This window comes from Catenulispora rubra, from assembly GCF_015356825.1.
Lineage (GTDB): Bacteria > Actinomycetota > Actinomycetes > Streptomycetales > Catenulisporaceae > Catenulispora > Catenulispora rubra.
This window is the reverse complement of the sequence record NZ_JAACYW010000019.1, coordinates 1-57,671: the sequence shown is the minus strand read 5'-3', so window position 1 is coordinate 57,671 and position 57,671 is coordinate 1. Positions and strand designations below refer to the sequence as shown.

Here is a 57,671-nt window from a genome sequence, read left to right as displayed (position 1 = left end):
GTCTTCGACGTCGCCGCCGCCTACGCGCTGTCCAAGCTGCGCCCGGTGTTCGGCAACGCGCTGTTCGGCCTGATGCTCTCGACGCTGATGATCCCGGCGACGGTCCTGGTGGTCCCGCAGTACATCACGGTGTCGGACCTGCCGATCCTGCACATGAACCTGGTCGGCACGCCCGAGGCGATCTGGCTGCCGGCGGTCGCCAACGGCTTCAGCATCTTCCTGCTCAAGCGGTTCTTCGACTCCATCCCCGGCGACCTGATGGCCGCCGCCGCGATCGACGGCGCGGGGCGGATGCGCACGCTGTGGTCCGTCGTCCTGCCGATGTCGCGCCCGATCCTCGGCGTGGTGTCGATCTTCGCGGTCACGGCGGTGTGGAAGGACTATCTGTGGCCGCTGCTCGTCGAGGGCGGCTACAGCCCGACCCGGGAGACCCTGAACGTCGGCATCACGCAGGCGGCTTCGACGTCGCCGCAGAACGTCGTCATCGCGGCCGCGGCGATCGCGGCCATCCCGCCGCTGATCTTCTTCCTGATCTTCCAGCGCAACATCATGTCCGGCCTGACCGCCGGGAGTCTTAAGGGCTGAGCGCCCGAGTACCGCCGACGGACCGCGCAGAAGCGCCGTCCGTATGGCACCGCCATGTCTGAACCCGAACCGTACGCATCAGAAAGCGGGTCCCTTTCGTGACGACCGTTCAAGAGAACAAGCTGGCCGCGGCTGGCGCCGAGGCCGCCGATATCGAGACCGGCTCCGGCTCCGAGGTGCCGGCCCGCACCGACGCGTGGTGGCGGGGAGCGGCGATCTACCAGGTCTACACGCGCAGCTTCGCCGACTCGAACGGCGACGGCGTCGGCGACCTCCCGGGCGTCCGTGCGAAGCTGCCCTACCTCGCGGCACTGGGCATCGACGCGCTGTGGTTCAACCCCTGGTACCCCTCGCCGATGGCGGACGCCGGCTACGACATCGCCGACTACCGCGACATCGAGCCGTCCTTCGGCACCCTGGCGGACGCGGACCTGCTGATCGCCGAGGCCCACGACCACGGCATCAGGATCATCATCGACATCGTGCCGAACCACTGCTCGGACCGGCACCCCTGGTTCCTCGCGGCCCTGACGTCGGAACCGGACTCGGCGGAGCGCTCCCGCTTCTGGTTCCGTCCCGGCCGCGGCGAGGACGGTTCGCTGCCGCCGAACGACTGGCAGTCGATCTTCGGCGGCCCGGCGTGGACGCGCATCGCGACCGCCGACGGGACCCCGGGGGAGTGGTACCTGCACCTGTTCGCCCCCGAGCAGCCGGACCTGAACTGGACGTCCGAGGACGTCCGCGCGGAGTTCGAGGACGTCCTGCGCTTCTGGTTCGACCGCGGCGCGGACGGGATCCGGATCGACTCGGCGGCCCTGGTGACCAAGGACCCCGATCTGCCGGACCTGGCGTCGCACCCTTCTCCGCACCCTTATGAGGACCGCGACGACGTGCACGAGATCTACCGCGCGTGGCGCGCCGTCGCCGAGTCCTACGGCGGCGACCGCGCACTGATCGGCGAGCTGTGGATCCCGGACGCCGAGCGCTTCACGCGCTACTTCCGGCCCGACGAACTGCACAGCGCGTTCAACTTCCCGTACCTGTGCAGCGCGTGGGACGCGGCGCGGCTGCGCGCGATCATCGACGAGACCCTCGCGATCCACGCGCCGGTCGATGCCCCGGCGACCTGGGTGCTGTCGAACCACGACGTGGACCGGCACGTCTCCCGCTACGGCCGCGCGGACACCTCGTTCGGCCTGGACCGGCGCGAACACGGCCGCCCGGTGGACCTGGAACTCGGCACACGCCGGGCCCGGGCCGCGGCGCTGCTGACGTTCGCGCTGCCCGGCGCGGTCTATGTCTACCAGGGCGACGAACTGGGCCTGTGGGAGGTCGAGGACATCCCGGCGGGGCTGCGGCAGGACCCGATCTGGCGCCGCACCGGCGGCGCGGACCCGGGGCGCGACGGCTGCCGGGTGCCGCTGCCCTGGTCGGGCGCGCAGCCGCCGTTCGGCTTCTCGCCGGACGACGCGCGGGCCCGGCCGTGGCTGCCGCAGCCGACGGGCTGGTCGGAGCTGACGGTCGAGGCCGAGAGCGGCGACCCGAGCTCGATGTTGGAGCTGTACCGCGCCGCGCTGCGGATCCGGCGGCGGGAGCCTGGACTGGGGGACGGCGGGCTGAGGTGGATGGAGAGCGGGGAATCAGTGCTCGACTTCGTGCGGGACGGCCGCTTCCGGTGTGTGGCGAACCTGTCGTCGGACGCTGTCGTGTTGCCGGCGCACGACGGGGTGCTGTTGCAGAGTGCTGATCTGGTCGATGGGTTGCTGCCGCCCGACGCGACGGTGTGGCTTCGGATCGGGGGCTGACACAAACTTGCGCGGAACCGGGTGTGGCTTCGGGTTACCCCGTCCTGACCGTCGTCGCGATCAATTCACGGAGCCAGCGCTGGGCTTGGTCGTCGTCGAGGCGCGGGTGCCAGGACATGGCGTACGTCATCGGGCCGATCTCCTGCGGCGCCGGGATGACGGTGGTCGTCCCGGGCGCCGCGTGCTGGATCGCGAAGCTCCGGGGGAGGGTCGCCACCAGCGGGGTTCCCGGTACCGCCGCGGCGGCCGCGGTGTGGTAGGGCACTGTCACGGCGGCGCGCCGGGGCCGGCCGAGTGCTTCGAGGCTGCGGTCGACGTGCCCCTGGCGGCCGTCGGTGACGTCGACGACGACGTGGGCGCAGTCGAGGTAGTCCGCCAGTGACACCGCCTTCGAGCGTGCCTTCGAGCGTGCCAGGGGGTGGTTGCTCGCGACCAGGCAGGCGTAGCCCTCCTCGAAGAGCGCCTGGGAGCGCAGCGGAGGCGGTGCTGTCCCGCCGTGGACGAGCAGGTCGACCATGCCGTGCTCGGCGTCGGCGAACACCGTGTGGTGCCAGCGGGAGAACAGCACGGTCGATCCCGGGGATTGGGCGAAGACCTGCGCGAGCAGCGCGCCGCTGAGCACGGAGACGGTGTAGTCGGTGCCGGCGAGCCGGAACGAGCGCGCAGCGGCGGCCGGATCGAACTGCTCGCCGGTGAAGACGTGTTCCAGGCGGGGGAGCGCGAGCTGGAGTTCCGCCGCGATGCGCTCGGCGCGCGGCGTGAGCTGGTATCCGCCCGGGCCGCGCACCAGCAGCTCGTCGCCGAGGGTGGCGCGCAGCCGCTGGAGTGCGCGGCTCATGGACGGCTGGCTCATGTGGAGCCGGTCGGCGGCGCGGGAGACGTGCCGCTCCTCCAGCAGCGCGTTGAGCGGCGCGAGGAGGTTCAGGTCGACCGATTCTATGCGTGGCACGCATACAGGGTATGCGGGATATGGCATTGCCGTATAGTGGGTCCGAAATCATGCTGGACACATGACTCAGCAACAACGCGAAGCACTTGACGCCATCTTTCGTAATGGCCCCCTGGACATCGGCGGCGACCCGGCGGCCCAGCGCGAGGTCTTCACCGGCATGCTCACCTCCCGGCCGCTGCCCGACGACGTGATCCTGACCCCTTCCGTCATCGGCGGCGTGCCGGTGCTGGAGATCGGGATCGACGGAGTCGACCCGGTCGGCACCCTCGTGTGGTTCCACGGCGGTTTCTACGTGCTCGGCTCACCGCGCACCTCGGCCGCGCTGGCTTCCGACGTCGCGCGACGCACCGGGATGAAGGTGATCTCGGTGGACTACCGGCTGGCTCCGGAGCACCCTTATCCGGCGGCGCTCGATGACGCGGTGGCCGTCTACCGCGCGATTCTTGCGGCCGCCGAGGGTCGGGACCTTGGCCGGCTGGCCGTGGTCGGCGAGTCTGCCGGCGCCGGGCTGGCGGCGGCGCTGCTGATCGCGGCCCGCGATCAGGGCCTTGCGATGCCGGCCGCCGGAGTCCTGTTCTCGCCGTACGCGGATCTCACCTTGTCCGGCGACAGCATGAAGACCAAGGCCGGCGTCGACCCGTCGTTCACCGCGGAGGCGATCGCGCGGCGGGCCGCGGACTACGTCGGCGGCGCGGACCCGGCCGATCCGCTGATCAGCCCGGTGTTCGCCGACTTGCACGGCCTACCGCCGCTGCTGATCCAGGTCGGGACCCACGAACTGCTGCTGGAGGACGCGATACGGCTCGCCGACCGCGCGGCAGCCGCGGACGTCGCGGTCTCGCTGGAAGTGACCCCGGGCGTCCCGCACCTGTTCCAGGCCTTCGCCGCGATGCTGGACGAGGGTGACGCAGCGTTGGTGCGCGTGACGGATTTCCTCGCCACGGCCTTCGCGCAGAACGCCTCGTGATGAACGTTAGGTATTGATCGGGTCCGATACTTGAACACCGTCGACCAGAGCGCGGGTTTCCGGTCCGTCGAGCAGCTCAGCGCCGCGAGTGATCAACTGGACGGCCGCCACCGAACGCCACGGCTGCCAGCGCGTGGCGGCGTCGGCGGGTGCGTTGAGAGTGCGAAGGGCCTCGCGCACCAGGGGATTCGCGTGGGGGAAGGCATCGTGGTGGCCGAGGCGGAGGGCGATCTCCTGCACAACGCTGTCGCCGATGCCGTCGATCGCGGTCAGTGAATCGACGAGGTCGGGCAGTGCCACGCCGCCGTCGAGGATCACGGTGCCGTCGGTGATGTCGGATGCGAGGGCGTGTACTGCCTTCGCGCACTCCGGCCGACCGAGTCGCGCCGGGTCTGCGGCGGCGACGACTTCGGCGGACGGGAACAGGTGGGTGAGACCGTGCGTCAGCCCGGGGACCGGCTGGCCCAGATCCCGTACCAGTGCACCGACCTGAATGCGTGCTTGGGCCGGGCTGATGTACTGCGCGGTGACGGCGTGGACCGCGGCTTCGAACGCGCCCCACGCCTGCGGTACGCGGATGCCGGGTCGGGTCTTGACGAGCGGGCCGATGACGGAGTCGCCCGACAGGTGCTGGAGCGCCGGGAAGTTGTCGGTGTCCGCGCCGACCATGCGTGCGGCGCGTTCCACGACGTGGATCAGGCCCTCCCAGTAGGGAAGATGCGCGCGCAGCAGGAGGTGGTCCTCGCCTCCGGGAAGTACTTCGAGCATGCCGGGCCTGCCGTCGAGGCTGATCGTGCGGCGGTAGGTGCGGTCCTCGATCGATTCGACGCCGGGCACCATCCGCTCAGCGAGGAACAGCAGGACGGCGTCCCAGTCGAAAGGTCGCTGGAAGGGCAGCCGGACCGTGAGCCCGCCGTCGGCGGCCAGCCGATCGGCCTTGCGCCGACGGTTCCGCAGCTCGCTGGGTGAGGCCCGGAAGACCGCCCGCATGTCGCGGTTGAACTGCCGCAGGCTGCCGAAGCCGGAGGCGAACGCGATGTCGGCGACGGTGAGGTCGGTGTCGTCCAGCAGCCGTCGGGCGAAGTGCGCGCGCCGACTGCGCGCGAGCTGGTCGGGCGTCGCACCGAGGTGGTCGTTGAACAGCCGGCGCAGATGGCGCGCGGACACCGCCAGCCGTGCGGCGAGCCCGGCCTCGGTGCCCTCGTCGAGCGCGCCGTCGATGACCAGCTGAACCGCTCGGCACACCAGCTCGGGCGAGTGCGCGGCGACCGGCCCGGCGACGCGGTACGGACGGCACCGCAGGCAGGCGCGGAATCCCGCCGCCTCGGCGGTCGCGGCCAGCTCGAAGGTGCGGACGTTCTCGGCGAGCGGCTTGGCGCCGCAGCCGGGCCGGCAGTAGATCCCCGTGGTCGTCACGGCCGAGAACGTCGTCATGTTCCAGGTATAGGAGACCCGCCGGGCGCCCGCCAGTCATATCCGGACACCTTCGGCCCCGGTCAGCGTGGCCGGATATGACCAGACACCTCCGACGGCGCTCGGCACTCTGGATCCGACGCCGAACCGGGCGTCCCACGAAGGAGGATCCATCCCATGCCGCTCCAGAAGATGTTCCCGATTCCGCTCAAGCCCGGCACGCAGGCCGAGGTGGAGGCGATCGTTCGGGAGTTCGCTCCGAAAGGTCCACAGCAGGAGGAGGGGACGCTGTCGTTCCGCGTCTACCGTGACCCCGCCCGACCGGACTACCTGCTGTTCGTGGAGCACTTCGCCGACCAGGCCGCGTATGACCAGCACACCGGCTCCGCGGTCTACAAGGAACTGATCGCGGGCAAGTTCGCCGACCTGATCGTCGAGTTCGTCGAGATCGACCTCGAGCTGGTCGTCGGCATCTGACCGGACGGCGCCGTGTCCGGCGGGCACGGCGCCGAACCCGCCTGTTTCACAGTCCGGCAACGGGAGGTGCGCCACCAATGACAGATCAGTACGGCCTGGATCGATCAGGCGGGCAGAAGAAGAAGCGGCGGCTGTGGTTGAAGGTGGGACTTCCGTCGTTGCTGGTGGTCGTGCTGGCCGGCGGAACCGTGTTCCTGTACGGGGCCGCAGGCGGATTCCGCTCCGCTCACCAGAAGGACGTGGGATCTGGTTCGGTCACCGACCCGTTGCAGTACGGGGTCGATATCGCCGCCGGCGACACCAAGCAGTACCCGACCGACGTGCCGGGTTACACACCCGCGGCCACACCGGACCCCGGCCGGCTGGCCGGCGTGGACCCCCGGCAGTTCTACTTCGCCATGCTCAAGCGACAGGGCATGGTGAAGATCACCGAGTTGACGCACGTCGGTTACAACGGCACTCAGGCATACGCCAGCCAGTGGCCGTACGGCAACGCGTCGCACTCTGTGGTGGATTGGTCCACCCGGAAGCACATCCTGGAGACGGAGTCCGTGTTCGCGCCGCGCGACGGCGACAAGGACGGCCTTCACCACGATCTTTTGATCCGATGCACTGACAGCGACCAGGACGCGATCTACGATCCCGCGGACCCGGTTTTCGGCATCAAGGCTTCATGGCGTACCGAGGCGGACAAGGGCCACAGGTGCAGCCGGCGGATGCAGCCGACGTGGGACGTGGAAAACGTCGGGACCAGCGACGGTGTCATGCCGGGAGGCCTGACGTCGGATGAAGTCGACAAGTACCTGTCCTATATCGATCACATCCCTGGACTGATCGAGGTCAAGAGACCGACGGTCGCCACCGGCACCGACGGCAAGCAGTACATCCTGCTGGACGCGAACATCGTCCCCCAGGATGCCGGGGTCAAGGATCCGGACAGGCACGGTGTGTCCTTCCTCGAAGCCGGCTTCGCACAGACCGGGCACAAGCCAACCGACTACCCGCTCATCGTCAGCGCGGGTCTCGCCCAGGGGCGGCACTTCCTCTACTACGTGGATCCGCAGACCTTGCTCCCGGCCTATTCCGTCGCGCTGGACACCAAGGTCGTCAAACTGGACGGAACGGTCGACGCCGACAACGCGCAATCCGCCTTCCGCGAGTTGTACGAGTACGCATACCCGCAGCGCCTGGACCCCGCTCGGACGCAGTCGGGTGGGCCCAGCACGATCGACTTCAAGCTGCCGCCGTTCGCCCGTCCCGACATCCCCGACAACACCGCCGCCCCGGCGACGCCGTCCGGCTCCACGCCGGGAGGACAGCCCGACAGCCACTCCGCACCGCGCGTCCCGGCTGCCCTCAAGACCGCCACATTGCTTCAGGATCCCTGCAAGCTCGTCCCGGACGGTCAGGCCGGACAACTGGGGACGAAACCCGGCGTCACGAGCGACGACACGGCCAATCCCGGGTGTGTGCTGATCTCGACGTTCTCGTCGAACAACAAGATCTCGTTCAACGCCGTCCCGGCGGACACCAGCGGCCTCAGCGCCGTCTACGACCAGAAGCTCAACGCGGCCTACTTCGAACCGCTCACCATCGACGGGTACCCGGCCCTGCACGCAGGCAACGAGGACAAGAGGGAGTACGGGCAGTGCACGAGCTACGTGGGAGTGACCGACCAGTTGTACTTCAAGGTCAACGCCGACATCCTCGACGGTCCGAACTCCCACAGCCCCTGTGCGATCGCCGACAGGTTCGCCACCGCGATCGTCCAGAACATGGTGAAGGGCGGGTAGGCGGCTGCGGCGGCGGTCAGTGAACCGTGTCATCGGATCCTGACTCCCTCTCATCGTGCGGCCGTCCACCGGGGGTCATGATAGACGCGACGGACGAGATCTCATATATGAGATGCCAAAATCGCCTCAAGATCTTTTCTGAGACCTCTGACGACTGATCGACACGATCCTGCTCTTGTAGCTCTGAGCTGGGTTTTGTAACGAGTAAGGTTTCTTAACCTTGCCGACTCATCCGATGTCATGTTCACTCAGGGCCGTGACACCATATATGTTCGCCCCTCGAAGCAGGGGCATACGACACCGCATCCCGCGTCTCGCAGCCGCTGTGGCCGTGGCGGCGCTCGCTCTGGCCGGCGTTCAGGGCACCGCCCTCGCCGCGCCGACAGCCGGCCCGTCCGCGGCTTCCGTCGCTCAGACGGCTCCCGCCGCGCACGCCGCCGCGGTCTTCAACGTCAAGAACTACGGCGCCACCGGCAACGGCACCACCAACGACTCCCCGGCCATCAACAAGGCGGTCACCGCCGCGAACGCCGCCGGCGGCGGCATCGTCGAGTTCCCGTCCGGCAGCTACAAGTCGGCGAACACGATCCATCTGAAGAGCGACGTCACCATCCAGCTCGACGCCGGCTCCAAGGTGCTCGGCGCCGGCGCCAAGACCTACGACGCGGCCGAGTCGAACCCGAACGACAAGTACCAGGACTACGGGCACAGCCACTTCCACGACGCCATGTTCTACGGCGACAAGCTCTCGAACATCGGCTTCACCGGCTCCGGCACCATCGACGGCAACGGGAGCCTGATCCCCGGCAACCCCGGCGCGGGCCAGGCCGACAAAATCATCTCCCTGACCCGCTGCACCAACCTCACGCTCAGCGGTATCACGCTGGCCCGCGGCGGGCACTTCGGGGCGCTGATCAACGGCTGCGACGGCGTGGTCTCCGACCATCTGACGATCAACACCTCCAGTGACCGCGACGGCTGGAACATCATCTCCACGACGCACGTCACCATCACCAACGCCGACATCTCGTCCAACGACGACGCGCTGGTGTTCAAGAGCGACTACGCGCTCGGGGCCACACTGCCAAACGGCCACGTGACCGTCACCGGCGCCACGCTGAAGGCCAAGTGCTGCAACGCCCTGATGTTCGGCTCGGAGACCTGCGGCTCCTTCACCGACTACCAGTTCCAGCAGATCACCATCCTCGGCGCCGGCAAGTCCGGCCTGGGCATGGTGAGCATGGACGGTGCCGACATCTCCGACGTGCACTACAAGGACATCACGATGACCGGCGTGCACTCCCCGATCATGCAGAAGATCGGCACCCGGCTGCGATGCGGCGGCAAACCGACGGTCGGGCACATCAGTAACGTGACATTCGACACGATCACCGGCACCGGCGCGTCCGGCCCGGACTACAGCCCGACGATCTGGGGTGCCGACGCCACGCACCAGGTCAGCAACGAGACCTTCACCAACGTCGACCTCACGGTCCCCGGCGGCAAGGGCACCATGTCCACCGGCGTGCCCAGCAACAACGGCGACTACAACCCGAACAGCATCGGCACCCGCCCGGCCTACGGCTGGTACCTGCACAACGTCTCCGGGATCCACTTCACCGCCAGCTCGGTCAAGGCCGCGGCGAGCGACGGCCGGCCGGCGATCCTGGCCAACGCCGGCAGCGACATCACCTTCGACGGACTCACCGCGCAGACCAGCAGCTCCAGTCCGTTCGACGTCGGCTTCCAGAACATCTCCGGGTACTGCGTCAGCAACAGCAAGAACACCTCCGGCGGTGCCCTGCGCGTGTCGGCCAGCGGTTCGACGTCCAGCTGTGCCGCCGGCGCCTCAGGGCTCGATCTTCCTGACGTCGGTTGAGCGGAGCACCCGCATGCTCAGAGACCTCCGACATATCAGACGACTGATCATCGTGGTCGGCGCCGCCGCGCTGGCGGTGGCGGGCGTCACGACGGTGACGGCGTCCGCCGCGCCGGCCCGCTCCTCGCCGTCGGCGGCAGTCGCGGCTCAGGCGGCTGCACCGAATCAGACCACGTCGACGCCCGGGGCCGTTCCGACCGCCGATCCCCTGCTGTCGCTGAACAAACCGGCGACCGCCTCCTCCTCCGGCAGCTGCTGCCGCGCCGCCTATGTCGACGACGGCAGCTCGACCACCCGCTGGGCCAGCGCCTCGGGCGCCGACCCGCAATGGATCTACCTCGACCTCGGCGCGACCGCGCACGTCAGCCGCGTGCGGTTGCAGTGGGACACGTCCTGCGCGACCGCGTACGAGATCGACGTCTCAGCCGATCACACCTCCTGGACGAAGATCTACAGCACCGCCGCCGGCAAGGGTGGTGTGGAGGACCTGACCACGCTCGACGGCAACGGGCGCTACGTCCGCATGTACGGCACCAAACGCTGCCGTGCCGATGCGAGCCACGGCTATTCGCTCCAGGAGCTCGGTGTCTACGGCACGCTGGGCACCGACGTCACGCCGCCGACCCCGCCCGGGACCCCGACGCTCGTCTCCGACACGCCCAACAGCGTCACCATCGCCTGGGCGGCCTCGACCGACGACGTCGGCGTCAGCGGCTACGACATCTACCATGACGGCCAACTGTGCGCGCAGGTGAACGGCAGCACCCTGACAGCCACCTGCGGATCGCTCAGCCCGAACGTCGCCTACGGGTTCTACGTGAACGCCCGTGACGCGGCGGGCAACGTCAGCCAGCCGTCCGGCACACTGCACGTCACCACACCGTCGTCCGGCGACACGACGCCGCCGACGGTGCCCGGCGACGTGCACTCCACCGCGGTGACGAGCACCAGCGTCACCCTGGCCTGGACCGCCTCGACCGACAACGTCGCGGTGGCCGGTTACCGCGTCTACAACGTGGTGAACGGGACCAGCACGAAAGTCGGCACCGCGGACGCCAACGCCACCGGTACGCAGGTGGACGGCCTCACACCGAACACCGCCTACCATTTCCAGGTCACCGCCTACGACGGCAACGGCAACGAGAGCGCGGGCAGCACGCCGGTCCTGGACGTCACCACCGCGGCGTCCGACGGCTGCCCGCCCTCGCAGGGCGTCTGCACGGTGACGCAGGTCGGCACCGACGACGACGTGGTGTGGGGTCTGGTGACGCTGCCCGACGGCACGATCCTGTTCAACGAGCGCGACGCGCACGACATCGTGCACCTGAACCCCAAGACCGGGGCCAAGAAGAGCATCGGCACCGTGCCCGACGCGCAGAGCACCGACGGCGAGGGCGGCCTGACCGGGCTGGAGACCAATCCGGTGAGCTTCGCCTCGGACCACTGGCTCTACATCATGCACACCTCGCCGACCGACAACCGCATCGTCCGGATCAAGTACGACCCGACCACCGACACGCTGCAGACCGGCACCGAGCAGGTCCTGGTGACCGGCATCGAGCGCAACAAGTTCCACAACGGCGGACGGCTGCGATTCAGCCCGGACGGCAAGTACTTGTACGCCGGCACCGGCGACGCGCAGAACGGCGCGAACGCCCAGAACACCAGCAGTCTCAACGGCAAGGTGCTGCGCATCAACCCGGACGGGACCATCCCGGCCGACAACCCGTTCCACAACGCGGTCTGGAGCTACGGGCACCGGAACGTGCAGGGGCTCGCCTTCGACTCCGAGGGCCGGCTCTGGGAGCAGGAGTTCGGCAACAACATCATGGACGAGACCAACCTGATCGTGAAGGGCGGCGACTACGGCTGGCCGTCGTGCGAGGGCACGTCGGGCACCTGCGGCACAGCGGGATTCATCGCGCCGAAGCACACCTACCCGGTGGCCGAGGGCTCGTGCAGCGGGATCACCATCATCCGCGACTTCCTGTACGTGGCCTGCGAACGCGGGACACGGCTGTACCGCGAGCAGATCAGCGGCAGCGCTCTGACCAACGTCCAGCAGTTCTTCGTCGGGACGTACGGCCGGCTGCGCACCGTCGAGCCGGCGCCGGACGGCGGGATGTGGATGGCCACGTCCAACGGAGGTGACAAGGACAGCATTCCGCACAACAGCAACAATCAGATCTTCCATGTAGCGCTGTCCTGAGCTGTGGCGATGGGACGTTTGACAGCCGGGTCGGGAGATGGCCCCGACCCGGCTGTCAAAGCCGTCGCCATGGTCCAGATCGTCGCCATGGTCCAGATCCGGGGCGCTTCAGTCCGAACCCACGGTGACCAGGCCGGATTCATAGGCGAAGACGACGGCCTGAGCCCGGTCCCGCAGCCCGAGTTTGGTCAGCAGGTTGCTGACGTGGCTCTTCACCGTGTGCTCGCTGACCACCAACGCGGCCGCGATCTCGGCGTTGGAGCGGCCGCGCGCGATCTGCTGGAGGGTGTCGACCTCGCGTTCGGTGAGCTTGTCCACCTGCCTTCGCAGCGCCGGCCGCGGTGTGCCGCGGCTGAGGGCGTCCTGGATCAGCCGCCGGGTGACCGTCGGGGCGAGCAGGGACTCGCCGGCCATCACGAGGCGGACGGCACGGACCAGGTCGTCGCGGCGGACGTCCTTGAGCAGGAACCCGCTCGCCCCGGCGCGCAGCGCGTCGTACACGTAGGCGTCGATGTCGTACATGGTCAGCACGAGGACCTTCGCGGAGGTCCGGCGGCAGATCTCGGCGGTGGCCGCCACCCCGTCGACGCCCGGCATCCGGATGTCCATCAGGACCAGGTCCGGGTGGAGTTCCACCGCCTTCTCGACCGCCTCCCGGCCGTCGGCCGCCTCGGCGACGACGGTGATGTCCTCGTGGGCGTCGAGGATCATGACGAAGCCGCTGCGGAACAACTCTTGGTCGTCGGCGACGATGACGCGCATTCGGCTATCCGATCGGCAACGTGACGGCGACGGTGAAGCCGCTCGGGTCGATGGCCAGGGTCCCTCCGCATGCTTCCACGCGTTCGCGCATCCCGGTGAGGCCGTGCCCCTCGCGCAGGCTCGGTGCGCCGTGTCCGTCGTCGCTCACCTCGATGCTCAGCATCCGGTCGTGCCAGAGCAGGCGCAGCCAGGCGGTGCGTGCTTCGGCGTGGCGGACGGTGTTGGTCAGACACTCCTGAATGACGCGGTACGCGGCGAGGTCCACCGCGGACGACGTGCGCAGCCGGGTGCCGACTTCCTCGGTGCGCACGTCCAGACCGGCTTGGCGGACCCGCTGGACCAAGCCGGTCAGCGCATCCAGCCCGAGCCCGCTCTCGCCGCGCAGTGCGCCGAGCAACACCCGAAGCTGCCCGATGGCTTCCCGTCCGGTCGCGGAGATCGCCTCGAACGTCGCCTCGGCCTTCGCCGGGTCGGCCCGGACGACCAGCGGCCCGGCCTCGGCCTGCACCGTCATGAGCCCGACCGAGTGGGTGACGATGTCGTGCATGTCGCGGGCGATGCGGGTGCGCTCCTGCGCGGCGGCGAGCGCGCGCTCCTCCGCCATCCGCCGGGTGCGCTCGGCCTCCGCGTCGGCGTGCGCCCGCCGCGCCCGGGTGCCGACGCCCAGCGCGTATGCGGCCACGTACTCGGTCGTGACGGCGCGGAAGGTGTCCAGGTCGTTGTGCGGCACCGCCAGGGAGACGGCCACGCCGGCGGCCAGCAGCGCGATACCGACGACGCGCCACGCCGGCCGGGCCAGCTCCGCGAACGTGTAAGTACATACCAGCGGTCCGTACGGTGCCAGCAACAGGGGCTCGCCGGGGGCCGCGTGGTCCGTGAGATCCAGTATCAGGATCGCTAGCCCCACCACGAGGCACACCGGCAGGAGCCAGACGCGCCGCCACAGCACCGGGACCGAGCTCAGGATGGTCAGCACCACGGCCCACCACGGCTGGGTGTGCGGGACGAACGCGGGCACGAGCGCGGCGGCGGTGACCGCGGCGGCGACGGCCGCGTCCGCGCGCGGAACGCGTATCGCTGCCCCCGCCGACACTCTGCTCTCCCGTGCTAGTAACTGCCACGGCCCCCGTCTCACCCCGGACAACCTACTGCGCGGCGGTTTCCGAAGTACGCGACGGCGATTCCGGCGAGGAACAGGACGACGCACGTCCACGCGAACCAGTCACCGAAGCGTGTGTACAGCGTGGACGAAGCAGGCGACGGCAGCCAGGCGGTGACCGAGACCATCGACGTGCCGGACGTCCGCGCCTCGGCGGTCATCCGGCCGTACGGATCACTGACGGTCAGCGCGCCCTGCCTTGCGTCGCGCACCACGGTCATGCCGTTCTCGACGCCCCGGGCGACCGCCATCCTGCTGTGCAGCCACGCGTCGTCGGAGAAGTCCCACGCCGGTACGAAGAGCGTGGTGGCGCCATGGCTCCGGTAGTCGCGCACCAAGCTGGGGAAGTCGAGGTCGAAGCAGACGGCGAGTGCCCACCGGTCCTGGCTGCCGGGAACGAAGGCCTGACCGTGCCCCGCCGTCAAGTCGTCCTCGACGCCGGTGACGAGGTGCTGCTTGAAGTAGGTGACCGGGGCGCTCCCGTCGGCCGGGAGGTCGATCGCCGCGTTGAAGAGTTGGTTGTCCCGCTTCAGGATCAGCCCGACGACGATGTCGAAGTGTCGCTGGTGCGCGAGGTGCGACAGCGGGCCGGTCAGCGTGGGAAGGCTCGTGTCGTCGGCGGTGAAGGCCTTCTCCGGGAGGACGACGACGCGGATGCCTTGTGCGGACAGGGCCTGGACACCACTGACGTAGGCGTCGAGGAGATCGTGGCCGGCGGCCGATTCGACGGGTGTCGGATCGATCTCGCGGTCACTGGCCACCAGGGCTACGCGCTCTCCCGTTTGTGCGTGCGAGGAGTGCAGACGCAACGTACCGTAGCCCAACGCGACGGCCAGCACCGCCGTCGCGGCGACGGCCGGCTGCCACCGACGCCCGCGCGTCTGCCACTGCCGCCTACTCTGTTCCCGCGCCTGGCCTCGGCTCTGAGGCGCGAACACGGCCGCAGCCGCCGCTGGTACCAGGAGCACGAGGAAGGTCACGCCCCATATCCCGGTGACCGAGAGGATCTGGAACACGGGCAGGACGTTCGCCTGGGTGTAGGCCAGGCTCCACCACGCGCCGAACGGTGCCGCTTGCGACATCGCGAGCTCCACCGTGACCCAGGCCGCCGGAAAGACGACGGTCGCCAGGAGCTGACGCCGTTGCCCGATCAGGGCGCGCGCGAGCAGCACCACGAGCCCGAAGAGCAGCGCCGATCCCACAATGATCAGCACCGCCACCGGCACCGGAATCTGCACGGTGCCGATGAAGTACCCCCACATCGCCGACTCGCCGCCCAACCACGCGGCGGCCGCGAGTCCGAAGGCGGCACGCCGACCCACCCGCGGCGCCATCAGCAGCACCGGAAGCGGCGCGAGCCAGGTGAGCCAGGGCACCGGCCGCAGCCCGGTACCCAGGAAGAACAGGATCGCCGACCCCGCCGCGGCTCCGATCGCCGCGGCTGCCGACCGATGGTTCGACTTCACTGAGACGTCCCCTCTCCAAAGGAATCGCCTCAGTGAACGGCGCGCTTTCCGGTACCCACATCGCCGCTGGGAGCGAACCGGGCCTCGTCCGTAGGGACTAGTTCGGTCGGCGTCCTGGTCGGACGGCCCGACGAGCCGGATCGACCCGGACCACGCGGCCGAACGACTTAGGGCGGATCCGGCGCGAGGCGCTACCAGATCCGCCCTGTCAAACAGTGTCCTTCAGTGTCCTTCAGTGTCCTTCGACTGCCCAAGCGACCTAGAAGCTCGAGAAGCCGTCGCGGTGAGGCTTCAGAACGTTCCCCTTGGCGTCGTAGTAAACGACCTTGCCGCTCGGTCCGTGCCACGAACTGGTTGCGAACGGCAGGTAGAAATACCGGCCGTCCTCACCGGCGGGCGCAGCGACAAGCGTCGCGTCCTCGGTCGTGCCGCTGTCGAACACGACCTGCACGCGCGCCACCTTCGAGCTGACGATGCCGTTCAGGAAGGTGATCCCGTAGGGACTCGCCTTCTCCTTGTTCCGGGAGTCGTCCATCGACCCGACGCCGAGGTTCGTGGTCCCGATCGAGGACACGATGTCCGGGTTCGAACTCCTGAAGTGGTTCAGCAGTTCCGACAGGTTTCCCGGCGCCGTGCTGCCGCCGGCGCCGGCGCGGTCGCGCAGGGCGTTCGGTCCGGTGAAGTAGACGTCGTCGAACGCCTCTGAGCCCTTCGCGGCCCCGGAAGCGCCTGGCGGCTGCGGGACGGCGATACCGTTCCGCCTGTTCAGGTCGCGCGTCAGCGTCCAGTGCACGCCGTTGAAGTCGCCCTGCGCGATGACGGTCTTGCCGTAGTGGTCGGCATCGGGCGTCGTGGCCGCACCCGACAGCTCGACGGTGGTCGCCACGGGTGCCGGCTGGCTGCCCGCAGTGCCTGCAGTGCCCGCAGCGGCGCTCGGCGCCGGGCCTCCGGCGAAGCTTGAGACGCCGACCGCCACGGCGGCGCCGAGCGCCATGACGCCCAGTGCCGAGCCGCCGATCGCGCGGACCCGGGTGCGGCGCCGGGCCTCACCGACGATCGCGTCGTACGGTGCGCTCGCCGGGATGAAGTCCCCGGCCGCGTCGTTCAGCCGGTGGCGGAGATCCACCTGTCGACGGGCATCGCTGTGTTCTGTCATAGCCTGTTCTGTCATAGCCCTCTGGCTCCCATCATGAGTTCCTCGTGGACGGTGGACCCGAGGGCGGGATGCTGCCGGAGCCTGGCCAGCGCGCGATGCGTCTGGCTTTTGACGGTACCGACGGAGCATCCGAGGACCCCGGCTGTCTCCCTTTCCGTGAGGTCGGACCAGAACCGCAGCACCACGATGGCCCGCTGCTTCCTGGGCAGATCCTGAAGTGCCGCGACCAGCGCGTGGCGCTGGGCGACCTGGTCTGTGGCGTCGGACATCCCGCCTTCCGGAGGGTCGCCCAGCCGCTCGGCCACGCGCCGCTTGCGGAACCGGTGCCCGTTGCACCGCACCATGATCTTGTGGACGTACGCGTCCGGGCTCTCGCTCATACGCACCCGGCCCCAGCCCTGGTACACCTGGACCAGCGTGTTCTGGGCGAGGTCCTCGGCATCGTGCCGGTGTCCGGTCAGCAGGTAGGCCGTCCGGACCAGCCGGCTCCACCGGGCGGTGACGAACTCGTGGAACTCGGCGGCTTCCGCATTCTTCATTCGGTCCTCCTCAAACACGGAGTGGACCTAACGACCGCAGATGGTTGTCACCCCGGGCCTAGAATGCGGCGAGTCCGTTCGGCGTCCCCATTCCGGTGGGGCCGTCGTAACCGACCGTCGCGGTGCATTGGTAGTCGCCGCCGCAGTCCTGGGAGGTGACGTTGTCACCGCCGACCACGTCGTTCAGTCCCGCCTGCGCGGAGGACGCGTAGAACCGCGACGCGTTCGGGTACTCGGCGGGGTTGCCCGCCAGTGCGATCACGCCGGCGACGAACGGCGAGGAGGCGCTGGTGCCGCCGACGACGATCCAGCCTCGGGGACCGTCGGTGGAGGCGTACACCGCCAGGCCGGTCTGCGGGTCGGCGACGGCTGCGACGTCGGCGACCATGCGGCCGGGGCAGTTGGGGTCGGTCTGCCAGGTGGGCTTGTCCACCCACGCCGAGCAGCCGCTTCCAGCCTCCTGCCACGCGGACTCGCTCCAACCCCGAGCGCTCGAGTCCTTGGTAAGTGAGGTGCCGCCGACCGAGATGACGGACGAGAACACCGCCGGCTCCGACGGGATCCCGTAGCCGTCGTCACCGGAGGAGGCGACGATCGCGACACCGGGATGGGTGTAGTGCGCGGTGTCCGAGGACGTGACGCTGGACTCGGTGGCCCCGTAGCTGTTCGACACCTCGGTGGCGCCGAGACCGACCGCGGTGTCCACTGACGCACCGAGGTCGGTGCCGGTCGGGTGGTCGGCTTCGACCAGCAGGATCTTGCACTGCGGGCAGGCGGCCGAGACCATGTCGAGGTCCAGCGCGATCTCCACGCCCCAGCCGGCGTCGGCCGGGAGCGGGGTGGCGGCGCCGCGCTCGTTCACCTTGGTGAAGCAGCCGTTGGCTGTGGTGCAGGCCGGCAGGCCGTAGGTGTTGCGGTAGACGGCGAGGTCGGCTTCGGCTGTCGGGTCGTCTCCGGCGTCGACGATCGCAACGGTCTGGTTCGCGCCGCCGGTGGTCGGCAGGTTGTAGGCGGAGTGCAGGTCTGCCGGACCGAATCCGGCCGGAGCCGGAGTTCCAACCGCCACCGCACCCGCAGCACCCGCGATCCGGCCGACGTGCGCCGGCTCGTGAACATCGGTGCGGATCTGCGCGAAGCACCGGTCATAACCGGGTTTCGCCGCGCCGCAGACGTTCTTCACGTTGCTGGCGACCGCGGGGTGCGTGGCGCCGGTGGCGTTCGCCGGGGCGACCGCTGTCGCGATCGTGCCGACTGCCAGCACGGCCGCCGCCAGCCCACGCAGCAGCCTGTGATTCGCTATACGACTCATAACCCTGATTTCCTTCAGCCGATGGTGTAGGCGTTGGCGACGGTCTGCGCGATGGATCCGCCGAGTGCGTCGGTGGCGGTCACCTTCAGCCAGGGCGTACTGCCCTTGGCCGCGCCGTTCTTCCACAGCGCGACGAAGTGGTTCTGGCCGGCCGGGATCACCGAGGCCGCGGTCCAGGTCGCGCCCTTGTCGTAGGACACGGACACGGTCGCGCCGGTGGCCGCGGTCTGCGCGCCCGCTCCGGCGTAGGACTGGTGGCCGACCGTCAACGTCAGCGCCGTCAACGGCCCGTGGCCGGTGTCCGTGTCATCGGTGGCCAGCCGGTAGTTCAGGTTCAGCACCGGCAGGATCGAGCACGGGGTCGTGCTGCTGCCCTGCGCGTTGCAGAAGTCGCCGGACGGCAGAGTCCACTTCGGGTCCGGGGCCGGGGTGTAGGGCACGGTGACGTCGGTGTGCGTGGCCGTGGACTGGGTGATCGGGAACTGACTGACGTCCTGGTCGAAGACCATGCGGTAGGTGCCGGGCTGCTGAGCCTGACCGGTGAGCTCGACCCCCGAGGTGTTGTCCTGCGAGAAGACCTGGTTGCCGTCCCGGTAGACGCTCAGGTGGCCGGTGGCGGGGCCGATCGCCGCGACGACGGTGTCCGGCGAACTGTCCTGGAGCCTGTTCAGGACCAGGTCCACTGTGCCGCCGTCGGCGCAGGAGCGGCACGAGGCCTTCCCCGGGTACTGGCCGACCTGCGGCGTCAACGGGCCGTGACCCCAGGTCCGCCACGTCTCGGTCGGGCCGGCGTAGGTCGGCTCATTCGCGCTGAAGAACATCGTGGAGGGAAAGCCGGTGCTGCCGCTCGGCAGGGTGGGGACGACGACACGTACGTAGTTCGCGTCGCCGACCGGAGCGCCGTAGTAGGTGGTCAGCTTTCCCGGGACTGTGACGACCTGGCTGGTCAACGATCCGCCGAGCCCCGGCGAAGACGCCGCCGTCATGAACTCGCCACGGTGTTTCGTGTTGCTCGGATCGGTGTCGATGGTGTTGTGGACCGTGGCCAGCGTCGAAGCGTCGACCGTGTACGTCTGGTCCGCATCGATGTGATCGGCCGCCGGGAACATCACCTCGTAGCGGTAGGGGTCCGCAGTCCCGGCCGGGCTTTCACCACCCCAGGCGAACACCTGGTAGGAGAACTTGCCGGCCTTCGGCGCCGCCGTCGGACTGACGTAGATCGGCCTGCCTTCGGTGCTCACCTGGACACCGCCGACCACCCCGTTGCCGTCGGTGGTGTTGAAGACCACGTCGTTGTTGTCGTTCACCGCCGGCCGCGGCGTATCGGCCGTGATCTGGGCGGTCGCGGTGCGCTCGTCGACGGTCATGGTACTCACGCCGGTGTCGGCCACGGTGACGTCGAGTTGCGTCACCGCGTGGACCGTCGCGGCGTTCGTGGCCGGATCAACGGCCTGGAAGCCGGTGGTGGCCGCGTAGTGGCCGGCCGGTATCGCCACCCGCGCCACGCCGTTGACGATCGGAATCGGGATACTCCACCGGTTGGCGTCGTCGGTGTCGGTCAGGTAAGCCACGCCGTCAGTGGCCTGACCGTCCAGCCCCACGGCGTTGACCTGCAGGATCCGCAGGGGGTAATGCGGCGTCGCCAGCGGACTCGCCGTGCTCAACGCCGGTATCTCATACTGCGACGCCACGAGCTGGCCTGGCGCGGCCAGGATCGAGTCGGGGATGACGTAGGCGTGGTGCGTATTCGGTGCGTAGCGCATGAACGGTACGGTGTTGCCGTCCGGTGCGAATACCGCGACGTTCGCGGCGGCGCCCGAACCGAAGACCAACACCCGGTCGCCGTTCGGTAGGGTGCTGATCTGCGGTGCGGCTGTCTGCACGCCGTCCAGGGACGTGGCGGCCGCTGAGCCCGACGGAGTGCTGGACGCCGTAGCGGTGCCGGAGACTCCGGCGGCGGTGACCACGCCGAGGGCTATGGCCGTCACCAGAGTCGGGATACGGCGGGAACGTGTTAGCACAAGCATTTCCTCCAGATCGTTGGAGGCATCCGCGCACGCGGAACCTCCTCACCCGGTACGTGGGTCGAAGGAAATGAAAAGGTTGACACTTCTGGCCAGACACCATGGGCAGAAGGCCGAGCTGGTTCGCCCGGGCCGGAGTCGCCTGCCGTACCGGCTGGGAAAACCGCTGCCGGGCAAGTGGATCACGATGATAGAACTGCCGCTGTGCATAAGACTCTGGAGTTTCCCGATCTGCTGCGGCTGATCGACGAACGTGCGACCGCCTTCCGCGCCGTGATCGCTTCGGCGCCCAGCCTCGACGTGCCGGTGCCGACCTGCCCCGGGTGGACGCTGTTCGATCTGGCGCAGCACCTGGGTCAGGGGCGTCGTTTCCGGGCCGCCACCGTCGCCGCGGGACCCGCCGACGCCGCCCCGGCCGAGGCCGTCGCCGAGCGCACCGTGCCGGCCCCCCGGGAGCGCGAGGAGCTGCTGGCCTGGTTGGCCGCGACGACGCAGGAGCTGCTGGACGCGCTGCGGGCGGCCGACCCGGACGGCGGTTGCTGGACCGGGTGGGGCGCCACACAGTTGACGGACACCTGCGCTTCCGTCGCCCGGCACCAGGTCCAGGAGATCGCGGTGCACACGTACGACGCACAGGTCGCCGTGGGCGCCCCGCAGCCGCTGCCGACCGAGGTGGCACTCGACGGAGTCGAGGAGAACCTGTTCATCACCTGCTTCACGACGAGCCCCTGGCCGCACAAGCCCACCGCCTTCGACCTCCACGCCACCGAGGGCCGCTCCTGGCGTCACACGGTCGACGGCGACGGTGCGCGCACCACCCGCCTGCCCGCTCCCGGCGAGGACCCGGACGCGGCGGGCCTGTCCATCCACGGCACGGCCAGTGATCTGGTCCTGTTCCTGTACGACCGCATCCCGCTGGACTCCCTGCGACTCGACGGGGACCCAGGGCTGTTCGACCTGTTCCAGGCCTGGGAGTGGTGGGCGTGACGACACGCCGCCGCTGATTCAGAGGGTGCGGAGCCAGGTGATGGTGGAGATTAGGTGGATTCCGGCCTGGTCGCGGGTGCTGAGCTTGTCGTAGCGCGCGGACAGCCGGTCCTGAACCGCCACAAGATCCCGTTGATCACGGCGGGATGGCACGGCCTAGGCGAAGGAGCGCGGTTCGAAGCTGATCCCGCCGCGGTCGGCCATCCGCAGCACCCGCCTGCCGTATTGCGGTGGTCGGCGCAGGTGGAGGGTGAAGTTCCAGGCCCCGAACCTCAGGTCGAAGCCGTCGCCCTCCAGGTGCCAGCGCCTCTCGTCGAGGGGGATCGTCGGCCCCTGCTGGTGCAGTCTCCTCATCTGCAACGGCAGGTGGAGAGCGTGCAGATCGCCGGATATCGACCACACGCAGTCGAAGACCAGCGTGGCCGGTGAGACCCAGAACTCGACGTCCCGGAAGGGCGTCGGCGGCTCGACCCGGCGCACGATGTAGTCGAGGTCGAGGTGCAGCCTCAGGGCTGACGGCGCGGTGTCGTCGAGGTCGTCCTGTTCGAGGAACTCCTCCGGGGTCAAGCCGTCGGGCGGGCCCTCATCGTCGGTGATGGCGACGGCGTGGATCTGGCACAAGTCCCAGGACAACGTGTCCAGGTCCTGATCCGTCCAGGTGGCCTTCCTCAGGCCCGACTCGGCGTGCACCGCCCTCTGCATGGCACGAGTATCGACGGGTACGAGCGCATCGCCTAGTGCCCGGCCTTCGGCTTGCGCTGGATGCGGTAGTGCAGGACCAGGAACGGTAGACCGAACACCCAGAAGGCGTGCTCGGCGCGAAGTTCCCCGTCCCGGACGTAGACGTCCAGCTGCTCGGCGAAGCCATGCACCGCGGCGCTGGTCAGCTCGCGGGACTCCGAGTCGATGTAGGTCAGGTAGTGGCCGGGCTGGTCCAGGTCGCTGCGGCTGGTCAGGACCAGGCCGCCGTCGGGCCGGGCCTTCGGCAGCAGCGTGGCGGTGAAACTGGCCTGCGGCAGCGGGAAGCCGACGCTGACATACCCGCGCCCGGCGTTCCGGTACGTGGTGTAGATGCCCATGTAGATCGGCTCGTCGTTGTCCGCGAAGGACCGGATCCAGCCGCGCACCGCCACGATGTCGTCGTCCGGGTGCACGATCGTGTCGATGCGGCTGCGGATCCCGCGCAGCGTCTCGCGCTGGTTCATCGGCACGTTCGCCTGGCCGAGCGGGCGGGCCAGCAGGGTGCGGTAGAGCAGGTAGCCCGGACGGACCCACGTGCGCCACTCCGGCACGATGTCCAAGGTGAACCGGGTGGTGTGCTCGTAGAACTCGCGCACCAGTGGATCGGCCTTCGACGGGGCGAAGTCCGGACCCTCCAGCTCGTCGAGGGAGGCGACGATGCCGACGTCCTTCGTGTCGGGGACGTAGACGCCGCCGAGGACTTCCGCGAGGTCGCGCACGTATCCGGTGCCGACGTACCGCGTGCGCGACTCCAGGGGCACGACGAACGGCAGGTCGCGCGCCGTGACACGCTCCGCCAGAAGGCTGACCTGGGGATCGCGGAACACCAGCGCCGACACCGCGCGGAAACCCACCACGGCCGCCGCGGCCACCACCGCCGGGGCCCTGAGTCCGGGCCGGGTGGCCAGCCCGCGGCCGATCGCGGCGCCCAGCACCGGTCCGAGCGCGACCTTCTGCGGGCGCAAGGCCAGGCCTCCGGCGACGGCTCCCGCCGCGGTGCCGACCACCACGGGTCCGGCGCCCGTCGCCCGGCCGGCGGCCCAGCCGACCGGGGCCGCGATCGCGCCGCTGGCGGCGACGCGCGCCCACCACGCCGGGATCTGCCCGGGCCGCTGCCGGGCCCGGGCCACGGCCTCGACCGCGCCGAGGCCGGCCGCGCCGGCGAGCGCGCCCAACACGGTCCCGCGTCGGCCGCGGTGGCTGCCGAGGGCGGCGCCGCCGAGGGCGCCGAGGACGCCCGCGGTGACGATCTGTTGGGTGCGTTGGGTGCGTTGGGTGAGCGGGGAGCCGGCCGGAACTCCCGGCTGACTTCCGGGCTGACCTCCCGGCTTACCGTCGGGCGTGCGGTCGAGCGGGGACTCGGGTGTCGTCACGGTGGCACGCTACCCGAACGCCCCGTGTCGCACCTCGCCGGTCGCCGTTCTCCCACCGCCGGACGTCGGCCGGGATCGCAACGAATCCCAGCCGGATCAGGCTCTTGACCCGGTCCTCCACCGGGTGGATAGTGCCCATGCTTGAGCGGTTTATCTCCCTCGGCGGCACCACCGGCACTCGCACCGACCATGAGCAGACCTGGATCAGAGGAGATGTGTCAATGAACGACAGTCCGCAGCTCACCCGCCGCCGCCTGCTGCGCGACGCCGGTCTCGCCGCCGCCGTCCTCGGGACGTCCGGGGCCGTGGTCCGGGCCCAGGCGGGCACCCCGGCCGCCGCGGCCGCCGGTGCCGCGGCCCCGGCCGCCACCAAGTCCGGTCCGATCACGACCGCCTACGTCGAGGTCAACACCAACAGCATCACCAGCGCCGGCAACTACACCCTGGCCTCCAACGGGGCCAACGTGTTCGACATCGCCATCATCTTCGCCGCGAACATCAACTACGACGGCACCAAGGCCACCCTGTACTTCAATCCGCAGGTGCAGGCGGTGCTGGACAACGCCGCGACCGAGATCCGACCGCTGCAGGCCAAGGGAATCAAGGTCCTGCTGTCCATCCTCGGGAACCACCAGGGCGCCGGCTTCGCCAACTTCCCCGACCAGGCGAGCGCGGCCGCGTTCGCCACGCTGTTGTCCAACGCCGTGGCCACCTACGGCCTGGACGGCATCGACTTCGACGACGAATACGCCGACTACGGCAACAACGGCACCGGACAGCCGAACGCGTGGTCGTTCCCCTACCTGGTCCAGGCGCTGCGCAACGACCTGCCGAACAAGATCATCTCCCTGTACTACATCGGACCGGCCTCGACCTCGCTGTCCTACAACGGGATCAACGTCGGCAGCCTGATCAACTACAGCTGGAACCCGTACTACGGCACGTGGGGGGTGCCGGGCGTGCCCGGCCTGACGAAGGCGCAGCTCGCCCCGGCGGCGATCGACATCCAGAACACCTCGTCGTCGACCGCGACCAGCCTGGCGCAGCAGACCGTGAGCAACGGCTACGGCGTTTTCAACACCTACAACCTGCCCGACACGGACGCCAGCGCATACATCTCGTCGTTCACCCAGGCGCTGTACGGCAGCAGCGCCCTCTACAAGAACACCGGCGGAGGCGGCGGCACGGCGTCGTACAACAACACGGGCATCGCCAGCGACGGCTCGTCGGGACCGAACTTCGACGGCGTCGGCTGGGCCTACTCGGCGCAGGCCCTCGCGGCGGCCGGCGTCAGCCCGGGCTCCCGGATCACCGCGTCGGGGAAGGCCTTCACCTGGCCGAACGTGGCCGCCGGGACCGCGGACAACTACCAGGCCGCGGGCCAGACGGTCGCGATATCGGGAGCGGGCAACTCCGGCAGCATCGCCTTCCTGGGCGCCGCCACCAACGGACCCTCCCACGGGACCGCGAAGGTGAACTTCACCGACGGCACGAGCCAGAACGTGACGCTGTCGTTCTCGGACTGGACGCTCAACGGCGGGAGCGCCTCGGTCCAGTCGGGGAACACGGTCGCCATCAGCACCGCCTACCGCGACACCACCTCCGGCGGCCGCGACAGCGTCAGCACCAAGGTGTTCGCCACCAGCGCCATCTCCCTGACCGCGGGCAAGACGGTCGCCAGCGTGACCCTGCCGAGCTCCGCCAACCAGGGCCAATTGCACGTGTTCGCGATCACCGCATGAGCGCGCGGCGCTGAGACCGGCCCAGCCGGCCCAGCCGACCCAGCCAGCCCAGCCGGCCCTGGTGGGCGAACCGCCTGCCAGGGCCGCACGCAAAGCGCAGCCCTACACGTTGTCGCCGTTACCCCATGTCGCTGGCCACTCCGGCTGGTTCCGCCGCTCTCATCGTGTCCCCTACGTTCTGCGCACAGAGACCATGCGTGCGGCGATGGGGAGTCCGATATCCGTGAACTGGCTGATCCGTGAGTACCGCGAGGAGGACCTCGCGGCCGTCGTGCATCTGATGGACACCACCGCACCGCTGGGTCAGGAGTCTGTGTTCTCGTTGGGCGAGTGCATCAATGCCCTGACCACCCGGCAGCCCGCCGCGGTCGTCACACAGGGCGGGACGGTGATCGGCGCGGCGCTCGCGACCGTCACCGGTGACCGGGCGTGGATCATGCGGATCGCCGTCGAGCCGGCGTGGCGGGGCCGGGGGCTTGTCAGTGGGCTGCTGTTCGAGCTGGAGCGGCGGCTGGTGGAAAGCCGCGTCCGCCGCATCGCCTACATCCTGCCCGAGGAGGAACCACTCGGGGACGGGCTGCGCAATGCCGGCTACGAGCGCCGTTCCGCGGTGGCCTACTTCGAACGGATCGAGCCGGTCGCCGTGGCCGGCGCCGACGCGCTGGAGCGGCTGGGCGGGCGTACGTTGCCGAGCGATCTGTGGACCAGGCTGGCGGGCATGGCGGCCGAGCGGAGCCTGATCGAGCGCTGCGTGGTGCTGCCGCTGGCCGAACCCGAGCTCGCGGCCCGGCACGGGGTCGCGCCGCCGCGCGCGATCGCGTTGTTCGGGCCGCCCGGGACCGGCAAGACGACGTTCGCCCGGGCCATCGCCTCACGCCTGGGCTGGCCGTTCGTCGAGCTGCTGCCGTCCCGGCTGGCCGACGGCGGGAACCTGGCCGCGGCGCTGCGCGCGGCGTTCGCGTCGCTCGCCGAGCTGGAGCAGGTCGTGGTCTTCATCGACGAGGTCGAGGAGATCGCCGCGGTGCGCGACGGCGTGCCGTCCTCCGGGGCGCACGGGGTCACCAACGAGCTGCTCAAACTGATTCCGGCCTTCCGGGAGCACTCCGGCCGGCTGCTGGTGTGCGCGACCAACTCGGTGCGGGCCCTGGACCCGGCGTTCCTGCGCCCGGGGCGGTTCGACTACGTCATCCCGATCGGCCCGCCGGACGCGGCGGCCCGCGAGGCGATGTGGGCGCACCACGCCGACTCCTCGCAGCACACCGTCGACCTGTCCGCGCTGGTCGCGGCCAGCGACGGGTTCAGCCCCGCCGACATCGGCCACGCCGCGCGCATCGCCGCGCAGACCGCGTTCGAACGGGCCGTCTTCGCGCAGGACGACGGCCTGCCCGGCGCCTCCACCCGCGACTACCTCACAGCCGTCGCCCAATGCCGACCGACGGCGACGCCGGACCTGCTGAAGGCGTTCAGCGAGGACATCGCCACGCACGCACGGCTGTGACCGAGGTGTGTGATCGAGGCGATGCCCTCGCATGTTCACCCTGAAGCTCCGACGCCCATCAGATCCGTTCAGATCCGTCGGCGGCCCGTGGACGCCTTCGGGATCATCAGGAGGCTGCGATTCCTCCCAGCGGCGGCATCAGGCCCGCGACGCCGGCTGCCCGCCAGCTGACGTCCCCGCCGATGTGCGGTGGGACGCCGAAGTGGCCGGGGGCGCCCGGGGCGGTGCCGCAGTAGACGTCGACCTCGCCGGCGCTCGCCGTCACCGCGACCGGACTGCCGTCCTTCGCGAAGCCGGCCGGGCTCAGCGTCACAGCGTTCTTCCATTGGTCGGCCGTGTCGGTCTGGAGATCGATGGCTGTGCCGCCCTGCGCGATGTACGAGATGTCGTTGCCCAGGCTGCTGCTCGCGGCTGCGAGCGCGGCGCCCTCGGGGATCTTCGCCACCGCCCAGGGGACCGGCGTCGGGTCGGCTCGCAGGCCCCCTCCCTCGGCGACCTGGGCCAGGACCACCTGGCCGGCGCGGTTGGAATAGAAGAGCGTCACGCTGCCGTCGGTCGCCGACACGGTTGCCGCGATGCCGCCGCCCGGAAGCGAGGCCCCGTTCGCGGTGAGCGTCGTGTCGCTCCACTTTCCGCTCGGGTCGCGCCAGGCGGCGTGCACGGCTCCGTTGACGTCGACCGCGAACACGCCTGTCTCGCCGTCCGCCAGGCCGGCCGCGGCGATGGTGCCGCCGGGGACGTGCCCGGTGCCCGACACCGACTCGGTGCTGATCGGCGGGAGCGGCCCGGAGGGGACGTCGCAGGGGTGGTGGATCTCCGACTCGACGCGGATGTCGGACCACTGGCCCTTGTCGTCGGAGAACAGGAGCATCGTGGCGTTCGGGGTGATCGCCACGGTCACAGGGGTGCCGGGCTTCAGGAGATTCGCCACGGTCATGCGCCACAGGGATCTGCAGCCGCCCCAGATCGCCCCGTCGTCCCCGACGAAGAAGGCGAGCGGCGTTCCGTCCGACAGCCGGGTCGAGGCGATCGGTGCCCCGGGCGGGGCCGTCATCCTGGTGCCCACCGGGGCGGCCGGCAGCCAGGTCCCGTCGATGTTGCGGCCGTAGCCGTAAACCGTGCCGTTCGACGCCACGAAATAGGCGTTCGCCGGTGGCTTCGTCGCCGCCGGTGCCACCGCCGGTCTCGCCGCCGGTCCCGCTGCTGCCGCCGACAGCGGTGCCGCCGCGATTCCGAGGGCTGCGAGAAGCGCCGCCGCCCCGATCCGCCATCGCCTGCGATTCTTTGATGTTCCCCCGGTCACTGTGCCTCTCCCCCTTGATAGACCTTGATAGACCTCTGATACACCGAGCCTCTGATACGCCGAGCCGGGCCATGCTGACACCGTGCTCTGCATAACGTCTGGATGCCTTTGTGCTCGCTGGTTGAAGCGTCGGGATCGGCGCCAGTATCGTCGCGTCCTGGGGTGACATCCGTGGACGCGGCACCAGACCAGGAACTCGCCGTCAGAGTGCTCGGGCCACTGCGGGCGTTCGCCGGGCAACGCGAGATCGAGCTCGGCCCGCCGTTGCAGCGCGCCTTGTTCGCCGTGCTCGCCTTACGCAGCAACCACGTCGTCTATCGCGCCGAACTCATCGACGCGCTGTGGGGCGAGGATCTGCCCAACCGGCCCGAGGGCGGCGTCCACACCTACGTCGCGGGGCTGCGCCGGGCCTTCGAACCCGGGCGCGGGCACCGCTCGCCCGGACGGGTCATCGAGTCGCGCGGATCTGGCTACCTGCTGCGGGCCGCGTCCGACGCGATAGACCTCGCGCGCTTCGAACGGTGCGTCGAGACGGCCCGAACCGCGGTGGGCGCCGGTGATCTCGCGGAGGCGGAACGCTGTTACGACGAAGCGCTCGGGCTCTTCGACGGCGCCGCGCTCGGCGGCGTGCCGGGACCGTTCGCCGCCACCCAGCGGGACCGGCTCGCCGAGGTCCGGCTCGGCGTGGTCGAGGACCGGATCGACGTGATCCTGGCGCGGGGCCGGCACGCGGCGGTGATCGGCGACCTGCGGACCATGACCGGGGAGCACCCCCTGCGGGAACGCGCCTGGTCGCAGCTCATGCTCGCCTTCTACCGCGCGGGCCGCCAGGCCGACGCCCTCGCGGCCTTCGACCGGGCCCGCGAGGCGTGCGCCCGCGAGCTCGGCCTCGACCCCGGACCGGCGCTGCGGGAGCTGCGTCAGCGGATCGTCGTCGCCGACCCCGCGCTGACGCTCGGGGCACGCGCTGAAACGACGGTGCGAGCGCCCGCGGCCGCACGGCGCAACCTCCCCCGGGACATCGAGGGCTTCATCGGGCGGGACCAGGAGATGATCAGGGTGATGAGTTCGATCGACCGCCCCGGCGGCCGATCGGGCCGGAGCCCGGGGCTCGGGCCGGTCTCGCAACCCGGCTTGCAACCCGTCCCGCAGCTGGTCTCGCAACCCGTCTCGCAGTCGGTCCCGCGGCCGGTCCCGCCCCTGCGGGTGTTCGCGATCGACGGCATGGCGGGTGTGGGCAAAACCTCCCTCGCCGTCCACCTGGCGCACCGCCTGGCCGACGACTATCCCGATGGCCAGCTCTACCTCGATCTGCACGCCCACACCGTCGGCCAGGAGCCGCTGACCGCCGCGACCGCGCTCGACAGACTGCTGCGCGCGGTCGGTGTACCCGGGGACCGGATCCCGGTCGAGGTGGAGGAGCGGGCCGCGATGTGGCGGGCCGAACTCGCCGATCGCAGGATGCTGCTGGTGCTCGACAACGCCGTCGGCGCCGCCCAGGTGCGGCCGCTGCTGCCGGGTTCGGCCGGATCGCTCGTCCTGGTCACGGCCCGCCGGCGGCTGCCCGGCCTGCAGGACTGCGAGTTCCTGAGCCTCGACGTGCTGCCCGCCGCCGAGGCCGCGACCCTGTTCGCGCTCGCCGCCGGCGACGTCCGGCCGGCGGCCGAGCCGGAGGCGACGGCGGCCGTCGTGCGGATCTGCGGCAACCTCCCGCTGGCCGTCCAGATCGCCGGCGCCAGGCTGCGCCACCGTGCGGCCTGGAGCATCGCGCACCTGCTGGACCGGCTCGGCGACGAGGACCGCCGGCTGGCGGAGCTGCGTGTCGAGGACCGGAGCGTCGCCGCGGCGTTCGGCCTTTCCTACCGGTCGCAGACCCCTGATCGGCAACGGATCTTCCGGCTGCTCGGCCTGTTCCCGGGGCCGGAGTTCACGGTGCGGGCCGCCGCGGCGCTCGCCGGGACCGACGCCCGGGACACCGACGACGCACTCGAAGACCTCGTCGACGCCCATCTGCTCGACCAGTCCAGGGCCGGACGCTACCGCTTCCACGACCTGCTGGGCGTCTTCGCGGCCCGGCAGTGCCGTGCTGAGGAGACCGAGTCGGCCAGGCGGGCCGCGATGGAGCGGCTGCTCGACTTCTACGTGCTCACCGTGGACAACGCCGAGGAACTGATCCGGCCGCACCGCCTGGACCGGGCCGACCGGTCGCCCGAGGACCGCTCGGCCCACCGGTTCGACGACCGCGCCGCGGCGCTCGCCTGGCTCGACGCCGAGCGCACCGGCCTGGTGCCGCTGGTGCGCGCCGCAGGCGAATACGGGCTCGATCATCAGGGCTGGCAGATAGCCCGCTACCTGTGGGGCTTCTTCGAGACCAGGCGTCTGTGGGCCGACTGGGTCGCCTGCTACGAACTCGCTCTGCCCTGCGCCCGCCGGGCCGGCGACCCGTTGGCCGAGGCCAGGATCCTCGTCGGTTTGGGAGCCTGCCGCCACGATCTGCGCGAGTACGCCGAGGCGATCGGCCACTATCGCAGGGCTCTGGATCTGATGCGGCAGATCGGCTTCCGCAGCGGGGAGGCCGGAGTGCTGACCAACCTCGGCAACAGCTACCGGCGGCTGGGGGAGATGCAGGAGAGCATCGCCTGCTTGGAGCAGTCTTTGGAGATCTTCCGGGAGTCCGGCGACCGGCCGGGGACCGGGATCGCGCTGGCGAACCTCGGCGAACGCTATCGGGATGCGGGCCGGTTCGAGGAGAGCATCGCCTGTCAGCGGCAGGCTTTGGAGATCTTCCAGGACCTCGGGAGCCGGGGCATGGAGGGCAACGTGCTCGACAACCTGGCCCGCACATACCAGTCCATGGGCCGCTATGAGGAGGCGCTGCAACGCTGCGAGGAGGCCCTGGCCGCGCGGCGCGACACCGCGGATCGCTACGGCGAGGCCGAGACCCTTGACTGTCTCGGACACATTCATCAGGCCATCGGCAGGACGGTCGAGGCGCGGCGGCAGTGGAGCCGGGCCCTGGACCTGTTCGACGAGCTCGACGCACCGGCCGCCGCGGACGTTCGCGCGCAGCTCGCGGGCCTGGCCAGGAACGGGTAGGTGTCCCGTTCCCGGCCGGCCCGTCGGCAAGGCGCCCGATCCCACCGACGTATTTGAGGGAGCTGACGGATATCGGCCCGGGACGGCTACTGCGCCGCCGCGGTGACCGTGCCCGCGACCACCGATCCGAGGGCCGGGTTGGTGTAGACCGGTCCGCCGGGCCCGATGTGGATGTGGCCGGGCGGGGTCCCGCAGTAGATGACGTCGATGTCGTCGCCGCCGAGGCCGGCCACACCGACCGAGCTGCCCGCGATGCCGAACCCGGCGCTGCTGACCTGCTTGGGCGGCTGCCATTGCCCGTTGACGGTGCCGGCCACGAACAAGGTGCCCGTCGAGGAGATGTAAGCGATCTGAGTCGTACCGTCGGCGGCCGACAGCGCCCCGACGTGGGCCTTCCAGGGTGACGGCTCGGGGTCGCCGGGCAGCGCCACCGGCTTGTCGGACAGGCCGCCGGTCGCCGGGTGCTCGACGTTGACCCGGCCGTCGCGCCCGGCGTAGAAGATCGACGTGGCGCCCGGCGTCGGAGCCGTGGCGTTCGGGCTCGCGGCCGCGGTGCGGATTCCCGCGCCGGCCGCCGAGCTCACCGTCGCGCCGAGGCCCGCGCCGGGGGCCGCGATACCGGTACCGGTGAGCGTGGCCTCCTGCCACTGCCCGGCGGCCGTCCCCCAGAGCGCGTGGACCGCGCCGTCGTTGCCGGCCTGGAAGACGCCGACCTCGCCGTCGGTGTAGCCGACCGTCGCGAAATCGCCCCCCACGGTCCACCACTTCGGGCGCGGTCCGGGGCCCCACCAGTGCACGCCGGTGCCGCACATCGGCGGGTCGTCGTCCGAGGCGGAGCTGAAGCCGCCGGAGGACCCGACGGTCAGGTGGACCTCGCGGCCGGTGAGCGTGGCCGACACCGGGGAACCCGCCGGCGCGAACCCGGATCCCGTGACGGCCGCGAAGGACCCTCCGACGGCACCGCAGGACTCGTACACGGCCCCGTCGCCGCCCACGTAATAGGCGAGCAGACGTCCCGAGGGGCCACGCACTGCGGTCACCGGCGCCCCGGCCGGCGCACTCTTGGCCGGGGTCACCGGCGCCGCCTTGGACCAGACCCCGTCGCTGTTGCTGCCGAAGACGTCGAGACTGCCGTCCGCACCGACGAAGTACGCGGCGCGCTGGAACCCCGACGCGGCGTGCGCGGCCTGCGCGAACGGCAGCGTGCCCAGGACGGTCACGGCGCCGGCTGCCGCGATCGCCGCCGACCGCCGCCGTGACGAACGGGTCGACGAACGGGTCGACGAAAACAGGTTGGTCATGGGAATCCCCCTTGGAATGAAGCCGTCGAGCCGATGCTCGCCGACCTCTCTCCAGGCCCTCTGGACACGGTCTGGATGACGATCGGCGCGCCGCAGCCCGGTGATGACGTCGCTGGGGGCTGAACTCGCGGGCCGAACTCGCGGGCCGATCTCTGCCGCGGCTTGTGCCGGCTCACCGCGGAGATCGGCTCCGCGCGGAACTGCTCGGCGGCCCGCGCGCCGAGCATGCCGGTACCGATCCTCCGGACTAGGAGGCAGTCATCACGGCGTCGACGAAATCCGTCGGCGGCAGATATCCGTGCCGCTCGATGTAGTGGGTGATCAGCACCGGCGCGTGATACCACCCGCGCGGGCCCTCGATGACGATCTCCCCGTTCCCCAGAGCACCGGCTTCTCTGAGCGCGGTGAACAGGGCCGGTCCCGCGATCAGGCCCTGTGCTCTGAACTCGGCGACGCAGAAGTCGCAGGGATGCGAACCGCGGAACTGGTTGACCGGGTTCGCCCGCAGGATGGCCAGCCGTTCGATCGCCTCGTCCTTGAGCGGTCCCGTCGGGAACGGGTGCGGCGCGGCGAGCCAGCCGACGTTCATGTGCGGTTCGCCGTCGTCTTCGAGTTCGGTGTACTCGTACGCGCTCAGGTCGGCGTAGTAGGTCACAGCGCCACCTCTCGGCACACTGCCATGTGGCAGACTCCCTTGATCGTACCTTCGTCGAACAGCTCCGACAGGAGCTTCGGCTGGTCGACGGTGGTCGAGCCGCTCATGATCTTCAGCTCGTCGGGCGGGCCGATGATGTAGTTCGGCACTCGTTCGCCCGGTCCGTAGGTCTGGACCGGCATGACGTCGCGTGCGCCGCGTTCGATCTTGGTTCCGACCGAGTCGTCGAGCTTCTCGCCGTGCTGGACGTAGAAGTGCAGGTATGTGCCGTCCGGCACCGTCGTGAAGCCGTCGGGGGTGTTGTACCAGCCGTGTCCGGCCACGACCTGGCCGCCGTCGCCGCGTCCGCCCGGGGTGATGCTCCACGGCCGGTCGCGTCCGGGGCGCGGGTCGCCCTTGCCTCGCAGGTCCAGGACGTCCAGGCCGAGCGGGTCGGCACCGATGAGCGGGTTGGCCACGTAGCCGTGCGGGTCCGGTGCCGGGGCCAGGCCCAGCGGGTCCGCGGTGAGGTAGCGGCCGGTCTCCGGGTCGTAGAAGCGGTGGTAGTTGTAGTCCAGGCCGGTTTCCTCGTCGTGGTACTGGCCCGGGAAGCCGATGGGGCAGTCCGCGTCGGGGGACTCGCCGCCGAACGCCGTCCCGGCGCGCCGTCCGCCGCCGCCGCGCCACGGGATGCTGCCGTCCTGCGCCACGAGTTCGGTCGGGGTGCCGACCAGGTCGGCGATGATCGCGAAGAAGCGGGCGTCGATCTCCTCCTGCGGGGCTTCGGCGGCCCGGCGGACCTGGTCCTGGATCAGCGGCGTGAAGCTGCCCGGGCCGTACTCCCAGGTGGTGACGGTGCTGACGGCCGCGTCCGTCCCGATCTGCAGGGTTTCGGCCAGCCGGCTCTGGTCCCAGACGAAGCGCGTCTGCCGCACCACCTCGTCGCCGACCACCAGCTGCTTGGCGATCCGGCGCCCGAGCGGGTCGTAGACGTTGCGCCAGCGCTCGCCGCTGGGGGTGACCGTCTCGACGAGCCGGTCGAACGCGTCGTACGAGTAGGTCCAGACCTTGCTGCCGCCGGACAGCAGCTTTCGTACGGCCCTCACCCGCCGGCCCTGTTCGTCGTACTCGTAGCGGGTTCGTCCCGCGCGGCTGAGCAGGGTTCCGGCGTAGACGCGCTCGCCGGCGACCGCGTCCTGGGAACCGTGGCCGTCGCCGCGGTCCCGGCCGTCGCGGTCTCGGCTGTCAAGGTCCTGACTGTCGCGATCTCGGCTGTCCGCGGCGTGCGCCAGCCGCCCGTCGCCGTCGTAGGCGTAGGTCTCGGTCCAGGTCGCGGCCTGGACGGCGGTGACTCGGCCCATCCGGTCCAGCGCGAAGCGCTTCTGGCCGGTCGTCGAGTCGGTGACGGAGGTCGGCACGCCGTCGGCGCGATAGGTCCAGGCCCGCTCCAGGACCGGGGCCGCCGGACGGCCGGCGCTGTGTCCGCCGTCCGCGAAAAGCTGCTGCGCGGCCAAGCGGCCCCGCTCGTCATAGGACATGGCCACCGCGGCCGCCGGGCTCAGCCGGCGCGATGTCTCCCGGCCGGCCGCGTCGAACCCGAACGCGATCGGCGCCGCACCGTCGCGCTCCAAGGTCGACGGACGGCCTGCGGCGTCGTATCGCCACCGGACCCGGTGCCCGGACGGCGTCGTGCGCTCGGTGCGCCGGCCGACGGCGTCGAACGCGGTGGCCAGGACCGTGCCGTCCACGACCTGCGACACCGCGCGGCCCAGTCCGTCGCGAACGAACTCCAGTCTGCTGTGCGCGTTCTCGGCACGCGCCAGCCGGCCCGCGTCGTCGTAGCCGTACTCCACGCGGTTGCCGGCCTCGTCGCGGTGCCGCACGACCCGGCCCATCCGGTCCCGGCTCAGCTCGACGACCTGGCCCACGGCGTTGCGGCGGCGGACGAGCTGGTTCGCGGCGTCGTGGTCGTAGCGGAGAGTGCGTCCGTTGAAGTCGGTCTCGGAGACCAGCCGGCCTGCCGGGTCGTAGGAGTACGACCAGGGCCGGCGGCCGGGACGGGACACCGTGGTGAGCCGGGTCTGGCTGTCGTGGGCGAACTCGTACCGGGTGCCGTCGGCCTCGACGCGGGCCCGGACGGTGTGGAAGGGCCCTGGTTCGTAGCGGGTGAGACCGCCGGCCGCGTCCTGGTGGCTCAGCAGTTCCCCGTCCGCGTCCCATTCCCACCGCTCGGCGCTGCCGTCGGGGAAACGCTGCCAGGCCGGACGCCGCGCGACCGGGTCCCAGCCGGTCTCGGTCCGCGCGCCGGTCGGATCGACGACCTCGACCAGCCGGCCGAAGGCATCGCGGGTGGCGCGCCAGGACGAGCCCAGGGCGTCGGTCACCGCGACCGTCACGCCGGCGGCGTCCACGTCGTAGCCGACGGTGTGGCCCAGGGCGTCGGTGACCGAGCGGAGCGCCCCGGTCTCGTCGAAGCCGTAGCTGGTCACGGCACCCAGCGGGTCGCGGACCCGGACCAGGTTCCCGCGCTCGTCGTAGTGCTGGAGCCATTCGGCGCCGTCCGGCTCCAGCACCCGGACCGGCCGGCCCTGCCGGTCGAACTCGGTGGTGAAGGCCGAACCGTCGGCGCGCTCCATCCGCACCACGTTCCCCGCGGCGTCGCGGACCAGGCGGGTGACCGCGCCGAGTGGATCGGTGTAGCTCAGCATCCGGCCGAAGGCGTCGTTCTCGATGAAGGCCACGTTGCCCAGCGGGTCGGTGGTCCGGCTCAGGTGGCCGCTCTCGTCGTAGTGGAAGGTCGTGCGCCCGCCGAGGGAGTCGATGACGGTGGTGGTCCGCGGCTCTTCGTCGTAGACGAAGCCGGCGGACAGGTAGCCGTCGGTCCCGGTGCCTCGGACGACCCGGCCCGCTTCGTCGTATTCGTACTCGTAGCGGTATCCGGAACGGTTGATCCAGGCTCGGATGTGGTCGTTCTCGTCGTGCTCGTAGCGGTAGGGCACGCCGGCCGGGTCCAGGACGGCCGCGAGCCGGCCCTGCTCGTCGTACCGGTAGCCGGCCACGAGTTCGGCCGCTCCGGTCGCCGCTTCTGTGACCATCCACAGGGCCTTGATACGCGGACCCGAACCGGTCGCCTCGGTCTCGACCCGGACGTGGTACCCGCCGCTGTGCCGGACGGCGGTCGGGACGCCGGCCGCGTCGCGGTCGACGTCGACACGGTTGCCGTGGCGGTCGGTGACCGCTGTCAGGCTGCGTATATGCCCGTTCTCGCCGGCGAAGTGGACCACCGCGAAATGCTGGGTCAGTCCCGACGCCCGATCCGCGACCCGGATCTCGTCCGCGCCGCGGTCCCAGGTCAGCTCCCAGCGCGCGCCGTCGGCGGGCAGCACCGGCTCGCCCCCGGTCGGCAGCGGGTAGCGCAGTACCTGCGCGTCGTCGCCGGCGAACCGGATTCCGTCGGCGGCCACGGCCACCCGGATGTCCAGGGTGGACGACCAGCCCGGCCCGAACGAGTGCCCGGTGAGATACCCGGAGGAGTAGGAGCGGCGCAGCACCAGCGGCAGCGTTCCGGGCAGGCTCAGATCGGTCTCGGCGGTGATCATCCGGCCCGAGACGACGTCGACCGGGTCGGCGGCGCCCACCGCGTCCTTGTTGCCGCGGGCGGCCAGCTTCTCCAGCATCGGGCCGCCGAACTTCTCCAACGCCTTGCCGCCGAGGTAGGCCCCGGCGAGCATGCCGGCGTCCAGGAGGGCGTCGCCCCATTTTCCCTGCATCGCGTCGCCGGCCATCTGCATCACCGAACCGGCCAGCGCGACGAGGTTGTCGGCCTCGGCCAGCGCGGCGGTGACCACGTCCACCCCGGGTATCCAGGAGGTGGCCAGGGCGATGATGTCCAGGATCGGCGCGATCTCACCGGCGATGTCCGCGATTTCGCCGCCGATGTCGGCCAGGGCCGCGCCGACGTGTTCCCACCAGTGTTTGTTGTGGATTCCGTCGGACTGCGCGTGGCCGATGGCGCCGGCGCAGGCTTTGGCGGCGGTGATGCGGTCGTCGTGAGCCTGGTTCGCCTGGGCCGCCAGCGCGGCCAGATGGGCTTTGGCGTTGGTCAGGTTGGTCTGCGCGGTGTCGTGCGCGGTTTGGGCGTCGGTGACGGCCTGCGGGTTGGGACTGGCGGCGTGGTTCTGCTGCGCGGTCTTCAGGTCGGCCGCCGCGCTGTTGGCGTTGGTGGTGGCACGTTGCAGGTCCGCGTTCGCGTCTTGGGCCTGACGCAGGGCACTGTCAGCCTTGGACTGCGCTGCCTGGAGCTGCGGCGCGTAGGCGTTCAACGCGTCGGAGGCTTCGCTGTAGGACGTGTACAGCTTCTGCAGCCGCCCCGGCAGCGGGCCGAACTGATCCTTGAAGGCATCAGCGGTCTGACCCACCCACTGCATCGCGGTCGCGTCGGAACCGAAGCTGTTCAGGCTCCGGTACGCGGACTCCACGTCATGCGCGAAGTCCCCGAACTGCTTCGCCAACGCCTGCACCGACTCCACCACACCCGGAGTCGGATCCCCATCCAGCCCCAGAATGTCCCACCCCGTTGGACGCGCCATTCCCCCGAACCCCCCATGTCAAGGCACTTAACATCGATGCGGCTGACCGCGACGGCCGCCAAGCCTACCCGGCTACTTCTGCCTTGTGGCGGGACGCAGGTCCCCGGGTGCACCGCCCGACCGTCTGACGGATGCGGACGATGCTCAAGATCCTTGCCAACGGAGACTCGGCGGCGTCAGGATGCCATGCACGGCGGGGAACCCTGGCGCGGGCGCGGCCCGCAGACGCGGAAGGCATGCGGTTGGCGATGGAGGCGCATCTGCGGGCCGGCTTGGGCAGGGTCGTCGAGGACCTGGGGAGCACCCTGCTCGAGGCGGTGTGCGGGGATGTGGTCTCAGAGGCGCCGGTCGGCGGCGTCGTCATCTACGACCCGCTGGAGGAGCAGGTCTCGTGCCGGGACGCGCTGGTCCTCGCTGTGGGGGTGCGGGAGCCGGCGGCGATCGCCGCGCTGCTGGGCGAGCCCGTCATGGCCGGTGCGGCGGCGTTGGTCGTTCGGGCGCCGGTCGTGGCTGATCCGGTCATCAAGGACGCGTCCTTGCGCTCTGGCGTCACCGTGCTGGCCCTGACGCCCGGCGCTACTTGGGCGCAGCTGGCGGCCATGGTCAGGTCGCTGATCGCGGAAGGCGACGTCGGTGAGGTGGGTACGCCGACGATGTTCGGGACGCCGGCGGGCGACTTGTTCGCCCTTGCGAACGCCATCGCGGCGTTGCTGGACGCGCCGATCACCATCGAGGACCGCGGCAACCGGGTTCTGGCGTTCTCGGGACGCCAGGACGAGGCCGACGCCTCGCGGGTGGCGACCATCCTGGGCCGCCAGGTCCCGGAGCAGTACACCCGCATCCTGGAGGAGCGCGGTGTCTACCAGGCTCTGTACCGCAGCGAGGAGCCGGTGTTCGTCGATCCGCTGCCGGACCTGATCGGCCACGGCGAGCTGCCCCGGGCCGCGCTGGTGGTGCGGGCCGGCGACGAGATCCTCGGCACGATCTGGGCCGCGGTGCGGGCACCGCTGTCGGCCGAGCGTGCGCAGGCACTCCGCGACGCCGCCAAGCTCGTCGCCCTGCACATGATGCGGCTGCGCGCGGGGGCCGACGTCGGGCGGCGGCTGCACGCCGACCTGGTCGCCACCGCGTTGGAGTCCGGGCCCGGTGCGGCGCAGGCCGTCGCGCGCCTCGGGTTGGCCGAGCGGGCCGCCGTGGTCGTCGCCCTCGACGTCGTCGGCTCGCCCGCCGAGCCGTCCGCCGTGCGGCGCGCGGACCTGGTCGCCGAACGGCAGCGCGTGGCCGACGCGTTCGCGGTGCACCTGACCGCCGTCCATCCGCGCTCGGCCGTGGCCGTCGTCGGCGACGTGGTGTACGCCATCGTTCCGGTGCCGCAGCAGAGTGCCGACGGCGCACAGCGCGTCGCCACGGTGGCGCAGGAGTTCCTGCGGCGCATCGGGATCCGCCACGGGCTCATCGTCGGGATCGGCGAGGTCGGCACCGGTCACAGTGAACTGAGTCGCTCGCGGGCCGGCGCGCACCGGGCCCTGAACGTCCTGCGCAGACGCGACGGCGGCGGGGCCTGCGTGGCCTCGATCGGCGACGTCCAGCTCCAGGCGCTGCTGGCGGAGATGGCCGAGACGATCACCGAGCGCGGCGACGCCCTCGGCGGCCCGGTCGCGCGTCTGACCGACTACGACTCCCGGCACCGCACCCGCCTGGTCGCCACGCTGCGGGCGTGGCTGGAGGCGTTCGGCGACGTGAACGCCGCTTCCGCGACGCAGTACGTCCACCCGAACACCTTCCGGTACCGGCTGCGTCGTGTCTCCGAGATCGGCCAGATCGATCTGAGCGACGCCGACGCCCGTTTCGCGGCCATGCTGCACCTTCGGCTCCAGCCCTCTGGGCCGTCGGCAACGCACGAAGACCCCGACGCTTAGCCGACGATCTTCGTCCTCCTCTACAGATTCCGTCCCGCGGCCTCGTCCGCCCGGACGAAGCTTCGGCCCGACCGGCAGACATAGCCTCGGCACACCGATCCATGAACGGAATCAATCGGCGGAAGCGACCGCCAGAGACGGATGACGCATCATGATCTCGACCCGACGTTCGGTACTCAAAGCGGGACTGGCCGGTCTCTTTGTCGTCCAGGGCTCTGTCGCGCAGGGCTCCGCGGCCTTCGCCACGACGAGTCAGAAGCAGACCTTCGATCAGTGGCTTCGCGAGTTCGAGGCGAGCATGCCGGCGCGGTTGGCGGCCGCCCACGTCGCAGGGGTCGAAGTCGCGATCGTGTCCAAGAACGCCCCGACCCCCTACGCGGCGGCCTTCGGCTACGCCGACATCGCCGCGAACCGGCTGATGACCCCGGACACACCCGTGCACCTGGCGTCGGTCAGCAAGCTGTTCACCGCCTCGGCCCTGGTCCAGCTCTTCGAGCACTGTGGCCTGGACCGCCACGACGACGTCAGCAGCTTCATCGACTTCCCGGTGCGCAACCCCGCCTACCCGAACGTGCCGATCACCCCGCACCAGTTGGTCACCCACACCTCCAGCATCTCCGACGACAACTACGTGGGCTTCGACGTCGTCGGGGACCCGACGGAGAGCCTGTCGGACTTCCTCCGTGGCTACCTCGTGCCGGGTGGCAAGCACTACGCACCGAAGAAGTCGTATCTCCCCAAGCACAAGCCAGCCACGTATTTCAGCTACTCCGACGTGGGCATGGCCCTGGCCGGCTATGTCGTCCAGTGCGTCAGCGGACAGGACTTCACCGCCTACGCGCAGGCGAACCTGTTCGACCCGCTCGGCATCACCGGCGCGCACTGGTACCTGCGGCAGTTCGCGCCGGGCGTCCTGGCCGTGCCGTACGAGTTCAAGAACGGCGCCTTGGCCGCACTGCCGCAGATGAGCTATCCCGACGTCCCCTCCGGTGCACTCCGCTGCTCGGTGACCGATCTGGCGACAAGCCTGCGCGCGATGATCGGCGGGGCGATCGGCACGCCCCCGATCCTGTCCGCGGCCGCCGTCGCCGACATGCTGCGTCCCCAGGTCAGCCCGAAGATCGTGCCCTACCAGGGGCTCGGCTGGGTCCAAGAAGTCGTTTCCGGGCTGCCGTATGTCGGCCACTCCGGCTCCGACATCGGGTTCGCCACCATGGTGGTCCTCACGAAGGACCAGAACCACGCCGTCGCCGTGCTGATCAACACCGACGAGGGCGACGGGTCCGCGGTCAGCGACTTCCGGGACTCGGTCACGACAGACCTCGTCCACGGGGCGCAACTCCTGGGATGAGGGCATTGCTTCGCGCCGCCGGACCGGACAGCTCTGAGGAAGCGACACGATGACGACGATTCTGGAACCGGGCCCGGCGTCGGCGGCCGAGCCGGAAGCCCCGGCGCCGCCCGGCAAGGCCATCGAGGGCCGCTCCCCGGCCCGGATCGCCCTGGGCCGGCTGAAGAAGGACAAGGTCGCGACGGCCGGCGGCGTGACCGTCGTCCTGCTCATCCTGGTGGCGATCTTCGCGCCACAACTGTGCTCGCTCACCGGCAACGATCCGTACACCACACACACCGATCTGATCGACCCGAACCTGCAGATCCCCAGCGGCGGCTTCGGCGGGATGAGCTCGCAGCACATCCTCGGCGTGGACGTGCCGACCGGCCGCGACCTGTTCGCGCGGGTCGTCTACGGCGCCCGGACCTCGCTCGGCATCGCCGGGCTGGCCACCCTGATCGCCATCGTGATCGGGGTCGGCCTCGGGATGGTCGCCGGCTTCTTCGGCGGCCTGGTCGACTCGGTGATCAGCCGGACGATGGACGTGATGCTCGCGTTCCCGCTGTTCCTGTTCGCGATCTCGCTGTCCGGGGTGCTCGGCTACTCGTCCTTCGGGCTGACCGGCAACGTGCTGCGGATCGTGGTGCTGATCGTCATCATCGGCTTCTTCTCCTGGCCGTACATCGGCCGCATCGTGCGCGGGCAGACGCTGGCGCTGCGCGAACGCGAGTTCGTGGACGCGGCGCGCGCTCTGGGCGCCACCCCCGCGCGGATCATCCTCAGGGAGATCCTGCCCAACCTGACGGGGCCGATCCTGGTCTACGCGACGCTGCTCATCCCGTCGAACATCCTCTTCGAGGCGTCGCTGTCCTACCTCGGGGTCGGCATCCGCTCGCCGATGCCGTCCTGGGGCGAGATGGTCAACGAGGCGATCGCCTTGTACCAGGTCGACCCGGAGTTCCTGATCGTGCCCGGCTCGGCCGTCTTCCTCACCGTGCTCGCCTTCAACCTGCTCGGCGACGGACTGCGCGACGCCTTCGATCCCAAGGCCGGCCGCTGACCGGGCGAGCCCCGAACCAGAAGACAAGAGGTCCACAGACGCCATGCCCACACCACGAATCGCCGCCTGCGCGGCGGCCACAGCGCTGGCGCTCGGCGCCGCAGCCTGCGGCGGCGGGTCCACCAGCGGTACCGGAGCCCACGGCTCGGCGGCGTACAACGTCGGCGTGACCGCGATCGTGAGCAAGTCCTCGGCCGCCGTCCACGGCACGCTCCGGATGGAGCAGTCCTCGGATCTGCAGTCCACCGACCCGGGCAACAGCTACTTCGGGGCCGACTGGGACGTGATGCGGCTCTACACCCGCTCGCTGATCACCTTCGCCGAGGGTCCGGGTCCGGTGAAGCTGGTCCCGGACCTGGCCACCGACCTCGGCACCATGAGCGCGGACGGCCTGACCTGGACCTTCCACCTGGTCAAGGGCGCCACCTACACGGACGGCACCCCGATCACCGCGCAGGACGTCGCCTACGGCATCGAGCGTTCGAACTGGGGCCAGGACGTCCTGCCGAACGGCCCGACGTACTTCAAGCAGCTGCTCACGGACACCACGAACTACCAGGGTCCTTATAAGGACAAGAACCCGGCCGACCATCCCTCGGGCATCGACACGCCGGACAACGGCACCATCGTCTTCCATCTGGTCAAGCCGTTCGCGGACTTCGACGACGTGCTGACGCTGCCGTCGACTGTGCCGGTCCCGCGAGTCAAGGACACCGGTGCCACCTACTACGAGCACGTAATCTCCTCCGGTGCGTACACGTTCGACTCGTACAGCGTGGGCAAGGAACTCGACCTGTCGGCGTCCCCGAACTTCAACGCCGCCTCGGACCCGCTGCACCTGCATGTCGCGCACGCCGCCAGGATCGTCGACAAGGTCGACGTCAGCGCGCAGACGGTCGATCAGGACCTGCTGCACGGCAGCACCGACGTGGACCAGGGCGGCGTCGGCGTCCAGACCGCGACGCAGTCGCAGGTGCTGGGCAACCCCAAGCTCAAGGCCGAGGCCGACGACCCGATCACCGGGCTGCTGACCTACCTGACGATCGACACGACGATCAAGCCCTTCGACAACATCGACTGCCGCAAGGCGGTGGAGTGGGCGATCGACAAGACCGCGGTGCAGACCGCGTTCGGCGGCGGCATCGGCGGCGGCGACATCGCCACCACGGTGCTGCCCCCGACCGTCCCCGGCTACGTCCCGCAGGATCTGTACCCGACTCCGGGCCACTCCGGCGACCTGGCCAAGGCCAGGGCCGAGATCGCGACCTGCAAGGCCGCCGAGCACGTCACCGACATCAACACCCAGGTCGGCTACTACATCGACCAGCCGAAGGACAAGCCGGTCGCCGACGTGGTCCAGCAGAACCTGGCCGCCATCGGCATCACGGTGACCGAGGACGGCTTCAAGTACAGCCAGCTCTCGATCAAGGCCGGCAGCCAGGCGTACGTCAAGCAGAACAACGAGGCGCTGTTCATCACCGCGTGGGCCGCCGACTTCCCGTCAGGGTACGGATTCCTGGACCAGATCGTCACCCCGGACGGCATCAAGTCGACCGGGGAGAGCAACTACTCCGAACTCGACGATCCGGCTGTCAACTCACTGATGGCCACCGCGCTCAAGACCACCGACCCGGACGCCCGCAACGCGCTGTACGCCCAGATCGACCAGCAGGCGCTGAAGGACGCGGCACTGGTGCCGATGATCGACTCCCGGGCCCTGATGCTGCGCCCGCCGAACCTCACGAACGCCTACATCGAGCAGGCCTACGGCATGTACGACTACCAGGCTCTCGGCGTCCAGTGAGGGCCCTGACACCATGCTGACTTTCATCATTCGGCGCCTGTTCGCCGTGGCCGGGCTGCTGTTCGTCGTCGCGTTCGTGACGATGGTCATCTTCTACGAGATGCCGCAGTGGGGAGGGCAGACACCGGCCACCATGGCGGTCCAGTACGTGGGCAAACAGCCCTCGCCCGCAGCGGTGCAGGGGGTGATCCACCGCTTCGGCTTCGACCGGTCGTTCCCGGTTCAGTACTTCGACTACCTGCGCACGATCGTCACCGGCACCACGTTCAGCGACGGCACCCAGGACATCGCCTGCCACGCCCCGTGCTTCGGCTACTCGTTCAGGAACTACCAGCAGGTCTGGCCCACGATCCTGAGCGACCTGCCGGTCACCTTCTCCATCGCGGCGGGTGCCGGCGTTCTGTGGCTGTTCTTCGGCGTCGCCTCGGGTCTGGCCTCGGCCGTGCGCAAGGGCTCGCTGCTCGACCGGGTTTTGATGGCCACCGCCCTGCTCGGCATCTCGCTGCCGGTCTACTTCCTGGCGCCGCTGCTGTCCCTGCCGCTGGCCTACCGGTGGTCGATCCTGCCGGCCCCGGGCAGCTACGTCGGCATCCTGTCCGACCCGGGCCAGTGGTTCCTGGACATGATCCTGCCCTGGACCTGTCTGGCCTTCGGCCTGGCCGCCCTCTACACCCGGCTGACCCGGGCCGGGATGCTCGACGTGCTGAGCGAGGACTTCGTGCGCACCGCGCGGGCGAAGGGCCTGTCCGAGCGCCGGGTGATCTTCAAGCACGCGCTGCGCGCCGCGATCACCCCGATCATCACCATCTTCGGCATGGACTTCGCCACCGTGCTCGGCGGCGCGGTGCTGGTCGAGATCACCTTCTCCATGAAGGGGATCGGCTTCCTGGCCATCACCTCGATCCAGAACGGCGACTTCCCGATGATGATGGGCGTCACCTTGTTCGCCGCCGCGTTCATCGTGCTGGCCAACCTGCTGGTCGACGTCCTGTACGCGGCGGCGGACCCGCGGGTGCGGCTGTGACGGCGGCTGTGACGGTCGGGCGCGGGCGGGGTCGGACGCTGGGTATCGGCACCCGCACTACTTCATCATCATCCGATTCGACGAGAGCCCCGCTCGGAATTGATCCGTCCTCACCAAGACGACTCCGGGCGTGCGCGGGCAAGCTGAACGGCATGGCAACGAACCCGGGGGCCGGATCCTTCTGCCGCAGGTCCCGCACGCTCCTCAAACATTGCGAGGCCTCACAATGACCACGCCCGCGCCCGACACACCCGATCGCCTCGATCCGGCGACGCTGGAGCTGCACCACCGCGCGGTGGTCGCCGACACCCACAACGACCTGCTCTGCTCGGTCGTCCTGCGGCCGGTCGCGCAGTGGCCCCACTACTTCCGCGCGCAGTGGCTGCCGCAGCTGCGCGCCGGCGGCGTGGACATCCAGGTGCTGCCGGTCTTCATCGACGACGCCTACCGGCCCGAAGGCGCGCTGCGCGAGACGCTGCGCATGATCGAGGCCGCGCACCGGATCGCCGAGGGCAACGCCGACGAGGTCAGCCTGTGCCTGGACGGCGCCGACATCGACCGCGCGCTGGCCGCCGGACGGATCGCGCTGGTCCTCGCGCTGGAGAGTGCCCCGGGCATCGACGCCGACATCGAGCTGTTCGCCACGCTGTACCGGCTCGGCGTGCGCATCGCGTCGCTGGCCCACCTCGGCCGCACGATGCTCGCCGACGGCTCGGCGGAGGACGCCGCGGGCAGCCGGCTGACCGCCGCCGGGGTCCAGGCGCTGGCCGAGATGGAGCGCCTGGGCATGATGTTCGACGTCTCCCACCTCGGCGCGGCCGGCGTCGACCACGTGCTCGAACTCGCGACCCGGCCGGTGCTGGCCACGCACTCCTCCGCCCGGGCGCTGTGCGACCACCACCGCAACCTCACCGACGAGCGCCTGGCGGCCATCGCGGCCGGCGGCGGCGTGGTGTGCGTGAACTTCTTCCCGGGGTTCGTGGACCCGCACGAGCCGTCGATCTCCCGGCTCGTCGACCACATCGAGCACATCGGGAAGGTCGCCGGCCCGGGCCACGTCGGTATCGGACCGGACTTCGTCTTCGAAATGCTGCACGACGTGCTGCCCGGCGGGGTAGAGATCGGGCCGGTGGCCGGCTGCGATCCGTTCGCCGCGCTGCCGGGTCTGGCCGGACCCGCCGGTCTGCCGCTGCTCACCGCCGAACTGCTGGCGCGCGGCTTGGACGAGGACGTCGTGGCCGCGACGCTGGGTGGCAACGTGCTGCGGCTGTTCCGAGCCGAGCTGGGCGTGCCCGCCGTCCACCGTGGGCATCGTGGGAACCCTGGGGCCGCCGCGTGACCGTCGACACCACACCGCTGCTTGAGCGGCTGAGGCAGTCCTTGCCGTCCATGCTCGCCGACCTCGAAACCCTGGTCCGCTGCGAATCCCCGACCAGTGACCGGACCGCGACCAGCCGCTGTGCCGACGTGTTTGCCGAGCTGGGTACCAGGCTCCTGCGATCGGACCCACAACGCTTGGAGCGCGGGGGAGCGGCCCAGCTCCGTTGGCGCTTCGGACGGGGCGACCGTGTCCTGCTGCTCGGCCACCTCGACACCGTCTGGCCGCTCGGCACCCTGGAGCGACTGCCCTTCACCATCACCGACGGCCGGATCACCGGCCCCGGCTGCTTCGACATGAAGGCAGGACTGGTGCAGCTCCTGTACGCGCTCGCGGCCTTGCAAACAGACAACCCCGACGCGTTGGACGGTGTCAGCGTCCTGATCACCACCGACGAGGAAGTCGGCTCGCCAGCATCCATTACCCTCATTCAGGAGGAAGCGCGCCGCAACCATGCTGTGCTCGTCCTGGAAGCCAGCGCGGACGGCGGCGCGCTGAAGACCGCGCGCAAAGGCGCCGGCTGCCACCGCCTGCACGTTGTGGGCCGCGCCGCGCACGCCGGGCTCGAACCCGAGCGCGGAGCGAACGCGGCCGTCGAACTCGCGCATCAGATCCTGGCGATCGTTCAGCTCGCGGACCCGGAACGGGGAACGACGGTCACGCCGTCCGTGACCAAGGCCGGAGACTCGACGAACACGGTCCCTGGCTCCGCGGAAGTCGCCGTGGACGTGCGCGCCTTCAGCGTCGAGGAGCAACAGCGTGTCCTCGCCGGGCTGGCCGCGCTGCGACCGCGTCTGGAAGGAACCTCGCTGCGGGTGGAACAGGGCTCTGAGAGTCCGCCGCTGCCGCCTTCGGCGTCGAGCGACCTGTTCGCCCGCGCCCAGCAGGCGGCCGCACGCCTCGGGCTCCCGCCGCTGAGCGGGGTCGCCGTGGGCGGCGGCTCGGACGGCAACCGGACCGCGGCCGTCGGCACCCCCACGCTCGACGGGCTCGGCGCGGTCGGCGGCGGCGCGCACGCCGAGGGCGAACACGTCCTGGCCGGCTCCATGCCCGAGCGTGCGGCGCTGCTCGCCGAACTCGTGGCGGACCTGCTGGGGGCGCGTCCGTGAGCACAGCGCCGATCCCGACGCCCCCGGCCCGCGCCCTGATCGCCGAGGCGCACGCCCAAGCCGAGGCGGCGGCCCGCGCCGCGGCGGTCACCATCAGGGAACTGACAGAACCGGACGACCTCGGTGCGGTCGCCGAGGTCTTCACCCGGATCTGGGCCCTGGAGCCGGGTCAGAGCCTGATGCCCACCGGCCTGATGCGGGTGATGGCATACGAAGGCTGCTACATCGCCGGTGTCTTCGACGACAAGAACGGCGACCGGCTGATCGGTGCCGCCACCGCGTTCCTCGCCTCGGACGTGGAACCACGCGGCGGCATCCATCTGCACTCGCACATCACCGGGATGCTGCCCGAGGCCGAGGGCCGGCACGCCGGCTTCGCGGTCAAACTGCACCAGCGCGCCTGGGCCCTGAGCCGCGGCCTGCGCCGCATCACCTGGACCTTCGACCCGCTGGTGCGGGCCAACGCCTACTTCAACATGGCCAAGCTCGGTGCGGATGCGACCGCTTATCTCGTCGACTTCTACGGCGACATGCCGGACGGGGTCAACGCGGGACAGGGCAGCGATCGGCTCCTGATGAGCTGGGCCCTCGACTCGGCGCGCGCGGACGCCGCGGCGAACGGCACTCGAATCGAGCCGGAGAACGAAGAATCCCTGCTCAGCGCGAACAAGGTACTGCTCTCCGGGATCGCGCCGGGCATGATGCCCGAGCCCGGCCCGCCGTCGGACTCCGGTGGTTCCCTGCTGTGTGCGACGCCCGCGGCCATCCAGGACCTGCGGCGTGAGGCGCCCGAGCTGGCGCGTAGCTGGCGGTTCGCGCTACGCGGCGCGCTGACGGAAGCCATGGGACGCGGATACCGCATCACCGGCTTCACCCGATCTGGCTGGTACCTGCTGGAACATCACGAGGAGGACGAACGCCGATGAAGATTTCCGGAGTCGAACTGCGGCGCCTGACCATGCCGCTGCGCAGTCCGTTCGAGACGTCCTTCGGCGTGGTTACGGAACGCGACATCCTGCTGGTCCGCGTCGTCACCGAGGAGGCCGAGGGTTGGGGCGAATGCGCCGCGATGAGTGAGCCGGTGTACTCCTCGGAGTACATCCACGGCGCGGAGGACGTCATCCGCCGTTTCTTCCTCCCGAGGCTCGCCGCCGCACCGCGGGTGACCTCGGCGCTGGTGGCGGAGATCCTGGCGCCGTTCAAGGGCCACCCGATCGCCAAGGCGGCGGTGGAAACCGCTGTTCTGGACGCCGAACTGCGGGCTGCCGGCACCTCCTTCGGCGACCATCTCGGTGCCGTGCGGTCCTCGGTGTCGGTCGGCGTCTCGGTCGGGATCATGCCGAGCGTCGCAGAGCTCGTCGAGACCGTCGGCGGCTACCTCGACCATGGCTACCGGCGGATCAAGCTGAAGATCAAGCCGGGCTGGGACGTGGAGCCGGTGCGGGCCGTCCGGGAGCGGTTCGGCGACGCTCCGTTGTTGCAGGTCGACGCCAACACCGCCTACACCCTCGGCGACGCGCCGCGCCTGGCCGCCCTGGATTCCTTCGACCTGCTGCTGATCGAACAGCCGCTGCCGGAGGACGACATCCGCGGGCACGCCGCGCTGGCCCGGCTGCTGCACACCCCGATCTGCCTGGACGAGTCCATCGTCTCGGCGCGCTCGGCCGCGGACGCGATCGCCCTCGGCGCCTGCCGCATCGTCAATATCAAGCCCGCGCGTGTCGGCGGCTACCTGGAGGCGCGCCGCGTGCACGACGTCTGCGCCGCGAACGGGGTGCCGGTGTGGTGCGGCGGGATGCTGGAGACCGGTGTCGGCCGCGCGGCCAATGTCGCATTGGCGGCGCTGCCGAACTTCACCCTGCCCGGGGATATCAGCGCCTCAGAGCGCTACTTCGAGCGCGACATCACCGAGCCGTTCGTTCTGCGCGACGGGGGTTTGGACGTGCCGCAGGGCCCTGGCCTGGGGGTCACTCCCGACCCTGTGCTCCTTGACGAGTTCACGACGGCCCGGGAGTGGATCGATTTCCGATGACCCCGACGCCGAAGTCGGTCAAACGCAGTTTTTGCAGATCCATTCGCGACGGGTATGGCGCGCCAGGAGGCTTCGGTGTTGGACCAGAAAGCACCTGGAGCAGGTGAACTCGTTGCTTTGCGGCGGCACGACCCGAACGGTCAGCTGCTCGTCCGAAAGGTCGGCACCGGGCAGCTCCAGCGATTCGTTGTCGCTTTCTTCCAGGTCGGGGCTGCGGACGGCGGCTTTGGTGCGCGTGGCCTTCAGCTCCTCGATGCTGTCCTCGGCAAGGTCGTCGTCGGTCTTGCGCGGGGCGTCGTAGTCGGTGGCCATAATTCCTCCAGGATTTTGACGTGCACGGTCTCGAAAACGTGACACGAGGGGATAATATTCCAGCTATCCACAATCCTGCTATTTGCACCGGCGCCCGAGCGGCGGCATGGGGGATGAGCTCGGCCGAAATGGAGCCGTGGCCCTGCTGTCCACTCCGCGGAAATGCAAACAAAACAGCCGGCGCATAATCCTCGGCGCGGCCGTCGGCTGCCGCGTGAGGTGCGGGCGGCTTGCGGTTTTCGCTACTTGACGGTGAGCGTGCCGTGCATGAACTGGTGGATCGTGCAGATGTAGGGGTACGTGCCGGGCGTCGTGGGCGCGGTGAACGTCGCCGTCTTGCCGGGTGTGAGGTCTCCGGTGTCGAACGCCTTGCCGGTGGTGGCGGTCAGGGTGTGCGTGGTGGAGTCGTTGTTGACCACCGTGACCGTCTGACCTGCGGTCACGGTCAGGTCCGCGGGGCTGAAGGCGAAGTTGCTGATGACGATCTGCGAGGCGCCGACCGGAGCGCCGGTGGTGCCGGTAGTGCTGGTGGCGCCGGAACCAGAGCTGGAACCGGAGCTGGAACTCGATGTGGAGGAAGTGCTGGTCGGCGCGGCGGCCGGGTGGGAGCTGCTGCTGGAGCACGCCGTCAGGGTCAGCGCGGTCGCTGCCGCCAGAAGTGTCGCGGCGGCGGTCTTGCCGGGGAAACGGAGCACGGCGGCATCCTCACTGGTGATCGGGGCCGGAGCCCGGAATCGGCGTACCTCATGGCGGTGGTGCGCAGTCCGAAATGTCGGACTGCGCACCACCGTTGTACCGCCGGTCCCCGTCCGGGGCGCGGCGGCGGCTCCTTCAGACCGTCAAAAGGGTGGGGCTGGCGGCCATGGTGGTGCCCAGGAAGTCGTCCGGGACCGGGTACTGGCCGAGGACGAAGTTCAGGATGGCGGCGTGCATGGCCTCCACCGGGGCGATGCTGGCCGCGGTGGCGATGCCGCCGGGGCTGGTGACGTTGGCGACGGCGAACAGGTAGGTCTGCGCCGCCTGGTCCTCCAGCTGCAGGGCGAGCTTGGCGACCCCGCCGACGTCGGTGACCGCGCCCAGGGCGCTGAGGGTCGCCGCCTGGTTGGACAGCGGCACGCCGGTGATCGCCGGCACGTTGGCGCCGGTCAGGACCGCGTTCCAGGCCTTGGCGTGGTCGGCGTGCTGGCTCATCGCGGTGGTGGCGAACGTGCCCACCGCCGGGGGGACCGTGCCGAGCTTTCCGGCCTTCGCCGCGGCGAGCGCCGCGGTGTAGGCGCCGACGGCCTGGTTCTCCAGGGCGGTCGCCAGCGCGACCACCTTCAGGTCCCCGGTGTAGACGCTGGCGCCGGAGGAGGAGGTCGACGGTGTTGTGCCGGAGGTGCCGGAGGCTCCGCTGGAGGCGGCGCCGGTGGTGCTGCCGGGAGCCGCGGACGCCTTTGTCGACTTGCTGCTGGAGCAGGCCGCGAGCGCCAGGGCGGCGGCGGCTCCGCCGGCTCCGATCAGGAACCGGCGGCGCGAGGCGACGCGCTGCCGCTCCTCCTGGGCTTGGGCTTGGTCTTGGGCCTGGGTCAGGGCGTCGGAGTCGCGCAGCTGCTCGCTCAGGTCGTTGGCCGCGGCGTACATGGACGGCAGGTACTCGCGGTGTGCCTGGTCCAGGTCCCGGGTCATGCGGGACAGCTCGCCCTCGCTGATCGGCAGCTCCCAGCCACCGTTGACGGTGCTCACTTCACGGCCCCTTCGCTGATCGGCGAGGCGTTCTTGGTCGGGTAGAACGAGTCGGGGAACCCGACGCTGCCGGCCGCGGAGGGCAGCTTCGCGGCGTCGGTCGGGATGGCGATCAGCTGCGGGGCGCCGCCGGCCAGCAGCGCCTGCACGGCCAGCAGCGTGGCCCGGTGCTGGGCCTCGACCGGGGCCACCGAGCCGAACAGCTTGCGCAGCGCCGGGGTGCTGACCTGCGCGACGTTGGCGGTGTAGGTCTCGGCCGCGACGTCCTCCAGCGTGATGGCCAGCTTGACCACGTCGGCCGGGGTCTTGATCGAGGGCAGCAGCTGCTGCACCACGGCGGCGTACTTCGGGTTGGCCGCGGTCTGGGCCTTGCCGCCGGCCTGGGTGGCCGCGGCGTTGAACGCCTGCGCGTGCGCGGTGTGCTGGGTGGTGGTCTTGGCGATGAACGCCGCCACGGTCGCGTTGCCGCCCTTGATGAACGGCAGCCCGGCCGCGGTGGTGTAGACCGTGACGGCCAGGTTCTCGATCGACGCGGCGGTCTGCAGCGCCATGAGGTCGTCGCTGGGACCGGCCGCGGCAGCGCGGGCGGCGCCCAGCAGGACGGCGCCACCGGCGGCACCGGCCAGCACGGAGCCCCGGCGCCAGCGGTGGCGGCGCGGCTCGGGTTCGGCCTGCGCGTACTCGGCCAGCGCCTCACGGGTGATCCGAACCGCGTCGCTGTTCAAGTCCTGCGACTGCTCGGTCAACTCCTCAAGCAGCCGGGTATCGATGAGCTCTTCAGCCATCATGCCCCATCTCTCCGTGCGCCCGAGCGGAATCGGACGTCTGCCGGGCCATTCGCCGCCGGGGCCCGCGCGGATTGGTCGGGTGCGGGGATTCACTCGTTCGGATTACGGCGCCGCTGATGGGCGGGGCGGCGGCTGATAGAACCAGGCTGTTGGAACTAGGCCGCTAGAACTAAGCCGCTAGAACCAAGCCGTCGGGCGAGCCGATACGAAGACTTCTACAGGCGGGGCCGAACCGGCCGCGCCTGTCACCCCTCGAACAGCCTGGGAGTAGTGAACATGTTCGGTGCGCTGGAGCCTTGGCACATCATCCTGATCCTCATCGTCGCCTGCCTCCTGTTCGGCGCGAAGCGGATGCCCGACATGGCCCGCTCGGTCGGCCAGTCGCTGCGGATCTTCAAGTCGGAGATGCGGCAGGGCATCGCGGAGTCCCGCGAGGCGCTCTCGACCTCCCAGGGGGTCGAACACGTCGCCACGCCGGATGTCGAGCCTGTGGAGGTTTCCTGATGAGGTTTCCTGATCGGCGGCGCCGGTCGAGGTGATCCGCGGTTACAGCCGGCGGCCCGCGGCGAGGCGGGCGAGCCAGGACACGGCAAGGTGGGAGAGCCAGCCGAGAATGAGCAGGGCCCGTACCCATCCGGCTCCGTGCCCGGACACTGATTCGTCACGCTGGCGGGACAGACGCCTGCGACTGGCGTACTCGTCGGAGAACCGGTCGTCGGCGAAACGGCCGTCGGGGAACCGGTCGGCGGCCCGGCGGTACGTCGCCCTGAGCTCGTGGTCCAGCGCCGCACGAGCCTGCTCGTAGGCGCACGCCGCGATGCGGGCGCCGACGAGCCTGCTTTCCAGATCGGCGTAAGCCATGGCTATCGCGTCGGGATCGCACCCGAGGAGGGCGACGGCGAGATGCCGCCGCGCGGTGTCGCAGTGGGCTGATGCGGCGTGCATCTCGGCCCCGGTGTAGTCGCACTCACCGTGCAACATCCCGAGCCAGGCGTCGCGCACGAGGTTCTCGGCGTGGGACACGACGTCGTCGGCGGAACCCGAGGAGGACGGGGGCGTAGGTGCAGGCGCGCCGGTAGTCCGCAACGGCGACCGGTGCGGACTCCTGCGGCGTTGATGAAGTCTGTGCGGGAAAGCGGCCATGGAATCCCCCAGCGCTGTCAGGTTCCGGACGGTGCCTCGCTCAAACGCAGTCCACACCAAAGAGCACGGCGCCGGTGGCTGGAGCGTCGCGGACCTGCTGTCAGTTTAGTGCGGCTCGGGTTACAGGGAAGCCCTCGAACGCCACCGGTGCGAAGCGGGCTCTCGGTCTGTGGGCGTTGGTACGCGGGCGATCCGGGGCAGCATTAGTGTTTGAGCCCTCTGACCCGGGTAGCCGAACCATCCAGCGTGTGTCGAGAAGGAGCTCCCATCATCCGCATTCGCCCGGAAGCGACCGCCCCTGCCGAACCGGGCTCGGCCGGCCGTAGAAGGTTCTGGCGGGATGCCGACGGCAAAGTAGTCCTCGCTCAGATGCCCAACCTCCCGCTGATCGGCTGGCTGCTGTTCGCCCTCCTCGCCCGGATCTCCAGCGCCGGCCACTGGCGGAGCACCGCGGACTTCGTCAGCTCGGCCTTTCTGTTCACCTGGGCCTACCTGGAGCTGACGCAGGGCGTGAACTACTTTCGGCGACTTCTCGGGTTGGCTGTGCTGGCTGCCGTCGTCGGCTCACGCATGCACGCGATGCCTTGATCTGCCATCGACCCGTCACCTCGGACGGCCGTTCCCGATCCGATTCGGGCGATAGCCGTCGGCGTACAACCGGCGCTTGAGCTCCGCCTGTTCCAGCGCTCGTGTCCGACGTCGGGTGGACCATTCGTCGTATCGCTCGCGGATGCCGGCCGGACCGCTGCTGCCTCGGTCCTGGCGGCCGGAGTCGGTCGGGGCGTGGCGGACGATCACCGCGGCGCCGAGGAGCGTAGTGATCGCCAGTGGCAGCCAGAGGGCGGCGGGGGAGATGCTGAGGGCGAAGGTGATGGCCAGTGGGGCGATCGCTCTGCCGAGGCCGAGGGAAAGCTGCCACCGTGCCAGTGCGGTGCCGCGCAGGTGGGGTGGTGCCGCGTCGATCACCAGAGGGGTGCCGACGCCGGTGTAGAGGACCTCGCCGAGGGTGTAGAGGATCGAGACGGCGGCGATGGCCGTCGCGCCGGCGGCTCCGTGGGCGGCACCGGCGGCGAGGAAGCCGAGGTAGGAGGCAGCGAGGACGCCGCCGGCGATGCCGAACACGTGACGGCGCGGGCGCCGTGACATCCAGACCACGACCGGCAGTTGGATCAGGATCACCATCACCGTGTTCGCCACGAAGATCCCCGAGGACCACGCGGGCGAGGCCGCGAGCCGGGTGACGATGACGACCGGGAGGGCGACCTCCAGGATGTCGAAGCACACCGCGAAGGGCAGGTTCGCCAGGTTCATGATGGTCAGGCGGCGCATGACGGGTCGGTCGGCCGGCGCGATGGGTTGGCGGAGCCGTCCTGGTCGGCGCGTCTGCGGCTGCCCTGCCCGGGCGGCCTGCTCGTCCGGGAGTCGGACCGCCGAGATCAGGACGCCCGAGATCAGGTAGCCCGCGGCAGTCGCCGCCGCCAGCCACCGCATCCCCACCGCGCCCGACCCCAGCGCGACGGTCGCCAGGAGCGCGCCGGCGCCCAGGCCCGCGTTGCCCAGCGAACGCAGCGCGGCCAGGAGCGCGTCCCGCTCGTAGCCGACGGCCAGACTCGACACGACGGCGCCCTGCGCGATCGGCCCGGTCTGGTTGCCGATGCCCTGCAGCAGGCAGGCACAGATGAATCCGGCCGGGCCGGGGATCGCCAGCAGCAGGACCAGCCCGGCGACCCGCAGCCCGATGGTGGTGACGACCACCGTGCGGCGGGCCCCGGCGTCGACCCAGCGGCCGGCCACCGGCACCAGCAGGAGACCGGCCACGAACCCGCCCGACAGGGCCAGGCCGGCCTGGCTCGGGGTGAGGTGGCTGATGGTGACCGCGTACAGGAGCAGGAACGGGCGGATGAGTCCGGCGCCGAGCGCGGAGACGGCGGCGGCGAAGGCGTAGCGTCCGCCGCCGAGGCCGCGTAGCAGACGGACGGTGGAGAGCTTCGAGGGCGGGGCTGGGACGGCCTTGGCCTCGGTCGGGGCTGGTGGTTCAGACGGTTCAGTCTGTTCAGACGATCCGGCTGTTTCAGACGGACCAGGTGTTCCTGGTCTCCCTGGTGGCGGGGTGTTCGCGGCGGTGAGCATGGAGCCACCATGGGAGCCGTACCGCCTCCGCCGGCATCCGGTTAACGGTAATCGTCAACTCTGGCGGCGAACCCGTCGCCAACTGCGACGATTCCCCTATGAGCGTGAGCATCGATGTGACCAGCGTGACCGCGGACCAGTACCTCTTCGCGCCCTCGCCGCTGGCCGAACTCGGCTCCGCCCTGCACCTCCTGGTGGAGCCCGCGCACCACCAGACGCAGAACGGCTGGGTCACCGCGGCCACGGCCGGCATCGCCCCGGACCTCATGGACCGCATCCTGGTCGCGGACTACCTCTGGCGCACGTCCCGCTCGGACATGCTGCTGCCCGCCGCGCCGCAGCCGACGCTGGCCGCCGAGCTCGACGTGCTCGACGCCCTCGACGACGAGGCCTGGGTGCGCGACGCCCTGATGACCAGCAGCTGCGGTGTCGTGCCGCTGCGCGACGACCTGGCCTCGCCGCTGGTCGACGACGTCGCGCGCAAGATCGCCCGCGACCGGGCCGGCGCGCGGGGGCCGCGCGCGCTCGAGTTCGTCGACCAGATCCTCGCCCGCCCCGGCGCCGCACGCAGCTGGATCCGCCGCCTGCTGGAGGACTGCGACAGCGGGTTCTTCGCCGAAGCCTGGACCCGCGTCGCCAGCCGACTCGCGGCGGACGCCCGCCACAAGCACGACCTGCTGGAGCGGCACGGGCTGGAGGCGATGCTGGCCGCCGTGTCCCCGGCGCTGACGCTGACGGCCGCCGGCGACCGCATCGTCGTCGACAAGCTCCAGGACCGCACCACCTCCGCCAGCGGCCGCGGCCTGACATTCCTGCCCAGCACCTTCTCCCACCCGCACCTCCTCGTCGTCCACGCAGCCGGCCGCCGCCCGGTCCTCAACTACCCCATCCCGCCAGGCCTCGAAGAACCGACGGTCTCCGTAGCCGACATCCAGAACCGCCTGCACGCCCTGGACCACCCCCTCCGCCTCCGCCTGATCCGCAGCATCCTGCGCGCCCCGCAGACCACCGCCCAGCTCGCCGACGCGTGGACGGTGAGCGCGCCAGAGGTCTCCCGGCACCTGGCGGTACTGAAGAACGCAGGCATCGTGACCACGACGCGGCGCGGCCGGTACGTGCTTTACGAGATCGACATCGCGCGCAGCGCCCGGTTGGGGACCGATCTGATCGAGGCGCTGCTGCGCTGACGGCGGCCAGCGCACTCCTAGCAGACCGCGGCGGTTGCCGGGCGCCGCTGGTTCCGGCTGAGCTGGGGGAGCGTTGTCAGCCGACCTTCACCCACGGCGCGCACCCGGACGTCTTGAACGCCTTGTCGCTGCTGGAGATCTGGACGGTCGTCGGGCCGGTGGTGTTGTCGTTGGCGATGATCGAGCCCATGCCGCCGGACAGGTCGCGGTCGCGCTCCCAGTAGCAGTTCGCGAGGTCGCCGGTGTCGACGGGGCCGGAGGTCTTGTACAGGCCGGGCTTGATGTCGGTGCCGATGACGTAGGTGCCTTCGCTGATGCCCGTGGCTGCGGCGCTGGTGGGAGCAGCAGCGGTGGCGGTGGCGGTGACCGTGACGGTCGGCGCTGCCGGTGCGGCGGCGGCCTTGGCGGTGATGGTGACGGCTGCGGGGGCCGGGGCGGTCTGGGTCGTGGTGACGGTCGCGGTGGCCGTCGCGGCGCTGGCCGCAGCTGTGGTGGCAGCGGTGGCGGTGGTCTTGTCGCTGTGCCCGGCGGCGCCGATGCCTGCGCCGACGATGAGCGCGCCGATGCCGAATCCGATGGCGGTGCGGCGCCGGACGGTCGGGTGTTGGGGCGCAGCAGCCCACTGCGTCCCGTAGTACGGCTGCGGGCCGGGTGCGTCGTGGCCCTGCGGCTGTTGGTCTCGCTGATCCATGTGTCTCCCCCTGGTGCCCGATGAAGGCGCCGATCGTATGGGGCAGCGAGTCTTGATCGCCACATTTCCGCAGCTCAAGCCGTGTATACGCAGAGTTTCACAGCATGCTGATTAACTGCCCGCGACCACGTCCGAGGGCTGCTGACGCCCGGCTGCTTCTGGCGACTGACACCAAGTCATCAAGCAGCCCGGCGCTACCATGACCGACGGTGCTCCGCGCCAACACCGGCCGGACCGGGTGCGGCCACCCAACGACGGGGGAGGGCTGGGATGCGCG

Annotated in this window: 45 protein-coding genes and 1 pseudogene (1 of these 46 running past the window's edge); 24 read left to right on the top strand and 22 right to left on the bottom strand. The window is 70.3% G+C overall.

What is annotated here, in order from left to right; all coding sequences use genetic code 11:
• Together GWK61_RS08355 and GWK61_RS08350 are read left to right on the top strand one after the other, a co-directional pair.
• Window positions 1-585: the 3' portion of a carbohydrate ABC transporter permease gene (locus GWK61_RS08355; protein ID WP_194906728.1), read on the top strand. The gene continues 297 nt to the left of window position 1, outside the view; only the last 585 of its 882 coding nucleotides appear in the window; its start codon lies off the left edge, out of view; it ends in the stop codon at window positions 583-585.
• Window positions 586-761: 176 nt separating this feature from the next.
• Window positions 762-2,390, top strand: coding sequence for a glycoside hydrolase family 13 protein (locus GWK61_RS08350; RefSeq protein ID WP_194906772.1), 1,629 nt, complete (start codon window positions 762-764; stop codon window positions 2,388-2,390).
• Between the two features lie 34 nt (window positions 2,391-2,424).
• Here the strand turns inward: GWK61_RS08350 and GWK61_RS08345 are convergent, their stop codons facing one another.
• Window positions 2,425-3,339 carry a LysR family transcriptional regulator gene (locus GWK61_RS08345; RefSeq protein ID WP_194906726.1) on the bottom strand — a complete coding sequence of 305 codons (915 nt, stop codon included), beginning with the start codon at window positions 3,337-3,339 and terminating at the stop codon, window positions 2,425-2,427.
• A gap of 61 nt (window positions 3,340-3,400) precedes the next feature.
• On the opposite strand from GWK61_RS08345, the gene GWK61_RS08340 reads away from it, so the two are divergent.
• Entirely contained in the window at window positions 3,401-4,309 is a 909-nt protein-coding gene (locus GWK61_RS08340) for an alpha/beta hydrolase (RefSeq protein WP_194906723.1), read from the top strand.
• Between the two features lie 6 nt (window positions 4,310-4,315).
• On the opposite strand, the gene GWK61_RS08335 is transcribed toward GWK61_RS08340, so the two are convergent.
• Complete coding sequence (locus GWK61_RS08335; RefSeq protein WP_194906722.1) at window positions 4,316-5,743, bottom strand: AlkA N-terminal domain-containing protein; 1,428 nt, start codon at window positions 5,741-5,743, stop codon at window positions 4,316-4,318.
• A gap of 156 nt (window positions 5,744-5,899) precedes the next feature.
• Between GWK61_RS08335 and GWK61_RS08330 the strand changes: the two genes are divergently transcribed.
• The 4 genes from GWK61_RS08330 (at window position 5,900) to GWK61_RS08315 (ending at window position 12,080) form a co-directional block, all read left to right on the top strand.
• Window positions 5,900-6,199 carry a putative quinol monooxygenase gene (locus GWK61_RS08330; protein WP_194906720.1) on the top strand — a complete coding sequence of 100 codons (300 nt, stop codon included), beginning with the start codon at window positions 5,900-5,902 and terminating at the stop codon, window positions 6,197-6,199.
• Window positions 6,200-6,276: 77 nt separating this feature from the next.
• The gene (locus GWK61_RS08325; RefSeq protein WP_194906718.1) at window positions 6,277-7,992 is read left to right on the top strand and encodes a DUF3558 domain-containing protein; all 1,716 of its coding nucleotides are present in this window, start codon (window positions 6,277-6,279) and stop codon (window positions 7,990-7,992) included.
• 268 nt (window positions 7,993-8,260) lie between these two features.
• Window positions 8,261-9,871, top strand: a complete 1,611-nt coding sequence (locus GWK61_RS08320) for a glycoside hydrolase family 28 protein (protein ID WP_194906770.1) — start codon at window positions 8,261-8,263, stop codon at window positions 9,869-9,871.
• A gap of 13 nt (window positions 9,872-9,884) precedes the next feature.
• The gene (locus tag GWK61_RS08315) at window positions 9,885-12,080 is read left to right on the top strand and encodes a PQQ-dependent sugar dehydrogenase (RefSeq protein ID WP_228561951.1); all 2,196 of its coding nucleotides are present in this window, start codon (window positions 9,885-9,887) and stop codon (window positions 12,078-12,080) included.
• Between the two features lie 108 nt (window positions 12,081-12,188).
• Here the strand turns inward: GWK61_RS08315 and GWK61_RS08310 are convergent, their stop codons facing one another.
• The 7 genes from GWK61_RS08310 to GWK61_RS08280 all read right to left on the bottom strand — a co-directional run bounded on the left by GWK61_RS08310 (window position 12,189) and on the right by GWK61_RS08280 (window position 20,459).
• Window positions 12,189-12,842, bottom strand: a complete 654-nt coding sequence (locus GWK61_RS08310; protein ID WP_194906716.1) for a response regulator — start codon at window positions 12,840-12,842, stop codon at window positions 12,189-12,191.
• A 4-nt stretch (window positions 12,843-12,846) separates the two neighbouring features.
• Window positions 12,847-13,935: a sensor histidine kinase gene (locus tag GWK61_RS59360; RefSeq protein ID WP_323747461.1), complete on the bottom strand. Its 1,089-nt coding sequence runs from the start codon at window positions 13,933-13,935 to the stop codon at window positions 12,847-12,849.
• Window positions 13,936-13,973: 38 nt separating this feature from the next.
• Window positions 13,974-15,467: a nitrilase-related carbon-nitrogen hydrolase gene (locus GWK61_RS08300; protein WP_194906714.1), complete on the bottom strand. Its 1,494-nt coding sequence runs from the start codon at window positions 15,465-15,467 to the stop codon at window positions 13,974-13,976.
• 259 nt (window positions 15,468-15,726) lie between these two features.
• Window positions 15,727-16,623, bottom strand: coding sequence for a hypothetical protein (locus GWK61_RS08295; RefSeq protein ID WP_194906713.1), 897 nt, complete (start codon window positions 16,621-16,623; stop codon window positions 15,727-15,729).
• An 11-nt stretch (window positions 16,624-16,634) separates the two neighbouring features.
• Window positions 16,635-17,162 carry a SigE family RNA polymerase sigma factor gene (locus tag GWK61_RS08290; protein WP_194906711.1) on the bottom strand — a complete coding sequence of 176 codons (528 nt, stop codon included), beginning with the start codon at window positions 17,160-17,162 and terminating at the stop codon, window positions 16,635-16,637.
• 58 nt (window positions 17,163-17,220) lie between these two features.
• Window positions 17,221-18,471: a S53 family peptidase gene (locus GWK61_RS08285; protein ID WP_194906709.1), complete on the bottom strand. Its 1,251-nt coding sequence runs from the start codon at window positions 18,469-18,471 to the stop codon at window positions 17,221-17,223.
• Between the two features lie 14 nt (window positions 18,472-18,485).
• Complete coding sequence (locus GWK61_RS08280; RefSeq protein WP_323747460.1) at window positions 18,486-20,459, bottom strand: hypothetical protein; 1,974 nt, start codon at window positions 20,457-20,459, stop codon at window positions 18,486-18,488.
• A gap of 240 nt (window positions 20,460-20,699) precedes the next feature.
• Here GWK61_RS08280 and GWK61_RS08275 point away from each other — a divergent pair, with 240 nt between their 5' ends.
• Window positions 20,700-21,482: a maleylpyruvate isomerase family mycothiol-dependent enzyme gene (locus tag GWK61_RS08275; RefSeq protein WP_194906704.1), complete on the top strand. Its 783-nt coding sequence runs from the start codon at window positions 20,700-20,702 to the stop codon at window positions 21,480-21,482.
• 156 nt (window positions 21,483-21,638) lie between these two features.
• Here GWK61_RS08275 and GWK61_RS08270 read toward each other — a convergent pair whose 3' ends face one another.
• Together GWK61_RS08270 and GWK61_RS08265 are read right to left on the bottom strand one after the other, a co-directional pair.
• Entirely contained in the window at window positions 21,639-22,184 is a 546-nt protein-coding gene (locus GWK61_RS08270) for a hypothetical protein (RefSeq protein WP_194906702.1), read from the bottom strand.
• 32 nt (window positions 22,185-22,216) lie between these two features.
• Entirely contained in the window at window positions 22,217-23,473 is a 1,257-nt protein-coding gene (locus tag GWK61_RS08265; protein WP_194906765.1) for a hypothetical protein, read from the bottom strand.
• Between the two features lie 344 nt (window positions 23,474-23,817).
• Here GWK61_RS08265 and GWK61_RS60635 point away from each other — a divergent pair.
• The 3 genes and pseudogenes from GWK61_RS60635 to GWK61_RS08255 all read left to right on the top strand — a co-directional run.
• A pseudogene (locus GWK61_RS60635) lies at window positions 23,818-24,759 on the top strand (endo-beta-N-acetylglucosaminidase H); the annotation flags it as partial.
• Window positions 24,733-25,338: a beta-sandwich domain-containing protein gene (locus tag GWK61_RS61670; RefSeq protein WP_499699989.1), complete on the top strand. Its 606-nt coding sequence runs from the start codon at window positions 24,733-24,735 to the stop codon at window positions 25,336-25,338. The pseudogene GWK61_RS60635 and the gene GWK61_RS61670, both read left to right, overlap by 27 nt.
• 223 nt (window positions 25,339-25,561) lie before the next feature.
• Complete coding sequence (locus tag GWK61_RS08255; RefSeq protein ID WP_323747459.1) at window positions 25,562-26,836, top strand: ATP-binding protein; 1,275 nt, start codon at window positions 25,562-25,564, stop codon at window positions 26,834-26,836.
• Window positions 26,837-26,942: 106 nt separating this feature from the next.
• Here GWK61_RS08255 and GWK61_RS08250 read toward each other — a convergent pair whose 3' ends face one another.
• Window positions 26,943-27,971 carry a PLL family lectin gene (locus GWK61_RS08250; RefSeq protein ID WP_194906699.1) on the bottom strand — a complete coding sequence of 343 codons (1,029 nt, stop codon included), beginning with the start codon at window positions 27,969-27,971 and terminating at the stop codon, window positions 26,943-26,945.
• 339 nt (window positions 27,972-28,310) lie between these two features.
• Here GWK61_RS08250 and GWK61_RS08245 point away from each other — a divergent pair, with 339 nt between their 5' ends.
• A complete protein-coding gene (locus tag GWK61_RS08245) occupies window positions 28,311-31,235 on the top strand; it encodes an AfsR/SARP family transcriptional regulator (protein ID WP_194906697.1) in 2,925 nt (974 codons plus the stop codon).
• A gap of 86 nt (window positions 31,236-31,321) precedes the next feature.
• Here GWK61_RS08245 and GWK61_RS08240 read toward each other — a convergent pair whose 3' ends face one another.
• The 3 genes from GWK61_RS08240 to GWK61_RS08230 form a co-directional block, all read right to left on the bottom strand.
• Entirely contained in the window at window positions 31,322-32,536 is a 1,215-nt protein-coding gene (locus GWK61_RS08240) for a hypothetical protein (protein WP_194906695.1), read from the bottom strand.
• 247 nt (window positions 32,537-32,783) lie between these two features.
• Window positions 32,784-33,191: a DUF7919 family protein gene (locus tag GWK61_RS08235; RefSeq protein WP_194906694.1), complete on the bottom strand. Its 408-nt coding sequence runs from the start codon at window positions 33,189-33,191 to the stop codon at window positions 32,784-32,786.
• Window positions 33,188-37,759: a putative adhesin gene (locus GWK61_RS08230; RefSeq protein WP_194906691.1), complete on the bottom strand. Its 4,572-nt coding sequence runs from the start codon at window positions 37,757-37,759 to the stop codon at window positions 33,188-33,190. The genes GWK61_RS08235 and GWK61_RS08230 overlap by 4 nt, the downstream gene beginning before the upstream one ends.
• Before the next feature lie 248 nt (window positions 37,760-38,007).
• Here GWK61_RS08230 and GWK61_RS08225 point away from each other — a divergent pair, with 248 nt between their 5' ends.
• The 9 genes from GWK61_RS08225 (at window position 38,008) to menC (ending at window position 49,418) form a co-directional block, all read left to right on the top strand.
• Window positions 38,008-39,678, top strand: coding sequence for a PucR family transcriptional regulator (locus tag GWK61_RS08225; RefSeq protein ID WP_438939759.1), 1,671 nt, complete (start codon window positions 38,008-38,010; stop codon window positions 39,676-39,678).
• A 151-nt stretch (window positions 39,679-39,829) separates the two neighbouring features.
• Window positions 39,830-41,029: a serine hydrolase domain-containing protein gene (locus tag GWK61_RS08220; protein WP_228561945.1), complete on the top strand. Its 1,200-nt coding sequence runs from the start codon at window positions 39,830-39,832 to the stop codon at window positions 41,027-41,029.
• A 49-nt stretch (window positions 41,030-41,078) separates the two neighbouring features.
• Window positions 41,079-42,071, top strand: a complete 993-nt coding sequence (locus GWK61_RS08215) for an ABC transporter permease (RefSeq protein WP_194906684.1) — start codon at window positions 41,079-41,081, stop codon at window positions 42,069-42,071.
• Between the two features lie 43 nt (window positions 42,072-42,114).
• The gene (locus GWK61_RS08210) at window positions 42,115-43,875 is read left to right on the top strand and encodes an ABC transporter substrate-binding protein (RefSeq protein WP_194906682.1); all 1,761 of its coding nucleotides are present in this window, start codon (window positions 42,115-42,117) and stop codon (window positions 43,873-43,875) included.
• A 13-nt stretch (window positions 43,876-43,888) separates the two neighbouring features.
• Window positions 43,889-44,899 carry an ABC transporter permease gene (locus tag GWK61_RS08205; RefSeq protein WP_194906681.1) on the top strand — a complete coding sequence of 337 codons (1,011 nt, stop codon included), beginning with the start codon at window positions 43,889-43,891 and terminating at the stop codon, window positions 44,897-44,899.
• 226 nt (window positions 44,900-45,125) lie between these two features.
• On the top strand, window positions 45,126-46,238 hold the full coding sequence (locus tag GWK61_RS08200; protein WP_194906679.1) for a dipeptidase: 1,113 nt from the start codon (window positions 45,126-45,128) through the stop codon (window positions 46,236-46,238).
• Window positions 46,239-46,288: 50 nt separating this feature from the next.
• The gene (locus GWK61_RS08195; protein WP_194906759.1) at window positions 46,289-47,386 is read left to right on the top strand and encodes a M20 family metallopeptidase; all 1,098 of its coding nucleotides are present in this window, start codon (window positions 46,289-46,291) and stop codon (window positions 47,384-47,386) included.
• Window positions 47,383-48,312, top strand: coding sequence for a GNAT family N-acetyltransferase (locus GWK61_RS08190; protein WP_194906677.1), 930 nt, complete (start codon window positions 47,383-47,385; stop codon window positions 48,310-48,312). The genes GWK61_RS08195 and GWK61_RS08190 overlap by 4 nt, the downstream gene beginning before the upstream one ends.
• A complete protein-coding gene (gene menC, locus GWK61_RS08185; protein WP_194906675.1) occupies window positions 48,309-49,418 on the top strand; it encodes an o-succinylbenzoate synthase in 1,110 nt (369 codons plus the stop codon). Before GWK61_RS08190 ends, menC begins: the two co-directional genes overlap by 4 nt.
• A gap of 18 nt (window positions 49,419-49,436) precedes the next feature.
• On the opposite strand, the gene GWK61_RS08180 is transcribed toward menC, so the two are convergent.
• From GWK61_RS08180 to GWK61_RS08165, 4 genes are all read right to left on the bottom strand, one after another.
• Window positions 49,437-49,730, bottom strand: a complete 294-nt coding sequence (locus tag GWK61_RS08180; protein WP_194906674.1) for a DUF4193 domain-containing protein — start codon at window positions 49,728-49,730, stop codon at window positions 49,437-49,439.
• Window positions 49,731-49,972: 242 nt separating this feature from the next.
• On the bottom strand, window positions 49,973-50,425 hold the full coding sequence (locus GWK61_RS08175) for a cupredoxin domain-containing protein (RefSeq protein ID WP_194906672.1): 453 nt from the start codon (window positions 50,423-50,425) through the stop codon (window positions 49,973-49,975).
• A 136-nt stretch (window positions 50,426-50,561) separates the two neighbouring features.
• Window positions 50,562-51,455, bottom strand: coding sequence for a ferritin-like domain-containing protein (locus GWK61_RS08170; RefSeq protein ID WP_194906670.1), 894 nt, complete (start codon window positions 51,453-51,455; stop codon window positions 50,562-50,564).
• A complete protein-coding gene (locus tag GWK61_RS08165; protein ID WP_228561944.1) occupies window positions 51,452-52,243 on the bottom strand; it encodes a ferritin-like domain-containing protein in 792 nt (263 codons plus the stop codon). Before GWK61_RS08165 ends, GWK61_RS08170 begins: the two co-directional genes overlap by 4 nt.
• A 276-nt stretch (window positions 52,244-52,519) precedes the next feature.
• On the opposite strand from GWK61_RS08165, the gene tatA reads away from it, so the two are divergent.
• Window positions 52,520-52,747 carry a Sec-independent protein translocase subunit TatA gene (gene tatA / locus GWK61_RS08160; protein WP_194906755.1) on the top strand — a complete coding sequence of 76 codons (228 nt, stop codon included), beginning with the start codon at window positions 52,520-52,522 and terminating at the stop codon, window positions 52,745-52,747.
• A gap of 42 nt (window positions 52,748-52,789) precedes the next feature.
• On the opposite strand, the gene GWK61_RS08155 is transcribed toward tatA, so the two are convergent.
• On the bottom strand, window positions 52,790-53,266 hold the full coding sequence (locus tag GWK61_RS08155; protein ID WP_194906668.1) for a hypothetical protein: 477 nt from the start codon (window positions 53,264-53,266) through the stop codon (window positions 52,790-52,792).
• Between the two features lie 489 nt (window positions 53,267-53,755).
• On the opposite strand from GWK61_RS08155, the gene GWK61_RS08150 reads away from it, so the two are divergent.
• Window positions 53,756-53,974: a hypothetical protein gene (locus tag GWK61_RS08150; RefSeq protein WP_228561943.1), complete on the top strand. Its 219-nt coding sequence runs from the start codon at window positions 53,756-53,758 to the stop codon at window positions 53,972-53,974.
• A gap of 15 nt (window positions 53,975-53,989) precedes the next feature.
• Here GWK61_RS08150 and GWK61_RS08145 read toward each other — a convergent pair whose 3' ends face one another.
• Complete coding sequence (locus GWK61_RS08145) at window positions 53,990-55,516, bottom strand: MFS transporter (RefSeq protein ID WP_194906667.1); 1,527 nt, start codon at window positions 55,514-55,516, stop codon at window positions 53,990-53,992.
• 98 nt (window positions 55,517-55,614) lie between these two features.
• Between GWK61_RS08145 and GWK61_RS08140 the strand changes: the two genes are divergently transcribed.
• Window positions 55,615-56,703 carry a DUF5937 family protein gene (locus GWK61_RS08140; protein ID WP_194906665.1) on the top strand — a complete coding sequence of 363 codons (1,089 nt, stop codon included), beginning with the start codon at window positions 55,615-55,617 and terminating at the stop codon, window positions 56,701-56,703.
• Between the two features lie 76 nt (window positions 56,704-56,779).
• On the opposite strand, the gene GWK61_RS08135 is transcribed toward GWK61_RS08140, so the two are convergent.
• Complete coding sequence (locus GWK61_RS08135; RefSeq protein WP_194906663.1) at window positions 56,780-57,394, bottom strand: Rv1352/Rv1906c domain-containing protein; 615 nt, start codon at window positions 57,392-57,394, stop codon at window positions 56,780-56,782.
• Window positions 57,395-57,671 lie beyond the last annotated feature (277 nt).

What these genes read in the sequence shown, in the direction of transcription:
- GWK61_RS08340 (WP_194906723.1), top strand. Translation starts at nt 3,401, where the DNA reads ATGACTCAGCAACAACGCGAAGCACTTGACGCCATCTTTCGTAATGGC.
- GWK61_RS08335 (WP_194906722.1), bottom strand. Translation starts at nt 5,743, where the DNA reads ATGACGACGTTCTCGGCCGTGACGACCACGGGGATCTACTGCCGGCCC.
- GWK61_RS08330 (WP_194906720.1), top strand. Translation starts at nt 5,900, where the DNA reads ATGCCGCTCCAGAAGATGTTCCCGATTCCGCTCAAGCCCGGCACGCAG.
- GWK61_RS08325 (WP_194906718.1), top strand. Translation starts at nt 6,277, where the DNA reads ATGACAGATCAGTACGGCCTGGATCGATCAGGCGGGCAGAAGAAGAAG.
- GWK61_RS08320 (WP_194906770.1), top strand. Translation starts at nt 8,261, where the DNA reads ATGTTCGCCCCTCGAAGCAGGGGCATACGACACCGCATCCCGCGTCTC.
- GWK61_RS08315 (WP_228561951.1), top strand. Translation starts at nt 9,885, where the DNA reads ATGCTCAGAGACCTCCGACATATCAGACGACTGATCATCGTGGTCGGC.
- GWK61_RS08310 (WP_194906716.1), bottom strand. Translation starts at nt 12,842, where the DNA reads ATGCGCGTCATCGTCGCCGACGACCAAGAGTTGTTCCGCAGCGGCTTC.
- GWK61_RS08295 (WP_194906713.1), bottom strand. Translation starts at nt 16,623, where the DNA reads ATGACAGAACACAGCGATGCCCGTCGACAGGTGGATCTCCGCCACCGG.
- GWK61_RS08290 (WP_194906711.1), bottom strand. Translation starts at nt 17,162, where the DNA reads ATGAAGAATGCGGAAGCCGCCGAGTTCCACGAGTTCGTCACCGCCCGG.
- GWK61_RS08285 (WP_194906709.1), bottom strand. Translation starts at nt 18,471, where the DNA reads ATGAGTCGTATAGCGAATCACAGGCTGCTGCGTGGGCTGGCGGCGGCC.
- GWK61_RS08270 (WP_194906702.1), bottom strand. Translation starts at nt 22,184, where the DNA reads ATGCAGAGGGCGGTGCACGCCGAGTCGGGCCTGAGGAAGGCCACCTGG.
- GWK61_RS08240 (WP_194906695.1), bottom strand. Translation starts at nt 32,536, where the DNA reads ATGACCAACCTGTTTTCGTCGACCCGTTCGTCGACCCGTTCGTCACGG.
- GWK61_RS08230 (WP_194906691.1), bottom strand. Translation starts at nt 37,759, where the DNA reads ATGGCGCGTCCAACGGGGTGGGACATTCTGGGGCTGGATGGGGATCCG.
- GWK61_RS08225 (WP_438939759.1), top strand. Translation starts at nt 38,008, where the DNA reads ATGGAGGCGCATCTGCGGGCCGGCTTGGGCAGGGTCGTCGAGGACCTG.
- GWK61_RS08220 (WP_228561945.1), top strand. Translation starts at nt 39,830, where the DNA reads ATGATCTCGACCCGACGTTCGGTACTCAAAGCGGGACTGGCCGGTCTC.
- GWK61_RS08215 (WP_194906684.1), top strand. Translation starts at nt 41,079, where the DNA reads ATGACGACGATTCTGGAACCGGGCCCGGCGTCGGCGGCCGAGCCGGAA.
- GWK61_RS08210 (WP_194906682.1), top strand. Translation starts at nt 42,115, where the DNA reads ATGCCCACACCACGAATCGCCGCCTGCGCGGCGGCCACAGCGCTGGCG.
- GWK61_RS08205 (WP_194906681.1), top strand. Translation starts at nt 43,889, where the DNA reads ATGCTGACTTTCATCATTCGGCGCCTGTTCGCCGTGGCCGGGCTGCTG.
- GWK61_RS08200 (WP_194906679.1), top strand. Translation starts at nt 45,126, where the DNA reads ATGACCACGCCCGCGCCCGACACACCCGATCGCCTCGATCCGGCGACG.
- GWK61_RS08195 (WP_194906759.1), top strand. Translation starts at nt 46,289, where the DNA reads ATGCTCGCCGACCTCGAAACCCTGGTCCGCTGCGAATCCCCGACCAGT.
- menC (WP_194906675.1), top strand. Translation starts at nt 48,309, where the DNA reads ATGAAGATTTCCGGAGTCGAACTGCGGCGCCTGACCATGCCGCTGCGC.
- GWK61_RS08180 (WP_194906674.1), bottom strand. Translation starts at nt 49,730, where the DNA reads ATGGCCACCGACTACGACGCCCCGCGCAAGACCGACGACGACCTTGCC.
- GWK61_RS08165 (WP_228561944.1), bottom strand. Translation starts at nt 52,243, where the DNA reads ATGATGGCTGAAGAGCTCATCGATACCCGGCTGCTTGAGGAGTTGACC.
- tatA (WP_194906755.1), top strand. Translation starts at nt 52,520, where the DNA reads ATGTTCGGTGCGCTGGAGCCTTGGCACATCATCCTGATCCTCATCGTC.
- GWK61_RS08150 (WP_228561943.1), top strand. Translation starts at nt 53,756, where the DNA reads ATGCCCAACCTCCCGCTGATCGGCTGGCTGCTGTTCGCCCTCCTCGCC.
- GWK61_RS08145 (WP_194906667.1), bottom strand. Translation starts at nt 55,516, where the DNA reads ATGCTCACCGCCGCGAACACCCCGCCACCAGGGAGACCAGGAACACCT.
- GWK61_RS08140 (WP_194906665.1), top strand. Translation starts at nt 55,615, where the DNA reads ATGAGCGTGAGCATCGATGTGACCAGCGTGACCGCGGACCAGTACCTC.
- GWK61_RS08135 (WP_194906663.1), bottom strand. Translation starts at nt 57,394, where the DNA reads ATGGATCAGCGAGACCAACAGCCGCAGGGCCACGACGCACCCGGCCCG.